Source organism: Marinomonas sp. S3726 (assembly GCF_000967665.1).
Classification (GTDB): Bacteria; Pseudomonadota; Gammaproteobacteria; order Pseudomonadales; family Marinomonadaceae; genus Marinomonas.
Genome location: NZ_JXYC01000016.1, coordinates 1 through 57,671, shown reverse-complemented (window position 1 = coordinate 57,671; position 57,671 = coordinate 1). Strand labels below are relative to the sequence as shown.

The window sequence follows — 57,671 nt, the reverse complement described above, 5'->3', positions numbered from 1 at the left end:
AGTATAAGGTAAATCCAAAGCCCCCATGACGGTAGGTATTCCCATGGCACGGGCTAAAATCGCCACATGAGAGTTACCTGACCCCATAACAGAAACTAAACCTTTAATTTTATCAAGCGGCACTTCCCCTAACATGGAAGCCGTCAACTCTTCGCCAACAATAATGGCGGATTCGCTAAAACGATCTGCAAGATTGGGAGCATTTTCCTGTAAATGCGACAGAATACGTCGCCCTAGATCACGTAAATCAGAGGCCCTTTCTCTTAAGTAAGGGTCATCCATACGATCAAAGTGGGAAATATGGAATTGGATAACTTCACGTAAAGCACCCTGAGCCCAATTGCCCCCTCGAATCTTTTGCTCTATTTCGTAAGCAAGAGCATTGTCGTCTAGCATTTTCAGGTAAACATCAAACAAGGCTTTTTCATCACTTGAAAGATGCTTAGAAAGTCTATTCCCTGCTTTTTTGATGTCTTTTCGAACCGCTAATAAAGCGGCATTAAAAGCACTTAATTCAGCCTCAATATCATCAACCTTGCGATCAGGTATAACATTAAGATCCGCAGGCGGATACACAACAATTGCTTTAGCAATGGCAACACCAGAGCTTCCAGCAATCCCTTTATATCTAAGATCACCCTCTGGCTTCGCATTTGAGTTTAAGCTTGTCATAGCCCCAGTTGCTTCAGCATGCGCAATAACACCTGCTAACTGAGCCGACAAGGTAATTAAAAAGGCTTCTTCACCTTCATCAAATCGACGCTTATCTTCATGTTGCACAACCAATACGCCAAGCACTTGGCGATGGTGAATGATAGGAACACCTAGGAAGGATTGATATCTCTCTTCCCCTGTACCTTTCAAATAATGAAACGAAGGGTGAGAGTGAGCATCTTCTAAGTTAACAGGCTCAGCACGACGCCCGACTAAACTAACAAGACCTTCATCAGGTTTAAGGCTTGCTTGTCCAGCTACCTCGGAGTTTAAGCCCCGAGTTGCCATCAAAATATAATCTTGAGAGTTAGGATCAACTAGGTAGATAGAGCAAACTTCGGCGCGCATAGCGCGTCGTACACGACGAACAATGATGTCCAGTGCAGCAGGCAGCGACTGAGCCGCTGTTACTTCCTGTGTAATACGTCTGAGCAAACCTAGCATAGCTTTCCTTACAAGCAAAAATCCGTTAGGCCACGGATTTATCGAGTTTCTTTAACCTTTTATGAGCGTTAGGAATAAGCTCTTTTAACGCCCGTCGATACACATCTTTTTTAAATGCCACAACCTGCCCTAAAGGGTACCAATAACTAACCCAGCGCCAACCGTCGAACTCTGGACAGTCTGCTGAATCTACACATACACAAGCATCAGCACAGCGTATGGATAACAAATACCACTTTTGTTTCTGGCCGATACAAAGCGGCTTACTATTGTGCCTCAACATACGTTTTGGCAAACGGTAACGTAACCAACCTCGGGTTTTCCCGATGATTTCTACTTGATGAGGCTCTAACCCCACCTCTTCTTTGAGTTCACGAAAAAGCGCCTCTTCCGGCGTTTCATCATGCTTGATCCCACCTTGTGGAAACTGCCAAGCATTTTGTCCAATTCGTCGAGCCCAAAGAAGTTGGCCACGCTCGTTCATCAGTATGATGCCCACATTCGGTCTATATCCGTCCGCATCAATCACGAGCTATTACCTTTTAAAATCGTTCTTTCGAAAGTTAAAATAAATTACGCCATTGTTCCATATTTCCCCCTTCTTCACAAATCGAACCGCTGTTAATTATTCTCACTAAAGGTATACTTTCAGGCAAAATCATGTATTGAGGAAGTCCTGTGACACTGGCAATTTTTGATCTAGACGGCACCCTACTCTCGGGTGATAGTGACTACAATTGGGGGCAGTTTTTAGTAGAAGAAGGCATAGTTGATGCTGATACATATAAAACAGCTAATGATAAATTCTATCAAGATTACCTATCAGGTGGCCTAGATATTCATGAATACTTAGCCTTTAGCTTAGCCCCATTAACCCAATTCAATCAGGCTCAACTTGAAGATTTACATAATGCCTTTATGGCTAAAAAGATCATGCCTATGATGCAAGAAAAAGCCCTAAAGCTGGTTCAAGAGCATAAAGAAAAAGGCCATTTCTTGATGATAATAACGGCCACTAATGAATTTGTGACAGGCCCGATCAGTCAATATTTTGGTATGGATCACCTTATTGCACCTATGCCAGAGATCAAAGAAGGTCGCTATACGGGTAAAGTCACGGGGATTCCAAGCTTTCAGGAAGGCAAAGTTACAAGGTTAAATGCTTGGCTTAAAGAAACAGGCCATACGCTGGAAGGCAGCTATTTTTATAGTGATTCTCATAACGATCTACCTCTGCTCGAATTGGTTAGCCAACCGATTGTTGTTGATGGTGATGAAAAACTTAGCCAGCTTGCTGAACAAAGAAACTGGCAACACATTTCGTTACGAGATTAATATCAATAATATAAAAAAGGCAGCCTAAGCTGCCTTTTTTATATGTTACGCCTGACTATCAAAGCCCCATATTATTATGGACACGATAGAAAAGTGCTTTTAGGTATTCTGTCTCTTCAATTGACGCATGCACTGGATGATCTGGCGCTTGAGTTCCACGATAAATTAGCTGAGAAAAACGCTCTAGTGAACGAGAGTTACTACGAACAATCTCATGTAATTTCTCTTCTTTTAAATGCATTGAACAAGATGCCGTCACCAAGGTGCCGCCTTTTGCTACCAAACGCATCGCAAGCTGATTTGCTCTGTAGTAGGCACTCTCACCTGATTTAGTATCTTTACGACGAGTAATAAAAGCTGGCGGATCTATCACAACCACATCAAACCTTTGTTTATCATCAATCAGAGATTGCATAGACTCGAAAGCATCCCCTTGCATCAAGTTAGCATTACCTTCGTACTGGTTCATCGTCAGATTACTTTCTACATGACCTAATGCTTTTTCAGAAGCGTCAATAAAGGTCACATCAGTCGCACCAGCAGAAGCCGCCTGCACACCCCATCCACCGACATAAGAAAATACATCTAGCACACGTTTCCCAGGGCTAAAGGTTTGCAAGGTTTTGCGGTTCTCTCTGTGATCATAGAACCAACCTGTTTTTTGGCCGTCCCAAACAGGCGCTTCAAACAAAACATCATTTTCTTGCAGGTAAACAACTTCAGGCACGGTGCCAAAGGCTTCTTCTACATAAGAGTTTAGACCTTCCACATCGCGCATCTTGCCATCATTTTTCATCAAGATAGCTGAAGGTTTAATCACTTCTTGCAAGGCTGTCACTATCTCTTCTTTAATGCGTTCCATACCAGCCGTCGAAATTTGTACCACTAAAATATCAGCAAAACGATCAACAACTAGACCTGAAAGGCCATCAGAATCGCCAAAAACAAGACGATAATAAGGGGCTGGGTAAACAGACTCTCTCAATGACAAAGCAATTTTTAAGCGATGCACAACTAGAGACTTATCCATAGGCGATTTAAGGTCACGACTAATCAAACGGCCACAAATCAAGGTACTTGGATTAATCATAGCTATTCCTAATGGCTTGCCATTAGCTGCTTCGACTACCACCTGATCACCAGCGGTAAACTGTTTCAAAGGCGTAGCATCTGTATTTACTTCATTACTGTAAATCCATTGATGGCCTGCTCTTAAACGTCTGTCCGCTTGGCCTTTTAGTCGTATTACACTCAAAATAATCATCCACGAAAGAGAAAAAAGCATTATAATTACTGGGCTAGATTTTGCTATGATTTTGCGGCATTCTAATCGTTTTCGTACGATTAATTTTCTATTATTCTTTGCTGCGCCCATTTTGTAGCGTTTTCATACTGACATTATCCTGTAAATTTTATCGAGTAGTCATGTCTTCCGACCTAAGCACAGACCAATTAAAACGTGTACTCCAAGGCATCACCATCCCACCACAACCTCAGGTGATGGTCGATCTTCATATGGAACAAGCCATGCCAGAGCCTGACATGGATAGAATCGCCCAAATTATTTCACAAGATGTTGGCCTTTCAGCTGCCATGCTGAAATTTGTAAACTCAGCATTTTTTGGTTTACAAAGAAAAATTACCTCTATTAAGCAAGCCGTTATGATGCTTGGTATTAATAGTGTGGCGAATATCATCAATGCATTAGCTGTTAAAAGTGAGCTTTCAGATGACTCTATCGCTTCGTTACACAGCTTTTGGGACAATGCCATGGATGTGGCGGCAGTCTGCTCAAGTATCGCTAAACAAATTGGTTTTAAGTATCAAGATGAGTGTTATGCATTAGGTCTTTTTCATAATGCTGGTATTCCTCTTATGATGCAGCGTTTCAAAGGTTATCAGCCAGTATTAGAAGAAGGTTATAACGATCCAGACTTCCAACTGACTAACCTAGAAAACAAACACTTTAAGACAAACCACTCTGTAATAGGTTATTACCTTGCTAAATCTTGGGGCCTACCTAAGACCTGCTCCCATGTAATCGCTCATCAACACAGACTTGAAAAGCTTTTTGGCGAACGTATTGCTGGTGATACAAAAACGCTAACCTTTGCGTCTATCTTAAAAATGGCAGAACATATTTGCAGCACTTATAAACTAGTAGGTAATGCACAATTTGACCATGAATGGGAGAAAGTCGGCCATTATTGCCTAGAGCATTTAGAGTTAACCCCATATGACTTTGAAGGGATTATTGAAGTTTGCCATGAGCAAGGTGTTGGCGTTAGTTAACCTAAACTTGGCAAAGCACATGTATCAAATATAAAAAAAGGAAGCTAATACGCTTCCTTTTTTTGCTTTTTACATGCTTTAAATCGAACTAAGACTCTCTTGGAAATAACACCAAATGGTCCAAATGCACAGACAAACCAATTGACTGGCCAACACAATGATTATGGTGCGAAGATGCAAAGCAATATACGACTTTGCCCGACGCTAAACGCACTCTATATAAAAAGTGAGAACCTCTAAACCACTTACTGACTATCTCCCCCATAAACTCACTATCATCATCATGCAGGATATCATCAGGGCGAATTAACAAGTCAATCTCTTCATCTGCTTTAAAGCCATGATCGGTTTTACCTTTGATTTCACCTAAATCTGAAACCACACAGTTTGAGCCACACACTTTTGAAGGTAACAGATCCCCATGTCCGATAAAGCTCGCAACAAATCTTGTCGCTGGCTTATGGTAAATCTGATAAGCCGTATCTAATTGATGAATTTGCCCTTCACTCATGACAGCAATCTGATCAGCCATCGCAAAGGCTTCCATTTGATCATGAGAAACTAAAATCGCGCTCATTTTTTCAGCTAAGAGAATTGCCCTTACATCAGGCACTAACTCTTCTCTTAACTTGGCATCCAAACCAGAAAAGGGCTCGTCCATTAACAAGAGTTTAGGTTTAGGCGCCATAGCACGTGCCAGTGCAATACGCTGTTGTTGACCACCCGACAGAGAACTTGGATATCTAGTTTCAAATCCACTCAAGCCAACTAATTTTAATAAGTGCTCTGTACGCTGCTGACGCTCGGATTTACTCCAATGCTGAATACCAAATTCAATATTCTGACTAATGGTTAAGTGTGGAAATAAAGCGACATCTTGAAACACCATACCGATATTTCTTTGCTCAGGGTTAATCAAAGAACCTGGCTCAGATAACACCTTACCATCTAATTCTATCGTCCCTGCAGAGACTTGCTCAAAGCCAGCAATAGCTCTTAACAAAGTTGACTTACCACAGCCACTCGGCCCCAACAAACAGCCAATTTGCCCAGCGACTAGCTTAAAGTTAACGCCTTGAATAATGGCCTTATCATCATAGGAAACAGATACATTCTTAATATCTAAATCTGTCAACATATGAGCAGGTGGTAATGAAGTCATATCTCTCACTTAAAACGTACTCAAGGTTAATGTGCTTGACCTGAGCCGATCGAACGACTCAGAAGAATAACAGGAACTAAACCCACCAGCACTATCATTAAGGAAGCAGGTGCAGCATCAGCTAATCGCTCATCAGAGGCAAGTTCAAACGCCCTAACAGCCAAAGTATTAAAGTTGAACGGCCTTAATATTAAAGTGGCTGGTAGCTCTTTCAATACATCAACAAAGACAATCAATAATGCCGTTAATACCGAACTCTTCATCAAAGGTAGATGTATTTTACGTAACACATCCATAGGCTTATAACCTAAAGAGCGTCCAGCAGCATCTAAACTAGGGGTAATTTTACCCAACCCACTTTGAACAGCACCAAGCGAAACTGCCATAAATCGAACAGTATAAGCGAATAAAAGCGCAAACAAGGTACCGGATAGAATCAGACCAAATCTCACCTCGAATACCTCTTGAACCCAAGCGATAATCTTATGATCTAACCATGCAAATGGGATAATAATGCCAATTGCGATAATAGTACCCGGCAAAGCGTATCCTAACCCAGCGACAGTAACAGAAGCTTGCACCGCTTTACGCTTATTTAAACGGCTTGCATAAGCTAATATAAGTGCTAAAACTACCGCAATTAATGCGGCTAACGCAGCAAGATACAAGGAGTTCCAAGCCAGTTGAATAAATGAAGAATCTATTCCTTCTGAACTAAAAATAGCCCAGTAAGTTAGCTGCAATCCCGGCACAATAAAACCTAAAAAGACAGGTAAAAAGCACACCAGCGCTGCGAGTACACCTTGCTTCTTATTCAACTCAATTTTACGGTTAGATGCCTTACGAATACCTGAAGAGTGATAACTAATACGGCGTCTTGAATAGCGTTCTAACAAAATAAGGCAAGTAACGAATAACAAGAGCACTGAGGCTAATTGAGATGCCGCAGCCGCATCACCAAAACCATTAAAGGTACGCATAATACCCGTGGTAAAACTGGCGACCCCAAAGTATTTAACCGTGCCGTAATCGGCCAAGGTTTCCATCAAGGCTAGCGTCACACCTGCAACAATGGCAGGTCTTGCTAAAGGTAAGGCGAGCTTAAAAAACGAGCGAGTATGGCTATACCCTAAAGAGCGGCTTACTTCTAATGTATTTGCCGATTGTTCTAAAAATGCAGCCCGAGACATGAGATAAACATAGGGATAAAGCACAAGTGATAACATCACAATTGCACCGGGCAGAGAACGCACTTCGAAAAACCAATACTCCCCGTAAGATAAACCTGTTAGATCACGAATGAGGGTTTGAACAGGGCCAGCAAAATCTAATAAACCAGTATAGGTATAAGCAATAATATAAGCTGGTACTGCCAAGGGTAATAGCAAAGCCCAAGCTAGCCATTTATGCCCAGGAAAACGACACACACTTGTTAACCAAGCGGTTGGTACACCTAGCAAAAGGCTACCTGCGCCGACACCCAACATTAATAATAAGGAACTAGAAATATAGTCAGTTAGGACAGTATCAATAAGATGCTGCCAAACATTGGCTTGACCTGTGAGGACATTGGTCAAGATAACCAAAACAGGCAAAGCCAACAGAAGTGCAACCGCAACAGAAATAAGCATCAACCAATTTGGTCGAAATAAGGTCATTCTTTTGGCCAAATCCAACATTATTCCTTTCTACTTATTCTGTTTAGTTAAAGCATTAAATACAGAGTAGCAGGTTACTTCCAACCCGCTGCATCCATAATTTTAACAGCCTCTAAATTATTATCACCCAACTTTGTTAGGCTAATTTTATCCGTTCTAAAGTCACCGAAGCTTGCTAAATTTACAGGAGGTGCAATACCATCAACAACTGGATATTCGTTGTTCACATCTGCGTACCAAGTTTGGGCTTCATTAGATAATAAAAATTCAATTAATTTAATTGCGCTGTCTTTATTGACTGATGCTGCAGTAATACCCGCACCACTCACATTCATATGTACACCACGATCTGATTCTGCTTGGTTAGCCCAAAACACACCAACTTTTTCTGCCACTAATTGATCTAATGCATTATCACTCTTCATCATACGACCAAAGTAATAAGTGTTAGCAATGGTTACATCACAAACGCCTGTGGCTACAGCTTTCAATAAGTCTGTATCACCACCAAAAGGAGGTCGAGCCAAATTAGCCATCAAACCTTTCACCCACTCTTGGGTCGCCTTTGCGCCATTCACTTCTATCATAGAAGCAACCAAAGATTGATTATAGATATTTCCTGATGAGCGAACACAAATACGACCTTTCCACTCACTATCTGCTAACGCTTCATAACTAGATAGCTGCTCAGGTGTCACTTTATCTTTAGCATAAAAAATAGTGCGTGAGCGCTGTGACAAGCTGTACCAGTAATCATCACTATCACGCAGATGCTCAGGAACGAGCTCATCTATTTTTGCAGTTTGAAACGGCTGTAATACACCCGCTTTTTTTGCTCTATGTAAACGACCGGCATCTACAGTAATAAATATATCCGCAGGGCTATATTCACCTTCAACTTGTAAACGCCTTAATAAAGCATCGGCAGAACCTGTAATTAAGTTGACTGCGACACCTGATTCCTCTTCGAAACGATCAAGCATAGGTTTGATTAGAGCTTCTTTACGAGCGGAGTAAACATTCACTTCTTCATCAGCCATTACAGGTAAAGATAGACCTGAAGCTAAAATAAGAGACAAGATAGAAGAAAGCTTTAAACGAGGACGAGCAAGTGTGCCAACAAGTGTTTTAGAATTAAAATTTAACATATAAAGTGTCGCCGTATTTATCCTGATAAAAAATCGTGAAAATATTAAATTGATTATAAATGAAATCAATTACCATTTATATTTAAACCCTACGCTTTTCTAATACCGCCTTCAGTTTTTTTAACCACTAATTGACAAGGTTCAATACATAGAAAGCGAGCTGATTGCAAAAAAGGCAATAGATACAAAGCAAGTAGAGAATTATGATTCTTTCCTGCATCCGAGCCCAATCCAAATTTAAGCGTTTGAGTTGGATCAGAATGATGCAAGCTCTTAAACCACTTATCCCAACAGGCTAACACGACACCAAAATTCTTATCCCAATGCTCTCTCGCCACAGAGTGATGAATTTGATGTTGAGCAGGTGAAATTAAAACTTTCTCAAGCCAATGAGGGTAACAAAGCATCACATTCGAATGACGCAAATTAGCCCCAAGAAGATTAAAAGCAAAAATCACGACATTCACACCCAATACCATGTAAATATCCACTTGATTAGGGAATAAATAAAAGAACAAGGCAATTGAAAAGCCTTGGCTTAACGTTGAACGTAAAGAGAAGAGCACTGACTCTACTGGATGCGTTCTAAACACAGTAAAAGGATTTAGCTCTGTTGCGGAATGATGTACTTGATGAAACGCCCATAAAAATTGCCATTTGTGCATCAACCTATGCAGATAAAATCGACAAAAGTCATCTAACACAAACTGAAAAATCGTGAAGCAGAGTACGACCAACCAGGTTGGCCAAATATTCGGCTCAGGTTTATCAGGCATTAACCAATGCCATTGCTCAAACAACCAGATAGCAACCAGCATCTTAGCTAATAAAAAAGGTGAAATTAACTTAAGAACAAAGGCATTAATGACTAAGGTTTTATAGTCAGCAAATGCAGTTGCAGATAGCCAAACTTTGGCCTGAAAGACATGACGCAGAGCGTTTTTTATGGAAAGCTTACTAAAAAGGGTTAAACATAAAATCGCTATAATGAAAGCACTTACTAAATAAGCTAATGACACTCTCTTTTGAGGGCTAATTAGATCCCCAAAAAGTGTTTGCCAATACTCATTCCAGAATACTTCCATTACAGCATAATCTCATACTCTCTTAGTTAGCCTTAAACAGACTAACTAAGATAAACAACTAATGTCTATTAGTCGTTTTCGATAGAAGTTGAAGAGCTAAGTTTAGCTGCTAAGTCATCCATACCTGCAAGAACATCATTTGAACGAGCTTTCAGGTTAAAGCGCTCAGCCAATAGCAACTGAATCTTCATCATGTGTAATTTGTACTCTTCCATTGAAATGCTTGAAGACTGTACAAACTCACCTTTAACATTACGAGCAATCACTTGTGTATCACCAAGTAATACTGGGCTAAAACCAGTTAAGCGATTCAATTTAACCGCTGTTTCACCTAGATCTTCACCGCCAACTTGTAATGCCATAGCAAAACCTTTTAGCTCACCCCAATGTTTTGCATAAGCACGGTATGCTTTAGTCACATCACCATTTGCTTCTTGGATTACACTTAACTTATCAAGGTCTTTATACACAGAACCAGCATATTTAAACGCCGCTTCTGCAATCACTTGCTGCCAGTTTACGCGAATAGTATTCACATAATCATTTAACTTAGCCATCTGAGCTTGGTCAAGTTTAGTACCCTGAGCATCATGAATTAATGCACGGCCATCGTAGAATGCACTTACGATGTTATTTAAGTAGTTAGTTTTGCCTGATTTATCAGAACCGGCAGCATAGTATGCGTGTGCATAAACCATTTCGGTTTTAAGATCGACAACACCATCTTTGTTATAATCAGCTGCTGAGAAATACTTAGGGTCTTTCTTAGCAATACCGTACAAGCTTTTAGCATCTAGTGTTAGAGCGTGAGCTGGTGCACCGAAATAACCAAAAGCTTCATCCCAATAATGCTCTTTTGCAGAGTATGCAGCCCCTTCTTTGTAAGCTTTATCATTGGTTTTTTTGCTGTTATTTAGTTTTTCGTCTAAATAGCCATCTACAGCTTGGTTATAGAAAACCGCACCCATGGTGAATTTAGAAATTAGCTGAGTGTAGTCGTAGCCATTTACAGGATCAAAACCACCTTTCACCTTAGCGGCTTTAGCTATCATATCTTCTAGCACTTCTTGACCAGTCATATTACCTGGCCAAGCAGTTACAGCACCTTTATAGGCTTTTGAAGATAGGTTCTTGCCTTTAGAGATTTCACCAACGGTAGTTTGCTTAATTGCAAAACCATCTTTAGATACAGGGTCTAAAATGGCTCTATCAGCATCTTTTGCTTCAAAATAAAGCGCTAATTTAGCGGCTTGATCAGCATCCTGCTTACCTTGTCCTTTAGAAATCGTTTTTTTCAAAGAATTATGAATAACGTGTCTCGCAGCTTGACCGCTATAAGACACAGATGAAGTTGCACTACCTTGGTAGCCTGCAACAGTCACTGGAAATTCGTTATACACTTCACCGGCGAAAACAGCACTAGAGCCGATAGAAGTAACAAGTGTAGCAAGAGCAAAAGGTTTGAATGACATGATGGCCTCTGACACAAAGAATTAAATGTACTTACTCAACAAGTTAGCGATGAGAAAAGTGAACCGTCATAAAGTAGCGCATCCATAATGAAAATGCTAGTCGTTATCATTTCTGTTTAATGAAATTTCACATAAAGCTTACAAAAGTCACACAATTGCTTTTCATATAACTGACAGTAATTTTGCAAGAAAATCACATGTCAGCCCAGTGCCAAACTAATGATATGATTTTTAACAAGCCTTTGATTATTCATCCAGCCCATTCCTTTATTTCGAGCAAAAACAGCTAGAGGGTTTTGTGTTTCATATAAACGCTTAAAAAATTCCATACTGGCAGACATACGGATATTGTCAGACATTCTGGCTCTTTGGTATCGCCTTAACACTCTGTCATTAGATAAGGATTCGCCTCTTTCCTTTGCTTTACTCAAAACATCAACCAAAGCACCAGCATCCGCAAAACCTAAATTTGCACCTTGGCCTGCGAGAGGGTGTATGGTGTGAGCCGCATCACCAATTAACGCAACACCAGACTGTGCATATTGCAAAGCATGCCTTTGCCTTAAAGGAATAGAAATAGGCTTACTAATGAGACTTAACACCTCAAACTCATTCGAGATTGCATAATTCAAACGCTGACAAAACATCTCTGGACTGAGTAATAATAAGGCTTCTGCTTCATTGGGAGGAACAGACCAAACAATTGATGCAAAATGACGGCCTTCAAAATTAGGCATAGGCAATATTGCTAAAATGCCTTCTTCACCAAAACTTTGCCATGCTGTATTTTCATGACTTTTATTTAGTTCAATTGTCGCTACAATCGCGTTATGTTGATAATCCCATTCTTTTGTCTCAATTTGTGCTTGAGCACGTATCAAAGAATTTGCCCCATCAGCAGCCACCACTAACTGTCCCGTTAACCTTGGGCCTCCCTCCAAGCTAACCAACATAACTTCATCTTGCTTTTCATAATGACTAACAGAAGAGGCAAAAAAGCAATCAACTAACTTATTATGGCTTTCTAGTTGAGTTAACAAAGCTTGATTCAAAACCTGGTTTTCAACCAAATGACCTAGCTCGTCTAGATGAACATCATCACAACTAAAAGCAATTTCTCCCGTACCTAATCCATCCCAAACGTTCATATCATGGTATGGCGTCAAACGTTCAGCATCCATTAACTGCCAAGCTCCGCTTTGCTCTATTAAGGCTTTTGAATGTCGGGAAACCGCACTCACTCTTGAGTCATAATAGGGAAATTCTGACAATTGGCATTGACCATTACCTTTATCCACCAAGGCCACACTAAAACCTTGCTGAGCAAGCAGATTAGCGGTTAAAGCTCCCACCATACCGGCACCTACCAAGATAACATCATAGGATTTTTTCATTCTTTCACCTTGTAAAGTATTAATGAGTGGCGTTTTTTGTTCTGTGTGTAGGCTTATGTACATCTAGCCCCATAGCTGCACGCGCAAAGCTTCCTTTAACTAGAGGGCAGTGATCTAAGGCGAGATTGGCTAAATTACGGGAAAGGCGAACAGGAAGGTTTTGATAAGCAAAAACAGAGACTAAACCATGACTCGCTGTTTGAATTCGTTGTGCATCTTTCTCTTGTTCGTCAGCGAATTGATGTAGATTTGACAGTACTCCAATATCCTCACCCTTCGCGATGCTCGACAAGACATTATGGGCAAGTAAAGCCACCCCTCTTAAAGCAAGGTTAAAGCCTTGGCCTGCAACAGGATGAAGTGTATAGGCCGCATTACCTAAAACAGCCAACCGAGAGCGAACAAGTTCATTGGCCTTTTGTATTTTGAGCGGATAATAGGCTCTTTCTCCAACCGTTTTGAAACGGCCTAATCTATGCCCGAACTCAGCTTGTAACTCTGACAAAAAGTCAGCATCAGAAAGCGCCATTCGTTCATCAATGGATTGCATAGCTGTAGTCCAAACTAGTGCAGATCTGGCTCTTCCTTGAAAGCTAAGTAAAGGCAACATGGCAATCGGCCCCTGCTTGGCAAAGCGTTCATAAGCCCAACCTTGATGTGGCTGTTGAAGCTCAATATTGGCTATGAGTGCTGCTTGTTGGTATGTCTTTACTTGATAACTTAGGCCTAATTGCTTAGCTAAGTCAGAACGACCGCCATCACACATAACCACTAACTTAACTTGATAATCGGTTTTAATACCTGTTTCTAGATCTAAGATATCTGCCTGATAGTCTGACTCTCTAGGTTGCAAACCCACCACTTTGGCTGGAGATAGAATTTGAACGTTAGAGAAGGTTTTTAATTGTGCATAAAGCTGTGTACCTAGGCCTTTGTTATCCACAACATAACCCATGCCTTCAACATCATAATCATCAGCATGTAATCGAGACATACCAAATTGCTTTCTTTCTGATGTATGAATATGCTGAATAGGTGCGACTAGATTAGCTAAATGAGGCCAGAGCCCCATATCAGCAAAAATATTCGCACTGGATTTACTTAAAACCGTTGATCTATCATCAAAGCTTGGCTGAGATTCAGATGAAGCTTCTATAGACTCCACCATACAAATGTTTAACTCTTGGTTATGGCTTGCTAGAGCTAACGCAAAGGATGCGCCCACTAGACCACCACCAACAATTAAGATATCTGCTGTCATTAGGCCAATCTCCTACCCAATTTATTTAATATTAAAATTAGTGCTTCTGCATCAAGGCTTCAATTTCTTCAATATCACGTGCAAGGCCATGAGTCAGAATAACAGGACCAGATTCAGACACTAAAACATCATCTTCGATACGTATACCGATGCCACGCCACTTCTCATCTACTTGCATATTGTCTTTCGAGACATACAAACCTGGTTCAACGGTAACGACCATACCAGGGACAAGTGGGCGAGATTCAGCTTCGATTTTATAAGCCCCCACATCATGAACATCCATACCAATCCAATGCCCAGTGTTGTGCATATAAAAATCGCGATAAGTCTTATCTTCTATCACGCTTTCTAATTCACCTTGCAGCAGCCCTAGTTCAATTAGGCCTTGGCTTAATACACGCACTGCTACATCATGAAAGTCTGTGTATTTAGCGTCTACTACTACGGCATCAATCGCTTCTTTTTGTGCTTTTAACACTAGATTATAGAGCGCTGCTTGCGGTTCAGAGAACTTACCATTGGCAGGGAAGGTGCGAGTAATATCGGAAGCATAAAACCCTAATTCACAACCGGCATCAATTAAGACTAAATCACCATCTTTAATCTCTGCGTTGTTTTCTATGTAATGCAAAGTACAAGCATTGCTGCCAGAAGCAACAATATTATTGTAAGCGGGTGTTCTTGAGCCTGACTTCATAAAGCAATAATTTAGCTCAGCTTCAAGTTCATACTCTTTCATACCTGGCTTAACGGCCTGCATAGCTTGTTGGTGAGCTTTCACGCTAATTTGAGCCGCTTGTTCCATTAAGACGATTTCTTCTGCATCCTTAACCAGACGCATTTCACCTAGAAGGCTCGCTAACTGGTTAAACTGAGCTGGCGCTTGAGCACCCTGGCGTACTTTTTTAGCCAAGCTTTGTTGCCAATTTACTATTTGCTGCTGTAAAACATCATCTGAGAAGTCAAACCAAACTGACTGACAACCATCTAATAAGTTAGTGATTTGCTCATCCATATCTTCTAAGGGAAAAGCCTTGTCAAACGCAAAGCTTTCAACCGCGCCTTGGACCCCATGGCGAAATCCATCCCACTGCTCCTTCTCAGGATCTTTTGGTAGATTAAATAAGATAGATTGAGTTTTGTTAATCAATACATAAGCGCCAGGCTCTGCATAACCAGTCAAATAAAAGAAGTGGCTATTTGGTCGAAATTCGAAATCACAATCACTGTTACGAGTGCATAATTCACCTGCTCGCACAATGGCAACAAATCCTTCTGGTAATTTTGCTTGTAATAATTGACGACGAGCTTGGAAATTGACAATCGGCAAATTCATTTTCACCTCTCAGTTAGATGGATAATAGAAACAACAAAGAGCAGTATTTTTTGGCTGCTCTACACCTAGTTCAATTAGGACTTAATGTATCTTTGTTTGATTATTTTTATCTTGTGGCTGTACTTCATGGTGCTCTGAATACAGCATCATGGCAGACAATCTGGCATATTCAATCAGCTCAGTAAGATCTTTCTCATTGTCATTACTGTCTTCTAACTCGCGCATTTCACCCTTCATACCAGATAGATTGGCAAAATCACGTAATACTTGCGTCGTATCATCAGACAAATTCTTTTTTTGCCCTGACAAACCATAACCCGCCAAGAAGCCATGCGCCCATTCTGCCAAAGTAACACCACGATCACTTAGGTTTGAATCTTCATCAGCTATCACAGGATCTAATGCATACTCGCCATTGGCAAACAATGTTTGTGTCGCTGTATAAAGTTCGACAATGGCATCTCGACTCGCTTCTTCTTTCCAGCTTTCTATATCACAAAATTCAACCACCATCGCGATCCAATCTTCCAGCAATAAAGTCACGCCTGAGGCAAGATAACCACATAGTTGGCCATGTAATTCTGCTGGTGAAGCCCCAATAGACTCAGTTACAAACACATCCGCAATAAGATCAAAGTCCAATGCATCTTTAAGCATTTCAGTCGACATGAAAACCCCTAACCCTTAACTGTTATTAATTCAATAAGTAAAGCCTATGCTTACTTACAAGTAAGCCGCACTTTTGATGCGGCTTAGCTATATTTCTAAACTTATTACTCTATATGGCATCAATTAGATAAATTACAATCACCATAACAAGCATAAAGAAAGAGCAACTCGCCTATAAGCGCTCTCTCTTTAACTGACTTAATTATTTAACTGCTTCAAACCAGATTCGAGCGTTTGCAAGATAAGAGTATTAATTGTCATTGGACCCACACCACCAGGCACTGGGGTATAAGCAGCAACCCTGTCAACTAAAGGTCCTAACTCTATATCACCAACACCACCTGGGTGATAGCCAGCATCAACAACAACTGCGCCGTCTTTGATCCAATCAGCTTTAATTAATTCAGGCTTACCAACAGCACCAACAATAACGTCAGCCTGTTTCACAAAACTTGGCAAGTCTTGAGTACGTGAGTGACAAATTGTCACTGTCGCATTGGCATTCAACATCATCATAGCCATAGGCTTACCCAAAATAGGGCTTCGACCAACAACGACAACATGTTTACCAGCTAAATCAATATCATAATGCTCTAGTAAGCGCATAATGCCAGCAGGTGTTGCTGAGCCATATGCAGGCTCTTGCATCGCCATGCGACCAAAGCCAAGGCAAGTTACGCCATCCACATCTTTATGTGCTGCAATTTCGTCAAAGCACAGACGTTCATTGATTTGAGGCGGTACAGGGTGTTGCAACAAGATACCATGCACATCTGAGTTTTCATTTAACTCTTTGATAGTAGCAAGAAGCTGATTTGTAGACGTCTCTTCAGGCAATTCAATTGCCATTGAGTCCATTCCTACTCGGCGGCAAGCGTTACCTTTCATTTTAACGTAAGTCGCAGACGCAGGATCGCCACCCACTAAGATTGTTGCCAAGATAGGGGTTCCACCAGTACGTTTCTTAAGCTCAGTAACCTGGGCTTTTAGACGGGTTTCGGTTTCTTCAGCAGATAATTTGCCATCAAGAACCAATGCAGTCATGAATTAACTCCAACAGTAAGTAGATCGTGATTTAGGGTAAGCCATTGTACCTTAGAATCAGTTCAAATAGGCAGCTTACTGCATAATCAAACCGATATTACTCGGGATTAATTGCTAAAGCTCAAACCGACAGATTGTTATACCGCTTCAATGTAATCCACTAACAATTGAATATTACGCTGCCCTCGAAACTCATTAATATCGAGCTTAAACACCACCCTTGCTTGCTCTGCATTATTAGGCCAGAGCGTTAAGTCGATAAAGAAGGCGATAGCATCAAGTAACAAACCTTCATTTGGCTCTCTTAACAAAAGTTTTAAGTGTTTTTGCCCTACAATTCTCTGTTGAATAACATCAAACACACCATCAAAGACTGGCTCAGGAAACATTTGCCCCCATGGCCCACATTGTCGAATCATCTCAGCAAAGCTCAAACTGAAGTCTTCAGCCCTAAGACCACCATCAGTCAATAAACAGTCTTCAAGATCATTAGGGTTAACAAGTTCGGTCACGACCTCATCAAAGGCTTGAGCAAATTCTGCATAATGCTTTTCTTTAATACTCATCCCTGCCGCCATGGCATGACCACCAAACTTACTCAGTAAATGGGGATGCCATTTTGCCAATAAATCTAAAGCGTCACGTATATGCAAACCCGGAATAGAGCGTGCTGAACCTTTTATTTCCTCGTCATCCACCTTGGCAAAGGCAATCACAGGACGATAACACTTATCTTTCATGCGCGACGCTAGAATCCCGATAACACCTTGATGCCAGGTTTCATCGTAAAAGCACATGCCATTCGGTAAATCTTGTTCATCCGCCACCAACTTCTCGAGCACGAACTCAGCCTGCTGTTTCATTTCAGACTCTATATCTTTGCGTTCACGGTTAAGTTGATCAAGTTCTTGTGCCAAACGCTTTGCTTGCTGAGTATTAGAAGTCAACAAGCAAGCTATACCTAAGGACATATCGTCCAAACGCCCAGCTGCATTTAATCTTGGCCCTACTGCAAAACCCAAATCAGATGCTTTAATTTGGCTAACATCACGATTAGCAACCTCAAGTAAAGCCAAAATACCAGGACGCGCGTGACCTGCTTGAATGCGCTGCAGGCCTTGTTTGACCAAAATGCGATTATTAGCGTCTAACGGCACAACATCCGCAACCGTCCCTAAAGCAACTAAATCTAAATAATCTGCCATACGTGGCTCTGGGATATGCTGTAATTCAAACCAATGGCGCGCTTTAAGCTCTGCACGAAGTCCGCTCATCACATAAAAGATCACACCAACACCCGCCATCGCTTTACTATCAAATCCACATCCATGCTGATTTGGGTTTACGATAGCATCTGCTTCCGGTAGCTCATCACCTGGCAAATGGTGGTCCGTAACCACCACTTTCATGCCATATGATTTGGCGACTCTCACCCCCTCAATGCTTGAAATGCCGTTATCTACTGTCACTAATACAGCAGGCTGACTTTCTTGAGCTACCTCAACAATTTCTGGTGTTAGTCCATAGCCATATTCAAATCGATTTGGCACCAAAAACTCTGGATCAATAGCCCCCATAGCTTGCATAGCTAAAACCCCTAAACTAGTACTTGTCGCACCATCTGCATCAAAGTCACCTACGATTAGAATTTTTTCACCAGCTTCAATTGCATCTGCCAAAATAGTTACCGCAGGTATGAGCCCCATTAACTCATTAGGCCTTAATAAACCGGCCAATCGATATTCCAGCTCTGATTCGTTAGTAATATTTCGTGTCTGTAAGATACGCTGCATAGTCAAAGGAATCGCTGAAGAGAAGCTTTGATGACTTTCCAGAACAGGTCTGTGTAGTATTTTCTTACTCATTTAATACTCCTCTAAAAAACGATTGTCTTTGGTTAGCTTTAATTACCATCAGGTTAAGCAGGGTAGAGTCTGGATAATAAAACAGGCACAGCAGTTTCTACTTTCAAAATACGCTCACCAAGGTGTACACTTTTAAAGCCTGCTTCGTGCCATTTGCTCACTTCAAACTCATTCCAGCCACCCTCTGGCCCTATGGCGAGAATACTTTCTTGAGTGAGGTTAATCGGACAATCATCTGCTTGATAAGGGTGGGCTAATAAAGCTAACTTACCGGCCATCTCTCTGGGTAATAGGTCTTCAACATAAGGTCTAAAACGGGTCATCATTTGCAACTCTGGCAAGTGAGTATCTCGCGCCTGCTCTAATCCCTCTAGCAAGATACGCTGTAAGTTATCAGCCTTTAATACAGGTGATTGCCAATAACTTTTCTCTACTTTAGCTGAATTCAACAGGATAATTTTTTTTACTCCCATAGCACTGATATTCAACAAAGTACGCTTGAGCATATTGGGACGTGGCAGTGCTAATACTAGGGTAAGAGGCAAAGGTTTTGGGGCTTGCTGCGTTAAATGGATAATCTCAACTTCACCAAACCCTTCACTATTCTCCCCTAAATATTTCGCTTCCCCCATAAGCCCATTAATAATACCGACTCGTAATTTGTCGCCAGATTCAGCTTTAATCACCTTATTTAGGTGCTCTGCTTGACGAGAATCGAGCTGATAACGATGGGCATCAATTGCCTGCTTAGGGTCTAACAAAATGATATTCATAACTGTGTCATTATCTTTAAGAAAGTAACAAAAGGAGATGTTTCGTTTTAGTAAGGCATTAAAAAAGGCCTTACTCGAATGGAGTAAGGCCTTTATAAAACATTTAATTAAATGTTTTTAGTAACAAAAGCTTGTACATCTTCAAGGCTATTATCTAGCACTTCATAAGCTTCTTCACGCTCGAACAAATCAGCCATATGGTCTGGCAGTTTAGGTGACTCACAACCTGCCTTTTCAACCGCTTCAGGGAATTTAACTGGATGAGCTGTTGCCAAAGTAATCATAGGCACAGACTTATCTTTCCAGCAATGACGTGCCGCATCTAAGCCAATTGCAGTATGAGGATCTAGTAGGTATTGAGTATCATCAAATACTTGTTTGATAACCTCACAAGTACGTGCATCATCAACTTTGTAGCTGTCGAAGTTTGATTTAACAAAAGACCAAGCTTCATCACTTAGCGACACATCACCTTGATTGAAGCGAGCCATCAGGTCTTTAATAGACTCACCATCACGACCATGAGCATCAAACAATAAACGCTCAAAGTTACTTGAAACCATGATATCCATACTTGGCGATAAGGTAACATTCAAAGACTGACGACTCATGTCATTTTCAGCAATAACACGGTGCAGAATATCGTTTTGGTTAGTCGCAACCACAAGCTGATCAACAGGCAAGCCCATTTGCTTAGCAAGATAACCCGCAAAAATATCACCAAAGTTACCTGTCGGTACCGAGAAAGACACTTTACGATGAGGCCCACCAACAGATAAAGCCGAGGAGAAGTAATAAACAATCTGAGCCATAATACGCGCCCAGTTGATGGAGTTTACCGCGCCAAGTTTACCGCCATTCAAGAAAGACTGATCAGCAAAGCTGTTTTTAACCATGCCCTGACAATCATCAAAATTACCCTTCACAGCAATATTGAAAACATTATCATCGATAACACTGGTCATTTGACGGCGCTGGACATCAGAAACACGCTGATAAGGATGCAAAATAAAGATTTTAAGGTGATCAGAATGACGACAACCTTCAATCGCAGCAGACCCTGTATCACCAGAGGTAGCACCAAGGATAACCAATTCTTCTTTACGTTGACTTAGTACATAATCCATCAAGCGACCAAGTAACTGCAAAGCAAAATCTTTAAACGCCAAAGTTGGGCCACGGAACAACTCTAACACCCATTCGTTGTTATCCGTCTGCACCATAGGCGCAACCGCTTTATGATCAAAACCTGCATAGGCTTCATCAATCATACGACGAAATTCATCATCTGGAATTTCACCTGCAACAAAAGGAGACATCACCTTAAATGCAAGTTCTTGGTAACTAAGGTCAGCCCAAGAAGCAATTTCTTCTTGGCTAAATTTTGGTAATTCTTCTGGCACATACAAGCCACCATCATTAGCAAGTCCCGCTAATAAAACATCACCAAATGACAGTGCTGGTGCATCTCCACGAGTGGATATGTATTTCATAATCTTTTCTCTATAAAACTAAACTGACAATTCACTTGGTAACTTAAGCTAAGCTCTCAACACGAATACGCTGAACTTTACCCGCCACATCAGGCAAGGCTTCGATTGCTGCAATCGCCGCATTCATATTTGATTCTTTCACTGTGTGAGTCATTACAACAAGCGAAACAAGTTCAATATCATCACGCTCACGCTGAATAACAGACTCAATGCTGATGCCGTTTTCTGATAAAAGCTGAGTAATGTTCGCTAGAACACCTGCTCTATCCTGAATTGTCATATTTAAGAAATAACCACATTCCACTTCTGAAATTGGCAGAACTTTTAGGTCAGATAAAGCATTTGCTTGGAAAGCCAAATGTGGAACACGATTATCAGGATCAGCCGTTAATGTACGAGCCACATCGATCACATCAGCCACAACAGAAGACCCTGTTGGTAAAGCACCCGCACCTGCACCATAAGTCAAAGTAGGTCCGACAGCATCGCCTTGGACCATAACAGCATTCATTACGCCATTTACATTAGCTAATAACTGCTTTTTAGAGATCAAAGTTGGATGCACTCTCAGTTCAACACCTTTTTGAGTGCGACGAGCAATACCAAGGTGCTTAATGTAATACCCTAGTTCGCTTGCAAAGCTCACATCCTGTGCTGTGATCTGGCTAATACCTTCAGTGTAAGTGCGTTCGAATTGCAGAGGAATACCAAAAGCAATGGAAGCAAGGATAGTCAGCTTGTGTGCAGCATCAATACCTTCAACATCAAAAGTTGGATCCGCTTCGGCATAACCTAGTGCTTGTGCTTCAGCTAGCACATCATCAAATGCACGACCTTTCTCACTCATTTCAGTCATGATGAAGTTACCAGTACCATTGATGATACCAGCTAACCAGTCAATACGATTGGCAGACAAACCTTCACGTACTGTTTTAATAATTGGCATGCCGCCAGCGACAGCAGCTTCAAAAGCAACCATTACACCTTTAGCTTGTGCTTTTTCAAAGATTTCATTGCCATATTCTGCAATCAAAGCTTTGTTAGCTGTTACCACATGTTTGCCATTTTCAATCGCAGTTAATACCAAGTCTTTTGCTACCGTGGTTCCACCGATTAGCTCAATCACAATATCGATTTCTGGATTGTTCGCTACATCAAAAATATCACGGGTAATATTTACACCAGAAGTATCAACAGAAGCATTATCACGACGAGCACCCACTTGCTCAATCTCAATGCTACGGCCAACACGTCGTGTAATTTCTTCTGCGTTGTTACGAAGGATGTTAAAACTTCCGGAACCCACAGTTCCCAACCCACAAATTCCGACTTTTACCGGTTTCAAAATAGTACCCCACAGTGCTAACGTTATTTAGATGCGTCATTGCACATCTATGATAAAAAATTGAATCTATTATAACGCCAGAAGCAGACAAAGCCAGCGTTCTAATCAGGCAGTTTGTCTGACTAAAACGCTTAATTCATCTTGGCATGAATGGCTTTCATAGAAAGGAAGAAAAAGTGAGGGTTATAAGCCCAATTTAGCCGCTAATTCTGCTGCTGGTAGATATCCTGGGATAAATTCACCCGTACTTAAAACTAGGCTTGGAGTTCCACGCACACCAATAGACTGACCTAAACCATATTGCTTAGCGATTGGGTTTTCACAGTTATTTTGTGGCACTTTATGACCAGATTTAGCACGTGTCATCCATTCGTTAGGATCGTCAGAACACCAAATACTTACCATTTGTTGGTAAGGTTCAGAACCGATACCTGCACGAGGGAAAGCTAAATATCGAATAGTAATACCCATTTCGTTTAATTCAGGCACTTCTTTATGCAGCATACGACAGTAACCACATGAAATATCAGTGAACACTGTTACATGCGCTTTCTCTTCACCTTGTGCTGGGTAAATTACCATTTCGTTTTGTGGTAAAACTTCTATCTGAGCCAGTTTAGCTTCTTCAGTTTCATTTACCAGACCCTCTGGTTCCACACGATAAAGGTCACCAACAATAAAGTATTGTCCATTCGGCGTTGCATGAAGAACAGGGCCAGAGTCTAGCTGAACTGTATACATGCCAGATTTCTCATGAGCTTCAATCGATTTAATTTGATATTGAGGCAGGCTTTTACTGATATTATTTTTTATATTCGAAATGGCATTACTTGTATCACTCTCTGCTGACAAAGCATGCATTGATTGCAACAAAACACTCAGAACAAGCGTTTGTTTAATGAAACCTAACATTTTCTTCATGAAAACCTCTAAATCCAAACATCCGAAAGATGCTTATTAGGCCATGAATCCATGTAAAAGTTCCATAAAAAAAGGCGACCTAGGTCGCCTTTTTTAAAGAGATTAGCGTTTAGCCAATTTCTCTTTGATACGAGCAGACTTACCAGAACGTTCACGTAGGTAGTAAATCTTCGCTTGACGAACATCACCGCGACGTTTCACTTCGATGCTCTCAACGATTGGGCTGTACGTTTGGAACGCACGCTCTACACCAATACCGTTCGAAATCTTACGAACAGTGAATGCAGAGTTAAGACCACGGTTACGTTTTGCGATTACAACACCTTCATAGGCCTGTAGACGCTCACGTGTACCTTCTTTAACTTTAACTTGAACAACTACAGTGTCACCAGGTCCGAAGGCTGGGACTTCTTTAGTCATTTGTGCTGATTCAATTTGCTGAATCACTTTATTTTTGTTGCTCATGGATTTGACTCCCAATGATTTGGTTTCTCGTCTGGCTGAGAACATCTTCCCAGCCCAACGAGTTCACGATTCCTACTCTGCCGAGGTTGAATCTTCAGTCTCGTGAATAAACTCTTTCAACAACTTCTGCTGTTCCTTGTCCAACTCAAGGTTTTGCAAAAGGTCTGGCCGGCGTTGCCAAGTTCTTCCGAGCTTCTGTTTTAAACGCCAACGTCTTATCTCCTCATGGTTTCCACTAAGCAGTACCGGCGGAACAGGCGCCTCATTTAGTACCTCGGGACGAGTATAGTGTGGACAATCTAGCAATCCATCTGAAAAAGAATCTTCTTCAGCTGACGCCATTTTACCTAACACTCCTGGAACCATGCGAAACACAGAATCCATTAACACCATTGCTGGCAACTCACCACCGCTTAGAACAAAGTCACCGACTGACCATTCTTCATCAATCTCAGATTGAATTAAACGTTCGTCAACGCCTTCATAACGCCCAGCTACCAGAACAAGTTCTGCTTGTTTAGCTAGGTATTGCACGCCTTCCTGTGTCAGCGTACGCCCTTGAGGGGACAGAAAAATTACTTTTGCGTTTGGACTAACACTACGTGCTGCCGCAATCGCATCTTTGAGAGGCTGAACTTTCATCAGCATCCCTGGACCACCACCATAAGGCCTGTCATCGACAGTCTTATGCTTGTCATGGGTAAAATCACGCGGATTAAAGAAGTTAATATCTACCAAACCTGATTTAACTGCTCTGCCTGTTACACCATGCTGGGTAATGGCCTGAAACATCTCAGGAAATAGAGAAATAACACTAATCTGCACTTAATACCTCGAGTCTGCGTTTAAAACTCTGGATCCCAATTAACCAGCATTTGCTCTTGTTTCAAATCTACATTTAAAACATACATATCTGGTACATAAGGAATCAATCGCTCTTCACGATCAAGACTACCTTCACAAGCACGAACAACAAGCACATCATTAGCGCCTGTTTCCATCATTTGAGCAACCTTACCTAAGAGGACACCCTCTTCAGTGATCACTTTAAGACCTTCTAACTGACTCCAGTAATAATCACCTTCATCAAGATCAGGAAGATCTTGTGCTTCGATATAGATATCCAAGCCACAAATCTCTTTAACAAGATCGCGATCTGTATATCCTTTAACCGCAGCAACCAAACCACGACCCTGAAGTCGCCCTTGATTTAACTCTATTGCTTGCCACCCTGTACGGGTTTTAAGCCACCAATGAGAATATTTAAAAATGCCCTCAATTGGATCAGTGTGTGAATAAATCTTCACCCACCCTTTTACACCGTATACCGAAGTAATGCGTCCGACAGCAAGCGGTTGCTCTGGAGCGGCTGCTTGTTTAATCGCAGACATAGTTACCTCAATAATTAAGCGGCTTTTTTAGCATCTTTAACTAACTGAGCAACACGATCAGAAAGCTGAGCACCAAGACCAACCCAATGGTCAACGCGATCTAAATCGATGCGTAGGCGTTCTTCTTGACCGCGAGCAACAGGGTTAAAGAAACCAAGACGCTCGATGTAACGACCATCACGTGCACGACGGCTATCAGCCACATTCAAGTGATAGAAAGGACGCTTCTTAGAGCCTCCACGAGAAAGACGAATAGTTACCATAATCGGTTCCTTATTGCTTAACGAAAACTCTTCTTGATTCACCCAAAATTAGGTCGGAATTCAAGAAGGCGGCATATTCTAGTCGATTCGACAGAAAAACAAAAGAGGCATCTGCATTTGAAGCTGAATATTTTATCATCAGCCGCAACAAGATGGAGGTTTGAACTTAGGATCCCTTTTATAACAAGCTTTTGGAATAAAAAGACATAAAAAAAACGGCCACTTAAAAAAGCAGCCGTTTTCTTGTAATACAACACGAATAAAGGTTTTCGCAGGTATTTTACATTTTTGGCATGCCACCACCAGGAAAACCACCCGGCATCATACTACCCATACCACGCATCATCTTCTTCATGCCTGACTTAGAGCTAAACTTCTTCATCATTTTTTGCATTTGTTTATGCTGCTTCAATAGGCGATTCAAATCTTGAATCTGCAATCCAGCACCCGCTGAGATACGCTTCTTACGAGAGCCATTAATAACATCTGGGTTACGACGCTCTTGCGCTGTCATGGAATTAATTAAAGCTTCCATTTGCACAAACATCTTATCATTAACCTTGTCTTGGATATTGGCCATTTGACCACCCATCCCAGGCAACTTATCTAGCATGGCACCCATGCCACCCATGTTTTTCATTTGCTGCAATTGCTCTTTAAAGTCTTCTAAGTCGAAGCCTTTACCTTTCTGCAATTTGCCCGCTAGCTTTTCAGCCTTGGTTTTATCAATTTTCTGCTCAGCTTCCTCAATTAAGGAAAGCATGTCACCCATACCTAGGATACGAGAAGCAAGACGATCTGGGTGGAAAGGCTCAAGAGCTTCCGTTTTCTCACCCACACCTAAGAATTTAATTGGTTTACCGGTAATATGACGTACAGATAAAGCAGCACCACCACGTGCATCACCGTCTGTTTTCGTCAATACAACACCGGTTAAAGGCAGCACATCACCAAAGGCTTTAGCCGTATTCGCAGCATCTTGACCTGTCATTGCATCAACAACAAACAAGGTTTCAACTGGATCGATAGCTGTATGAAGGGCTTTAATCTCAGCCATCATTTCTTCATCAACTGCTAATCGACCCGCGGTATCAAGAATCAAGACATCTTTATGAGACTTACGCGCTTCATCAATGGCGTTATTTGCAATATCAATTGGCTTTTGCGTTGCTTCACTCTCGATGAAGTCCACACCAATTTCATTAGCCAAGGTTTGTAACTGCTTGATCGCCGCTGGACGATATACGTCAGCACTCACAACCGCGACAGATTTTTTATGGCGCTCTTTTAAATAACGAGCCAGTTTTGCTGCAGAGGTTGTTTTACCCGCACCTTGCAAACCCGCCAACAAAATTACTGCTGGCGGCTTAGCTTTCAGGTTAAGCTCATCATTCGCTTCACCCATAACCTTCTCAAGTTCCTGCTTAACAATTTTCAGGAACACTTGACCAGGACTTAAACTTTTTGAAACCTCAGTTCCAACAGCCCTTTCTTTTACACTATCTATAAAAGCCTTTACGACAGGTAAAGCAACGTCGGCTTCTAATAGCGCCATACGCACTTCGCGTAATACTTCCTTGATATTATCTTCTGTTAACTTTGCCCGTCCTCGGATACGATCTAGCGAGGAGGTCAATCGATTCGATAAATTGTCGAACATGTTAGCCTCAAAATGTTGCTCTGTGAGGAAAAAACCAAGTATATGGTTTATCCAAGATGAAATTGGCCCTATTATAACGGATAAATGGGTTACACCCTATACCTTTACTCTTTGGACATAAGAGATTCATGATTCAGCTAACACTTTGGCTCGCCACATTTTCAACTTTTGCCGCTGGTGCAATGTATTACAAGCGCCCAGAAAGTAAAAGGTCTCAATTTTTAGGGGCGGCATCCATTGCCGCTCACGTCTACGCCTTGTCTGTTTTATTTTTAAACAAAGATGGCTTTGATTTTTTACTGATAGGAATGCTAATAGCACTAATAGGCAATACTTTATTATGGTTCAGTAACCGTAACAAAGATTTATCCTTACTATTGTGCGTTGCTTACCCTTTAGCAGCCCTAGTGATTGCCCTCAATGCCATTCAACCTTGGCAATTAGAGCCTTTTCACATTCACTCTTTAGGCACTTCAGCACATATTCTCATCGCCGCGGTTGCTTATAGCCTTTTCACCGCAGCGTGTGGTGTTGGCATTTTATTAGCATTACAAGAGTATCAACTTAAACATCATAAGCTGCGCCAACTACTAAGAGTACCTCCTTTACAGGTACTTGAAAGACTCATGTTTGAGTTTATTTGGTGCGCCTTTATTCTACTCACTATTACGATAATCACTGGCTTTTATTTTATCGATGATATGTTTGCTCAAAAACTAGTCCATAAAACCTTCTTTACTATTGCATCTTGGCTCGTCTTTTTAGGCCTTTTGGTAGGAAGACACTGGGCTGGATGGCGCGGACAACTATCAGTAAAGCTAACGATAAGTGGCTTTATTTTGCTTATGCTTGGCTACTTCGGAAGTAGCATAGTGCTGCAATTCATTCTCACCAAGTAAATTTAGTTGTTTAGGGGTTTGACAGGGGCTATTGAACAACTAATAATCCACTTATCAAATTAACTGAGGTCAACCCTTTTTGAACGACATACCCTTAAGTATTCTTTTCGGAATACTCTTCTTCTTGATTTTGTTTTCTGCCTTTTTCTCAAGCTCTGAAACAGGCATGCTTTCAATAAACAAATACCGTTTAAAAAACCTGGTTAAAAACAAGAACAAGTCAGCTAAAAAAGTTAGCCAATTACTTGAAAGGCCTGACCGCCTTATCGGCGTTATTTTAATTGGTAACAACTTTGTTAACATCCTAGCTTCTGCAATTGCCACTGTCATTGCTGTACGTATTTGGGGTGATGCTGGTGTCGCTATCGCAACCGCCTCACTCACACTCGTCATTCTCATTTTCGCCGAAGTCACACCTAAGACAATGGCAACGATCCACCCTGAGAAAATAGCCTTTCCTGCTTCTTGGGCCTTATCAGTATTATTAAAGCTACTCTACCCATTAGTTGTATTAGTTAACTTTATTTCAAACGGCCTACTACGCATATTGGGTGTTCAAGCGAATCAAAACAGTAATGACAAATTGAGCACGGAAGAACTTAGAACCATAGTAAATGAAGCTAATGGGCTTATTCCACCCGCTCACCAAGAGATGCTCATTTCGATTCTAGACTTGGAGAAAGTGTCAGTAGAAGACATCATGGTGCCACGTAACGAAGTAGTCGGAATTGATATTGAAGACTCCATTGACGAAATCATTGCTCAAATCTGCAGCACGCGTCATACACGTATGCCGGTATATAATGGCGAAATAAATAAGGTAATCGGCATTCTTCACGCAAGGCATGCCGCTATGTTTTTACGTGACCCTAACCCGTCCAAAGCCGCCCTACTAAAAGCGACCGTTGAACCTTACTTTATCCCAGAAAGCACCTCACTAAACACAGTGCTACTTAACTTCCAAAAGCAGCACCAACAAATGGGACTAGTAGTAGATGAGTACGGAGATGTTCAAGGTATTGCGGCTCTTGAAGATGTTCTCGAAGAAATTGTTGGTGAGTTCACCCAACCTACTCAAGATGAAGAAGACGAAATAGTCTCTCAAGATGACGGTTCTTTTCGCATTGATGGCTCAATCCATATACGCGAAATCAACAAAACATTGGACTGGTCCTTACCAACTGATGGCCCAAAAACACTTAATGGCCTAATCATAGAAACACTGGAATTTATTCCAGAAAACCAGATGAGTCTAAAAGTGGGTGACTATATTATTGAAATCCAAGAAATAGAAGACAAGGTCGTTAAATACGCCAGGCTACTTAAACACATTTAATCAGCAAATGGATACGGCGAGAGAAGCTTAATACTATGACACAGAAAAAGCGTTTTTGCCCACAATGTGGCACTCAGGTTAACTTCTCTATTCCCGATGGTGACAATAGACCAAGAGCAGTTTGTCCAGCATGCCATCACATTGATTACGATAATCCAAGATTAATCACAGGCACCATCCCTATCTACCAAGGGAAAATTCTACTTTGCCGACGAGACATAGAGCCAAGACGGGGCTATTGGACACTTCCAGCAGGCTTCATGGAAAACCAGGAATCAACTAGTAGCGGCGCCCTAAGAGAGACACTAGAAGAATGCGGCTCTCATGCAATATGCAGACAAGCCTTTAGTATGATCAGCATACCTCAAATAGATCAGGTACATCTTTTCTATCTCGCTGATTTACCAAAAGCTGATTTTCATACCACAGAAGAAAGCTCAGAAGTTGCGCTATTTGATATCAAAGACATTCCCTGGAAAGAGTTGGCTTTCAACAGTATAACTCGCACTTTAAAGCTCTACCTTGAGGATGTAGAAAAAGGCAGCTTTGGCTTTCACGAAGAAACCCTTATGATAGATTTCTTGCCGCCACTTAAAACCTTTTAAGACTCTACTTTGATCAGGTGGTACGCCACCTCTTCAAAAGGGTGAGCTGCTTTTAATGCCTTTATCGCAACTTCCTTAAGAGACAATTTCAATACCATCTCGACTCGATATTCAGCTAAGGTTTCCAACTCACCTTTCACTCCAATAAAAGGGTTCGCATTTGCATTAGGCCGAAACTGCCCTTGCCCCTTCACTTGCCAACAACAGGCTTCATAGTCTCCAATTGCCCCCGCACCAACATCAAACAAAGCCTCTTTCACTTCTTCAAGATGAGATTCAGGCACATAAAAGACAAGAGAGTACATAACTTATTTTCCTAGGTTCATTTATTTACTCAAAGCAGTAAAGGCTGCTCAGGCTTACTTGGTAAGCTAAGTCTTGGGGCATAAGCAGGCAATAACGCTGCTATTTTTTGCTCAAGGGTTTCAGCTAGCAAAGGCGCCGCAACATTGTCAGACGAGTGAACAAATACATAAGGTTCACGCCCTTCCTGTAGCCACTGCACTAACTTTTTAGCCCACTGATCAAGATAAGCATCATTTAGAGGTAGGTCTGGATGCCCAATAAACCTCACCATAGGATTCTGACCAGTTGCAACGGGATGACATGGAACCCTTGGCTTTTTCTTCTGAGCATCTAACAGGCTCTCACAATAAGCTTCTGTCGAAAATACAGGGCGAGAATCCATAATAACGCGATCATGTTGATTTCCAGATAACAACCTAAGAAAACCAGTCTCTTCTTCAGATTTATTAAAAAAAGCTTGATTACGAACCTCAACTGACAAAGATGTAGGTAAATTCCAAGCTCGACATAGAGCTTCAATTTTAGAAAAGTAAAGAGGGGATACTTCTTCGGGAAACTGCATCATACAAGGACCCAACTTGTTAGAAAACGGCCTTAATAATTCACAGAAGTTAGTAAGACTATTAACCACTTGACCCTCATCAGAAACACCAAGTCGATGCGTAATGGATTGAGGTAATTTAAATGCAAAACGAAAATTATCAGGCACCTGATCAAACCAAACTTGCAGTTGATCTTGTGTTAAATCAGCATAAAAACTACTCCCGACCTCAACCGTATCAAAGAACTTTGCATATTCACTTAAGCGCCGATTACTTGCACCTTGATGCGAATATAACCAAGCCACCCAAGCTGGGTGCTGCCATTGCGCCATACCAAAGCGTAATTGCATTACAGGATTGCCTTATACTCTATTTTTTCGATCGTATAATTCACTAGGCCAGTTGCCAACTTAAGTTCAATTTCATCGCCTTCTTGTTTTTTCAACAAGGCTTTTGCCATAGGCGAATCGATACTTATATAACTAGCATCGTGATCTAACTCATCAGGACCAACAATACGAAAGAACTTAATATTTTCATCATCATCTTCTAGTGTCACCCAAGCACCAAAATAAACACTAGACTGATCTTCAGGCAACCTATCCACCACAGTAAAAGCCTCAAGACGCTTCTCTAAATAGCGCACCCTTCTATCAATTTCTCTTAGCTGCTTTTTCCCATAAATATATAATAACCCCACTACTTTATATACTATTTCAGATCCAATATATGATGTATTGTTACATAGTAGGTGCATGATTCTTCAATTAACCTCTGAGATGAAAAGAAATAGTATATGCCATTTATCAAAAAAATTAGTGTTAATTACACAGATACAGAAAGTGGCTTAACATTCGCGTTGCCAGGAATTCTTACCGAGAAAGGACTCATAATTTCACACTTAAGATACCTAGCTTGGTTCAATGGTAAAAGCGAATCATGGAAGGAAAGAGCGGCTTTTTCTTTAAAACTACTAATTGAATACATTAACTCTTGCCCAAATTATGATAAAGCATATGAGCTTCTTAAATCTTTCAGGGACGTTCTATTAACAGGCTCTATTGATTACTCCACACTAGATGACCCCCTAGATCTATTCTGGAAACCCAGAAAAGCAAGTGATGTAAATAATATTCTATTTCATATTAACAGCTACACAGACTTTCTTGCACTTCAGGATGAGTACTCTACATCAAGAGTAAACCCCTTTAAAAAGGCAACCAGTTATGAAGAAAGGTTAAATTGGTGCGCCTACTACAATAAACAAAAAAATGTTTTTTTAAATCATTTATCAAGTAAGCAAACCGCCCAAATTCTGGCCCAAAGAACACGATATGTTCAAAACATTTCAGTCCCTAAAGTTGAAAATGAAAAAGTCATACGTTTTCCAGAAAAGCAAATTGAAAATCTATTATATTTAGGTTTTGAAAGGTCTGGGAATTATGACTTTAAATCACAGGCAATTACCATGCTATTAAATTATGGAGGCCTTAGAAAAAGCGAGGTTTTTCATATTTACACTTCTGATATAACCTTGGACCCTAACAATCAGGATGAAGCCCTAGTTAGAGTTTATCACCCTTCAAACGGAGCCTCACCAGATCCTTTCTATAAGAATAGAAAAGAGTTCTTGCTCGCTGAGACCAATTACCAGCCTCGCAACACTTATAGATCTACCGAGAGGTTACATGCAGGGTGGAAGGCCCCTCTACTGACAAATAAAGATTCATTTTTCGAGGTTTTTTTTAACCCTCCTGAAAAAGCTAAAGAGTTTTTATCAATATGGGTGAATTATTTAAAATATCAAAGAGTAGAGCCCAAAGACACTAACTTTCACCCATTCGCATTTACAAACAAAACAGGTGAACCAGAAACCATAAAAAATTTCCAACGCCTTCATAAAAATGCAGTCGAAAAAATAGGGTTAACTTGCTTAAAAGAGTTAGGAACAACAGAACATGGTCATCGACATGCATTTGGTTATCGCTGTAGAAGCAGTGGGTTAGACCAAATTGAAATACAAAAAGCAATGCATCATAAAAGCCCTAACTCTTGCTTAGTCTATATTACCCCTACCAATGAAGACATTAGATCTACAATGAGAAAAAGTATTACCTAGGCAAACTGTAAACACCATAAACTACATCTAAAAACTAGAACCTTTTAAATGAAGACGACAATGACTCCTAATAAACTATTAGAAAAACTTAAAGTGGATTCATCTTCCAAAAAACAAGAAACTTTAGAAATAATTTATCAAATTTGCGAAGAGCAGCTAGAAAGAGGCGTGAATGATTTTAGCATTGCTACCATTGCAAAGCTTGGAAATAAAAGAGGTGTGCCTAGAGCTCAAAGCCTAAGAAATAAAACCGGTGAAAAATATCAGGCTTTAATTCAATGTTTTGCTGAAGAGGCGACTAAAAAATCAATACCTAAGAAGATACCCAAAAATGAATCCAGTTGGATTGATGAAATAGATAATCCTAAACACAAATTACTTGTTAGAATGTTAGCATCAGAACTTAAGTCTACCAAAAAGCAGTTAGATGAAGTTATTCCACCAAACCTGAGAATTGATGTTTATGACCACAAAACAGCCCCTTTGGAATCAAACTTTAAACTAACACGATTAGAAAGAAGTGCTTTTGAATACATTTTATCCCAATCTTTCAGGAATAAATGGCAACTTACAGAAAATGAATACGGAGAACTTGTCGACTCAAGTAGCACCCCAGTCTTCAAAGTTTCAACAATAGACGCGATTAAAAAAGCTTTAGAATATTTATAACAATATGAAAACTAAACTTATTACCAGAGAAGGACACCAAAAGCTAAAAGACGAAATTGATTATCTTTGGCGAAAAGAAAGACCTGAAATCACGAAGATTGTTACTTGGGCTGCTGGGCTTGGCGATAGATCTGAAAATGCAGATTATCAATATAACAAGCGAAGATTACGTGAAATAGATCGACGTGTCAGATTTTTGAGAAAGACATTAGATGATATTAAAATTGTTGATTACCACCCTCAACAAGATGGAAAAATATTTTTTGGAGCATGGGTGGAACTAGAAGATGAGGACGAGAATACTATTTTCTTTCGAATTGTGGGGACAGAAGAAATCTATGGGCGTAAAGATTACATATCTATCGACTCTCCGATGGCTCGAGCTTGCCTTAAAAAAGAAGTTGATGATGAGGTTATAGTGAAAGCACCTTCAGGCGATAAGCTCTGGACAGTTAACAAAATTAAATACCTTCATTGATAGCACAACACATGAAGGTGCCCAGAACACTCTATCAGTAACTAGAGTACCATAAATATTATGACAGATTAAACTTAGAGTTTAAAAAAACATTACCCCCTCCCAATCAGGAAGCGCTTTGCCTCCAAAGTGTAGAGCCTTACTTTCGAAGCCTTCCTGACCTTTATCAGACACATTATCATCAATTAAATAGTCACCTTTCAGTAGGCTTATATTGAGCGAGATAATGAGTTTATGTACAAAGTCTATTCCGAAGTACTTTTCTATCCATACTCGTTTTTCTGTATAGCACAAAGGGTTCTTAATTAAAGGCGCTGTTAAGATATAAAGGTCGTAACCTTAAGATTCAACCAATGCTTTTGCCAATTCAACGCCATTTGTTAAAGGTTCTAAATTAGCAAAGAGACCGTATTGAGATTGAGGGTAAAGCACATTTGGTTTTTGCGACATTGCTAGCTTACGAGCACTAGAAAATCACATTATGCATCGTCCATATCGATATAAATATTTTTTCCATTAGTACCTTTTTTAAAATCATGAAAGTTTCAACAGCGAGAAAGTGGAAATTTAATTTTTAACTGCATCCACAAAATATTATTTTGTCCAGTAAAAATATAATTTTCACATCCAAAACCTTATATCTAATAAACGTTTTAGTAATTCTATTGTATTTTTATTACTCAGTATAACAAGCATACGATTTTAGTTTTTAAAATAGAAACATTATTCTTTAAATAATAATTTCTTATGAAATGAAAATTTATTTCTCAAACGCCTCATTATCTTTTGATTTTTAATTTTTATTTTACTCACATCTATATTATTAATTAGCAATAATTTACATATAGAGTTTAGTAGTATTTCATATCTATCCCAAAAAAACCAAGAGTCTTCTATTAAAATAGATTCTATTTTATCCCATTGCGACTTGTTTAATTGTTGTTTATATATAGAATCTGTTATCGAATTAATTGATAAATTCATTAATCTCTCTATATCTCTACCTTTATTAGAAAATGATTTTGTGAATAATAATATTGAAACATTTATAAAATTTATATTTTCATTGTGATTATTTCTCAATATCGCTTCAATCATTATTTCATCGACATCTACTTTTAAAGTGATGTTTTTCTTAACGATATTTTCCAGTATTTCCATAGAAATTTCGTCAATACTCAAAAATGTGTTTATACACCTATACTCTTGACTTAAAATAAAATTAAACCATATCTCATTATTTGAGTGAGAATCTTTAAGGTAGTCAAGTAAGTATCTTAAAGTCTCATCTTCGTATTTATATATAAATTCTGATACAAAATTTATTTTTCTTATCTTAAATATTGGATTAAGAACTTCTTTAAGTGAAACTAATTTTGACTCGATTTTAGAAAAGACAGAAAAATCAAAATCAGGTTGTTTTTCCCAGTAGAATGTAGTTGTGCAAATATCAGGGCGTTCAACTAAAATTGACCTTAAATCAACACAGAATTGTTTTGTCTTTTCAATATTTTTGATATTTTCAATATTCTGCAAAGGAAGTATAATCAACAACTCTTCATATAAAATATTTGAAAACTCAGGATCATTCGTTATACTTTCTATAAATTTGTCTACTTTAACTTTTGAAAATAATAGTCTAAATTTACTTCTAAAAGAAAATCTATCACTTTCATTTCTAATTAAATGTAATGACCTCAAAAGAAAGAGGACGGTTTCAATTTCATAATCATAATCATAATCATAATCATTGAAAAATATATTGAACACTTCTTTATATATCGATATTGGGCAACCATCCCACTTAAGACAATAAGCAAGAGATCTCTTCAATTTTTCAGGTGTTGAACCATTTAGAAGTTCAATATATATATTTGCTAAATGAATGAAAGATTCTTTTTGCTTATCGCAATATACACCATGACGCCAAATGAATTTTTTAAAATTTTGGTTTGAATGTTCTAAAATATCATTTACTGCAATGTTTAACCAGCTTGCTGGAGTTTTTAATGATTTTAATATGGAGTGATTAACCTCATTACTACTGATATTATTTTTACTAGTTAGGTAAAGATCAAAGTTTGAGTTTAAGCTAGAATTCTTATTAGTAAAAGTTCTAAATGAAAAACTACGTCTAAGTTTAGGCCATTGCTGTCCCCACATTTTTACAACAGTTTCATCTGAATTTTTTATCACTTCAAAATTCGTAGATCTATTCTCACTTGTGTAAAAAACATGAAGAAGGTTTGATAGTTCTATATATTCTAAATTCGTATTAATTATAGCTAACTCTTTTTCTAAACGATCAGAGTCGAGAAAAACATTATCACTGTAATCGTTTTTTTTATTAATTATATTACTTGGATTTTTAAATAAATTTAATAATATTTCCGGGTGTGTTATCTGAGCTAAATCAGCATAGTCTATAATTAATGTATGTGTCCATACACAGCCTGGTCTAGACATTTCAGGCGCTGGCCATGTTTTAGCTAATGCATAAGCTCCAATTTCTTTTAAAGGATAACCAGTAATATAATTAGGAGAGGTATCATTATAGCCAACAATCGAAGCATCACTAAACTTTAACAGTTTAGAGTTTATTTCTTTAGGAAATTTTTTTGATGAGGATAACAGTTTATGACCGTTTTCATAGCCGTGTAGACACTGGTTAATGCAAATATCACTATGATTCATTATTTTCTAACAACCACTTTATAGGAAGAGTTAAATCATTATAGCTTTCTTTATCCTCTATTATCTTTATTCTATCTGTAGGAATATCAATCGAGCCTAAAGCCTCTTCATCAGTTTCTAAGTCCCCTCCTAAAGAGCTTAATCCTAAAACTTTTATATCATTAAAATATATATTGTCTTCTAGGAATTGGCTTAATAATGGAAAATGAGAAGATAAGTATTCTAATGGGGTTTGGTTAACTTCTTCAGCTCTATCCCAAGCTGACAGCATTAAAACTAATTTTCTTTTTTTTTGCCCCATATTTGGGTGGTTAAATGATTGAAGTATGTCAATAACCTTTGTTTGCGTAGGTGTATGGTCAGAAGGAGACCAATTAACTTTTTCCAAAGTATCATTTTCTTCTAATATTTCATTTTGCTTATTTCTTTCAACAATAGTTTGAGCATCTAGATATTTGTCACAGTGTAAGAAGAATATAATTCCATTAGCATTTTTACTAAGATTAGAAGTTTCAATATCAACTTGCCTTTCACTCCATAAATTACTCCATGTTTCTCCAGATAAATCAGGTATAGAAAGTGTTATTATATCCTTAGCATTCTTAAGTTTTAATTCGATTGAATTATTTGAGTCTATTATAGTTCTATCCATAACCTCAAAATTAAGCCATTGTTTAGACAATTGAGTCAGATACTCTCTATTACTAGGTAATCCATCATATTTAAGTGCAGTTTCAATTTCATGAGAATTAATGGAATACGCTAATGCACCTAAAAATGTAGTTTTACCCGATTCTGGCAATCCACAAATAATCAAAGAATAATTTATAATATCATTATTCATTGAACACCTCTCAAGTTCAAAAAGCTTCTTCTTGGTATATTTTCATTATAGTCTATTGATAATTGATACTTAATTTTTGGATGGCTATATTCAAAAAATATTCTAATTAACTCCTTAATACCATGCTCTGAATCTAACTTAGTATCCTCAGGTCTAGCTGACACTTCATGGGAAGTAATTTCTAAATAACTATCACCTAATATATTTAAACTTTTCTCTAGCAGCTTATTTAACTCAATACGAGCTGTTTCCAAAGTACCATTTTTTTTGGGTAGATCTAATTTAGTCATAACAATAATTATTTTTGTATTTTTTGATAAAACTTGGTCTTCTTTAAAAGCTTGAAGCATTGAAATAACATTGTTTTTTGCTAAGTGCCTTTTCTTTGTATCTCCTAGAGACTCGCCATCTACTAAAAGTAATAAAATGTCTGAACGAGATATTTCATATAACTTCTTACACTCTTCAGAACTATCTTTAGCTGACTCATATTCTTCTCCCGCTCTATCGCAAAGAATAAGATTAACTCTACGATTATCAGCTCGTCTATTCAAACTTAAGTGATAAAATGAAACATCATCTTTTCTTAAAGTTCTTGGTGTAAATGGCACTTTATTTTGAGATAAAGCTCTTGAGAAATGGCAAATTTCTTCAAAAGCTAAAAGTGATTTTGATTCAGAAAATGAAAATTCATCAGATATATTTTTATTAAATAACTCATAAAAGCTTGCTAATAATGTTGTCTTTCCAATATTACTAGGGCCTACACAAGATATTATACGGCCTCCATTTTTTTTCAAAATACTATTAACTTCATCTCTATCTAGAACATCACCGCTATGTATGTTTAATTTATCAACTTCTTCTATTGTTGATGACTTATTAATAGAACTTACATCAGAAGCATCAATAAAATCATCACTTTTTTCTTTTCCATAAGTTGGGCATTTATCTAGTAATTCAAAGCCTTCAATACACTTCCCTGTTTCAGCAATATTACAGTCCGGGTTGATACATACAGCCATAAATTTATAACCTTCATATTTATTAAAGTTTATATTTAATTATTAACCGCTCTCTACATATTTGTACTGCCCACTCATACAGTGGAAGTCTACAGCTTGTATCTATTTCTGATTCAGATTCAAACTTATTCATCCATGAATTTTGATCTGAATCTTTTAAACATTTGAGAGCATAATGACATGGAGTTATATATCTGTCGTATAAATGATCCCCTACTGTCAAATCATCTATAGACTCAAAAGATGCATTAACTATTTTTTTTATGCTGATCTTTGTATTATTTGGTATTACCCTCTTAACAAAATTAGCTATATTTGGTATCTCTGTATCAAGACATGTCATATTAGCTAATTCTATTCCTACAACAGTTCCAAGTGTATTTTTTTCGATTGACTCAAATGGTAATTTTAATGTCTTACTATATGAGTTCATTAACCACCACAACATTTCTAGCTCTTCATCTTTAATTTCTAAATAATTATCTATTGAATTAATAGAATCAGATATGCTAGAAGTTAGAGTGCTGATTATTTTGTTTGATTCATTTAAAACACTTTTTATTGCAGCGTTATATGTTTCCCATTGACCAGGAATAGCTTCTTCATAGTTTTCTGTATTTAATGTTGAAGGTTTGATTTTAGTTTCAATATTAGGTCGCTCTCTACCTTCAACTGAAAATTTAGATATAGCAACTTTAGAAATTTCTACAAGAGGAATTCCTCCAGTATTATCTCTCATACCTAAAAATTCACATGTTAAGACTCTAGTAGCATAATCTGATGCAAGCTCATCATTTTTTTCAATTAATACACATAAGACTATATTCGATAAACATTGTAATTCTAATCTATTCTGTTCTTCCATCATAGAAAATGAGACATCATCTTCTTTGAATTTATTCTGAAACCACTCTAAATCAGAATCAATTACAGGGAAGCCGAATGAATATTGTATTAATGTTTCAACCTGCTCAAAAGTAATAGTTGATTTGATGATTTTCGATATTGTTTGCCATCTGAGTTCTAGTGACTCTCTATCTGTAGCTAGTCCACACGGTCTCATCCAATCAGAAAAATATTTGTGCATTGCTATATTTTCTTGAGACATACTATAAAGCCTCCTTTTCAATAATTAATTCAATAAATTGTTTTTTTAAGCCTTTCTCAGAAATAGATTTGAGAGCCTCTTCATAATTTATTCGGGAAGGTAGAGTACTTGAACTAACCTCATATATACCAAGTCTTTTCAAAATCTCACGCTTTGAGCTTTCTGTAAGAGATATAAATCTTCCTACAATATTAGAATTATCCTGAGAAGCTTCTGGAAGAAGCTGTTTTACATCTTTTTCAGAGACTAACTTTGTTTTGTTTTCATTTAATCTATCATCAATAACGTCAGATAAAGGTATTTCAAAGTTGTATTCCCAAGGGCGTTTATTAGGTTTTTGCTTAGAAACAAAGCATTCTGGGTTTGGTTGAAGAACTCTTAAGTCAGCAATAATGTTTAGTGTTGCTGTTTCAGATTGCTCAATGATAGATAGATCAATGATGTTATAGCCAGTTTCACATTGATCTTCTTCTCTGTCAGGATTTACTGCTGCTGCCGCAAATAAAACTCCTGAGTCATCATTAAGTACTCTTTGTCTATGCTTATGACCAACCAACCTTATAGATGATCGATTTGATAAACTATCTTCAATCTTATCGCCATCCTCCAGCCAATCATATGGATGATGAAACATTGCTAAATGTATCTCTCCTTTTTTTGGCATAAAGTTTGATTGAAAGTCCCCCATAAATAGCTTTGACCGCTCATCATTTGTTCCAGAAAAGAACGTACTCGTTAAACCATTTAAAGTTAGTTTATATTTTGAACAAATCTGGATACTTTTACTCCAATAAGGACTTGAAGGAGTTACTGCACATCCAAAATCACTAGCAAATTTATTGTAAGCTATAAATGGTAGCAATAACTGATTACCAGCATCTTTATCCTCTAATGCCTTTAAGAACTCTTTAGTTCTATCTTCACCTTTTTTTGATAAAATTCTGTCTCGAAGAGCATTAACCATAAGTGTATCTCCAACTTTACGGTTAATATCATGATTTCCAGGAACTACGAAAATATTTTCAATCTTTGTGCCAACTTTTAATGCTAGGTTTTTTAACCACTCCGATGCTTTTTGAAATTCTTCATCAGCTGCTTTAAATGCGATATCTCCAGTGACTAAAATAGCATCGACACTTTTTTTATTCTTTACAAATGTGGAAGCATCATCAACTATTAAAGATCTAATGCTTGCATCTCGATCCTTTCGTTCATCTAGGCAGCTCGGTGAGTTAAAATGAATATCTGAAATATGAAGTAATCTAAGCAAACTATTCCCTTAATTTTTGATGTTAACTAAGCATGATAAAACGCTTTAGTTTATGGTTTTTTTTCAAAAAACACTTTGCCAAGCGATAAAAAAACTATTTTACATAAAAAAATAGTACTCACAAACAGTTTCATAAATAGACCATTACCCTACATATTGAACTTCCCAGACTTTACTAGACACTCATTAACGTTAAAATCTAGCTAAAAAAGAGGTGTTTATGAAGTCCAAACGTCACTCTGAAGAGTTCAAAATAGAAGCCTTAAACTGGTGACTGAACGCGGTTATTCTGTTGATGAAGTTGCTCAACGGCTCGATACAGCTACTCACAGCCTATATGCCTAGATCAAAAAGTATGGAGAACAACCGCCACTTGGCGACCTTGATTTAACCTCCGAAAATACGTGTCTTAAGTCCCAGCTTAAACGGATTACGGAGGAAGGTGTCATTCTAAAAAGGCCGCAAGGTACTTTGCCAACAACCCCGAGTGAAGTACGCGTTTGCCCGTGATCACCAACAAGAGCATTCCATTCAGCTGATGTGCCGAGTCTTTAAAATACATTGAAGCGGCTAAACCTTTAGTAGATCGATTGATTGAAGATATACGACTGTTAAATACGAAGAAATGTATTTTCTAGAATCTACTGCTGTTTAGCAAACTATGGGAAATCCAAACCTTTTATGAAAAGTCAGAGTTACTGATCGAGATCAACACCTTAGCAAGGTAATTAATGACTCTAAAAGCAATCGGGGCTAGAGACAGCAGAATTCAAACGACGAAATGATTCTTTCCTTAAATCTTTCAAGGCTTATTACATCTCCTCTTAAGTTAAAATTGCTTAATTCATCAAGTATTGAACTTTCAAGAATAGGGTTTATCTCACTAGCCACTGGTTCTATTAATTTCTCTTCGCTAAAAGTGGAAAGAGGTTCTAGGAGTAGTCCATCAATACTATCTTGGCAGCTTTTAACATAACAATCGGGAACATCTAGGTTAAGCCTTTCTGAGAATCCAACTAAGTTGGATTCTGCCATAGTGTATAGCCAAGCTTGATTATTAGATCTATCCGTAACTCTTAAAATTCGTCCAAGAATCTGCCTAAAATAGAGCTCTGTTGTGACATCACTTAGATGGCAACAGACTTGCAACCTTGGAATATCGGTTCCTTCACTTATCATGGCAATACTCACAATCCATTGAGTATTATCTTGTCGAAACGCTTGGATTCGATCTAATGCATCATCATGTTGATAGGTTACTATTGAAACCGTTTGCTCATATTCAACTTCTAGAATTTGCTTAATTTGTTGAGCATGGGATATTGATGAAGCAACAACTAAACCACCCGAATTGACTATAGAGCATCTCAGCTCAGCTAGCTTTTCAACCGCTCGTTTAAGTACTTCAAGTATCGCTTTATTATTGGTTATAATATCTTGGTAACTAATATTGGTTTCTTTAATTAACTCATTAATCGAATAAAAATACTGGTTTTTCCCACCATCAGTTGTTGAGGCTTGATCCACATCTAAAATGACGATATTTGGTTTTCGACAAACTCCGTCTCTTACCGCCTGGGTCAAGCCATAAACATAGTCGCATATAATATTGCCTTCTGGGTCAGCATACTGTGCAAATGAAATTGGTAGCATATCAGTACGCCAGGGAGTACCAGTAAGAGATAATGTAAAGGTCGCAAGGTGCTGGATTTTATCGACAAGCTGAGCTCCCCAACTATTAAAACTGGTAACATTGTCTCCAGAGCAGTGATGAATTTCATCAAAAACGACTAATACTTTATTTGACGACAGATCATCAAGTAGCTGATCACCTGAATAGAGTAAGCTTTGATATGTAAGAGAGACCCCAACAGAACCAATTCGTCCATTAATTCGACGTCCTACTATCTTTTCAAAAGTCCCCTTTAAGCTCTCAGCCACAGAACGGGATGGAGAAAAACAAACGACATAATCAATTTTACCTTGTCGGAATAAATGCTCAGCAACATTTGCAGCCATTATTGACTTTCCAGCACCAGGACAGGCTAAACATAAAAAATGATTAGCCGTTTCGAATTTACTTAGCACTAATTCAGAGCACTCTTGCTGCCATGCCCTTAACATTGACTATGACCTGATTGCTCAGATAATTTAATCACATTTCGAATAGCATTCAGGCGACCATAAAGTGTCGCTGAACGTTCCCTTCCGGAATCAATTAAAGAAGATATTTCATGTTTTTTTGAAGGAAAGCGTTGATGAAACTCTTGATAGGTCTCAATTTCACTTAGCAAGATTTTTAATTCAGCGGTCACTTTTCGCTCATCTAGAATTAAATCATCTATTTCGTTTTCAAGACACTCTCGCTTCTCACTGATTTTTTGCCCCGCAACACTGAACAAAATGTCTTTTAGAGAAGGTGAAAGTTCATAGGTTCGCTGTTTAATTTTACCTCTAGCAAAAAGTAGGCCTTGTTTCGTTAATGCATGTACATTTCGAGACACGAACATTTTTGCCTGCTTAGGCTCAGAGTACTTAGGTATCAAAGTCGCTTTTTCGATAAGCGACTGTCTCGTCAGAGTTTTTCCTTGCAACTCAATTAAAATCTTCTTCATCCATGAGTTAATTCGAAAATCATTACTCATATAATTAAACACACAAATACTTAGGATTGCTAAGTATACATAGATAAGCGAAACTTAGACAATCTATGCACGTGAGATTTAAAAGATGAAACAACTTTGCGAAACAACCCTATTCCTGAACGACTCAAAGCAGCTAGAACAAAAGCAGGTATTTCACAGCGCGAGCTTGGTGTAAGAGTTGGTATGGACGAAAGCTCTGCAAGTGGCCGTATGAACCACTACGAAAAAGGTAGACATGTCCCAGATATTGATACTCTGCGAAAGCTAGCAAAGGAACTGGGTGTACCTCTAAATTATTTTTTCTGCGAAGATGAGCTAAGTGCTGAAATCATTTGCTTGCTTGAGCAGCTTGATAACAAAGATAAAAAGAAATTATTGAATAGCTTAAAAGCCGGTTTTTTAACGGACAAGCTTTAACTTCTACAATAAAATTTCGGTTAACTAATGGCAACAAACTACTCTTTATCTAGCTTAAAAGAAGAATGTAAAAAATTAGGTATAACAAACTCTGTAGAATATAAAGCACAGTATAAAAACCATATTGGCTTTCCTGCTCACCCTGAACGAACCTTTTTAAGAGAATGGATAAGTTATAACCATTTTTTCGACATTCCTGATTTTATCGAATTCACTGAGCTAAAAGCGTTAATTGCGCCGTTAAAGCTAAAGAACTCAAAAGAATATAAAAACTTTACCAGAGCCCAACAAGATTCAACTATCCCTTTCGACCCAGCTACAGTTTATAGTCAAGAATGGGTGAATTGGTTTCACTTTTTGGGTAAAAGCGAACCCTATTCACTAAACTTTATTACGCCCCAGTATTCTAGGTGGAAAGAGCTAGTCGAAGAGTTTATGAAATCAGCTAAAGGAGGCTCTTCTAAAGTTTCTCACTTATGCCGTTTTATCAGGCTATTTATTGAAGCTCATGATCACAGCAAAAGCCCCGAGGAGTTTCTAAGAAAGAAGCGACTCAATTTAAAGCCTTTTCGAAAGGAATTAGATGCTATTAAAAGTGATAATACGCGTAGAAGTATTATTATCGCTAGTTCCGAGTTTCTAGACTACATCCTTGATACCTATCTAACGATAGAAGATGAAGAAACAGGTGAAATAGTTCGGGTAATGGATGCGAGAAACCCACTCACTTTATTTCTAACAGATCAAAGCATTACTTCTCCTCAAAGTTCTGAAACAACAAAGCCTTGCTTGCCTTATCATTTTGTAAAAAAAGCACAGCAATGGATTTTTCCTGAAAAATCAAAGACCTTTAAATCTCTAAAGCACTTACAACGATTTGATGCAGATTGGATTAAAGTTGATTCTACAGTTATAGACAAGCGTGATCCTGACTGCGTATATAAACTAATCAATAACCAATATTATCTTTGGAACCCGATTGATTGGGTTCATACCTATGCTCTTTTAAAAGTACCATTAAGAGGCAGACAGATTGCATACAATGATTCTGGTGAAGCAGATGATGAAATTGCTGATCTAGATATAAATGGCAATATAATTTGGGTGAAAAACACATCTCCCCTTGCTGGTCAGACCTCAAAACAAGCCTTTATAAAGAGCTATGGGTCGAATGAGTTTGGCATGTATGTCACAACAAATAAAACCAGTAATAATGGATCTGGGTATTCCATTCCTTGGATACCGGATGACCTTGTGTACTGGTTAATAAAACTTAGAAAGTGGCAACAGAAATACAATCCCATTCAGACTCCATGTCAATGGAGCACTTGTAAAAGAACAAACCTCAATGAAATGCAATTAAAAGCAAAAGGAGCAAACTGCTTTTTATTTAGGGCATTCAAAGATAATGAGCCAAAAAACCCTACATCAGCACTCACAACTAGGCTCGCCGCTGCACTTTACTACATACAGCCCACTGACCTTTATCTTACTAAATTAAAGTCAGTTAAATCCAACCTTAGCCACTATCGCTCTCAATATACACCGCATTCAATGCGCGTAAGCTTAATAACTGCCTATATAATGGAAATGGGGATGCCTGTAGAGGTAGTAATGAAAATTGTTGGTCATAGCTCTGTAGTCATGTCTATATATTATTGCAAGGTTTCTAGTGGCGAAATAAAGAAGAAACTCGAAGCCGGAGAGAAGCTAGCCCTTCAAGAACAAGCGAAATCTACGCAAAAGATTATAGAACAGAACAAAATTGAATCAATTAAAAACAAATTAGTTTCATCTAACAGTGACTTACTTCAATCATTAAACAATTCAGTGCCTTCGGGGAATTATGTTTTTAGAGATTATGGGATTTGTCCTTATGCAGCTTCACGCTGCTCTGATGGAGGAGAACTTATCGGTGGCACCAAAATAAATGAGCAGACTCCGAGTGGTTATTTGGGTAGTCAAAATTGCTTACGTTGCCGTCATTTTATAACTGGCCCTGCCTTTTTAGGCGGTTTATTATCTTTAACCAATGAAATACTTCTCCAATCAAATTTACAATCAGACGTATGCGGTGATCTACAAGAGAGTATTAACTCCCTTGAAAACAAAATTAACCAAATTGAGAAACTTGAATATATAGCAACAGCTAAAGGTGAAGCCTTTGAAAATAAAGACTTACCTATTTTTGAGGCCGAGTTAAGACGAGAAGAGTCTGAATATGAAAGTGCAGCAAAAAAGCTAGATATGTTTTTATGCGACCTTCAAGCCGCTTATTCTCTCGTAAGGCAGAGTCAAATTGCAGCAAATAGCCAAACCTCAAAAGAGCAAGAAAATGAAGTATCATTGATTACCTCTAATACTTCAGAAATCATATTAGAAATTGAAGAAGTAAATAGGTTAGAGCAACTTCAAGAAATTTGTGAAAATGCTGTTATCTTTAGATCTGCAAGTGCTAAGAATGCAATCCTTCCAAGAACTCAATTACTTGACAGAATGTCAATGCTAAACAATCTAGCACCTTCTTTATTTTTACTATCAGAAGCAGAACAACTACGGGCAGGAAATGAAATTTGTAACCTGTTAAAAAATCGACTTAAGACTTGGAATAGAGTTAATGAGGTCGTTGAAGGCAATATAAAAATAGATGAGCTAGTAGGGATAGAAAGAGTTGAAAAATCTGAAATTGAGTTAATCTCAGCACCTCAAGCTCTCACTTTTAAAACTTAAAATAAATGATTATTCGTCAATAGAAATTAAATCCTGTGGAACTACCTCCAGCCATTTTTTTATAATTTCATTAAGGCTGTCCTCATTCCAGCTATGTATTGCATCCTTCAAGATATACTTACAGCAAAACGCTTCAATTTTAGAAACGAACATATCTGAGAAAACTCTTTTACTATAAATTTGAGTTTGATTTTTCCTTGCATTCTCATAAATGTTAATCAATGTTTTTTTGATCATATATTGTTCAATATAAGAGTTCGGAAAAGGGCTAATGTGCATTTTTTCAATAACGTCTTTTCCTGCCCAACTGAGTAAGCTGTATACTTGAGAGACTGATAGTTCATCTAAACAGGATTCAAAGTATTGCACTAATTCTGCATCAATAGTTAATTCAATTACTTTATCTCTAGCCGTTTTACTCGCTAAGGCGCAGCACCTCTCAGATAAGATATTACGTAAAAATTCTTTCAAATCAGAGATATCTTCAGTACTCTGAAAGCCTAATTTGATGTCCTCTTTTAATTCTGATAAAGCAGCGTTCAACTTTAAGTCATCACTCTCAAATACATAAAGATTCAGATACCCACCTTCAGATAAATAATCAACAAGACGATTCAATTGCTGACTGTCATTAGAAGTAATTGAAATTCGACTGAGATGAAAATCAGGTCTTATTGAGTTGTATCTTTCAGCTATATAACTTACATCTACCAAGCAGTTATTAATTGCAAGCTGGGACATAATGTCAGAGTCAATGTTTTCACAACCTGTCATTACACCACCAAATTCACTGTATGGAAGCTCGTTCTTCCCGCCATTTTTAAATCTTAGTAAATAGATATAATAAATTATTTTTTCAATATAAGAGAGGAGCGAAATATCAGGCTTTTCCTTGCTTTGATAAAATTCATTTTTTAGAAACTCACTAACTTTTTCCCGCTCTATGTCCTCACAGCACTTTGAACAAGGTCCGTTATACTTTGATAATTTTAAACGTGAAAATTCAGAACGAGAATTAATTGCTTCTGGAATATTACATTTTGGGCATCGTGTTTTGCCAGGAAAGACATCTACTGCCGAAGAATCAGAAACCAAGCAGTTAATATAATGAATAGTTGTATTATGAATTTGTGCAACTTCTTTAATAGTATGAACGAAAGTCCTTCGCTCAGTATTTATCTCCCAAAACGAGCATAGAATATCAATATCGCTATCACTAATAGGTTTATAAAATACTAACAAGTAGCCCTCGCATCATCCATATCGTAAGAATAGTACATACAAATAGTATATATAATATTTATAAGCAATTGTTTTTAATTAATTTAATGAAAAATAGTATATAAAATGGGGTTATTTTTCTTATTCAGCATTTTCTGACCTATCCCCTTGAGCTGCAGCTTCACGTACACTTTCTGTCACCTGAGGACGCTTCTCTTTCCACAGATACTTTAATTCTGCAGTCAGTTTTTGCGCTCCTTCTTTCGTAATATAAGCAGATTTAGGTGGCATAGGTGGGCGATATCGAGACATGAAAACTTCCAGAATTTAGACAAACATTAATTAAACTAACAATAACTCAAGCAAACAGCTTTAATCACTAATCCCTTTTAATAAGCTAGCTAATGCTTGCTTGCCCTCAGAGCTAAATCGCATACATGCCTTACCATTAACCACTACACTTTCCCTTGAGCAATCCTCATCTATTTCAATGCAAGCTAAACGAAGCACCTCTAAATCTTCTGAGGTAAGGTTAACGGCACCAATAAATAAGTACCAGTCAGTGCAAGGAAGGTCTCCAGCAATTGCGTGCTGTAGCAAAAAACAACAGTAACTATTATCAACTCGATAATAGGGCATGCTGGATCTAAACTTATAAAAGAAGTAAAAAACTAAGGAAAATAAACTAAAGACAATAAGAACAAGTCCTACAAAGGCGAACATCTATCCCCCTAATTCTTTGAAACTACTTCAAAGGATACTCAAGCAGAGCAACTTTAGCTTGCTCTAACTCATCTTGATATCGCGCTTCACACTTCATCATTTCCATTCTAAATTTTCTACGTGCATCCTTGGGTAGGTTATTCCAACCGTCATGAGTCGGAATATGCTCAGTTTCTGCATACACTTTATAAAAAACACCAATGGTTTCATGCTCAGATAAATCAAGGCTCAACTGATCCAACAAGGTTTTCACTCTTATACTTGCTTCCATCCAACCTAAATCTTCAGACCCAACCACCTTAAGCAAGACATGAATACTTTCGATTCGTTTTTTACGACCTTCCAAGATATTTCTTTCAGCCTCTTGCATCTCTAATTTGCGCTTATTATCTAATTTAAGCTGACGAGAAATAACAAAGGCAAGCGCCACAATAACAATAACACCAACAACAATGGCAAGAATAAAACTAGTAGTAGACATATTAGCCTCAAGAAAGGGTGATACAGGCACTAAGCGCCTTTTAAAGGCGATATTATGAGGTAATCAAGTGAATCCGACAATCTAGAAAACAAGAATTAAAACAGGGAGGGGAATTAGAATTCAATTTTATTAATCAAACAATTCATTTGATCACAAACTGAATTCTAATTTTGAGATAAGACGTTAAGGCTTGATCACTTAACTTCCTTTTTATATTTTTTATATCCGACATAACCAAAACCAGCAAAAAATGCCACCATTAGTCCAACAATAATCAAACCTGAAACAACAACAGAGTCTAAAAACATAACTGCTCTCCTTAATAATTAAGAGCAATTATGTGCCTATCCTCTAAACAGTTAATGACATAAATCAATTGTTTTTTTGACCAAAGAGGCATCCGAGCGCTTTCTTGATTTAAATCAGAAAACCTCACAAGAGCAAATCAGACGTAAGGAACCTGCGATTAAGTCACCTCTTCTCAATCTGCTCTTTTGAGGCATATGGGGAAAAAGCACTAATCAAGGCACTACTGTTACGTAATCTAGATGCCTTTCGAGAAACGACAATACAGGGTGTTACTTTTTCTGAAATGCCGAGTAGGCATTATTTAAAGACCCGAAGGGCGTGATCTAAAAGACCTATCTTTAGGTTGTGGACCTTATCAATAGAATTGCTATGAAATTGCGGTCCTTACCATAAATCTAGCGGCTTTTATCCACACGCTAAAACGGGAGAACTTATTCACAGGTTCATTAATTAATTGCCAGTACTTTTTGCATCCAGCGAGAAATATCAACGACCTGCTCTGGGCACACAGAATGCGGCATAGGATAAGATGCTTTTTCAATCTGATAACCTTTTGCTTCTAACTCGCCATGCGCTCGAACAGCTAATTCATAAGGAACTACAGGGTCTTGAGTACCATGATGAATAAGCAGAGACGCCTGCCCATTTATAGAGTCCGTCGCCATTGGGATCAAATTAGCATCAGCCAAATAAGTCGATAAAGCCATCACACCAGCAAGTTTATACTTACCCAACAAACCAACCTGATAAGCAATTACTCCACCTTGTGAAAAACCCGCCACTAAAATACGCTCTGAAGAAATACCAGCGTCTATTTGCTGTTCAATCAATTGAGTAACCTGCTCTACAGACTCATCAATATTTGCCATATCCACTTTACGCTCCAGTGACATCTCTAGAATGTCGTACCAAGCCCGCATCGGCATACCACCATTAATCGTTACAGGGCGCATTGGCGCATGCGGAAAGATAAAACGTATAGCAGCACTCTGAGGTAAATTCAAAGAAGGTACAATTGCTTTAAAGTCATTACCATCTGCCCCTAAACCATGTAACCAGATCACAGCTGCATCCGCTTGCTGACTTGTTTCTAACGTTAAAAACTCAAGCTTTTTAGACAAGGTAAGTCTCCATAAAACAATAAAAAAGGCTATCGAACAAAGCTCGATAGCCTAGCATAATTTACTTTAAAACCCTCTAAGCAATAAAAAAGTTTTAGTGATGAGTAGGAAAATGCACCTTAGTCACTGTTTGCTTTTCATCAAGCTTGAGCAATACATCCACCTTATCAGGCATTACCGACATCATATGCATAGTAAGTCGCTCATAATATTGCATAAAAGACTTAAGCTCATCATCAGACATAACAGTGAGATCTATTTTATTTAAACCATCACCATGAATATCGAGTAAGTGCTCTTCCAGCAACCTCTCTTGCTTATTACGCCAATCATAAACAACCTCATAATTAGGTGCCTGCATCCATAACATCAACTCAATACGCGCAAACAGTTGCTTATAATCCTCCTCTAAATACTGATTCACTTGCTGACGCCAAATACCTTCAGCATCCATTTCAGTTTCAAGCTGATTAATAGGATCCACTAAAGATTGCTTTTGTTCCGGCATACCGACACACCAACCTTCAAACAAAATGACATCAATTGGCCCCTCAACCTCCTGCCAATCTTTAACATGACGCCTTTCATCCGTGGATTTATCAAAACAAGGCAAGCGCATCACCTCACCAGCTTTAAGGTTTGCCAATCTGTCTAAAATATTATTTATCAAAGCTAAATCATGTGTACCAGGCACACCACGAGTCATGAACATAGAATGTACATCACGAGCCATATGCTCACGCTCTACTCGCGTCTTATAAAAATCATCAATACTTAATACTATGGTTTTTTTATCATACGCCTTATATAAAACGTGGCTCAGCACTGTTGTAAATACAGTTTTTCCGCACCCCTGCACACCGCCCATACCTATTATTAAAGGATGAGATCTTGGTTGGGCAAGCTGGGCAATCCAGTGGGCAAAAGGTAAATATAAATCCTCCAAGTGATCACTAAGAGAAACATCTGCGTATAAAGACTTTAAGGTTTGCTCAACGTCAAAACGCAATCTATGAATGAGAGAAGCTTGATCAGTGGTAAAAACACTTTGCTGCAACTGGTTCCAGGTTAAGGCCTGTATATTCATCATCAACCACCTCCTAAAGGTTAGGGACAGCACGATTAACCAACACCCATTCAAATCCAGTTAACAAAAAATTTAAAGTTAATTTATAAAATCAAAAGCTTAGACAAATAAATCAAATCCAAACCTATTATCAAATCTTATGATTAAGACAAATGAACTTCAGGGTGTGTTCGTATCATCCTTGATAAACTATAGACGCTCTCTTCTTTTTTCCCAGTTTTTTGAGACAAGCTCAGTTAGAATAGATACTGATATTTAAAACTAAAACAAGGTCAACTGCCTTTCTGAAACCGCTTTTAATCTATACCCCACGCCGATCAACCTTACTGGCATCTGACGCCTTGCATAAGCCTCCACTAAAAGGTCAGTAAAAAAAGCAAGCTCGTCACCTGCAACATAAGCAGTTTCAATTGTCGTTTGCTGAAAATCAGAGAATTTAAGTTTTAGATAATACTTAGCAAATTGTGCTATCCCTTTTTTGTTTTTTATTCGCCGCGCCAATTCAAGCAATAAGTCTGGCAATTTAGCCTCACAAGCAGCAACGCCTTTTAAATCCTCAGCAAAGGTTGTTTCCACTGAAATGCTTTTACGCACAGAGTGGCTTTTAACTGGCCTTTCATCAATGCCATAAGAAAGTTGCTGCAAACGATATGCCCAGCTACCAAACTGCTGAGACAACAAAAGGTAATCTACTTTTTGTAGATCATCACAAGTTTCTACTTTTAGTTTTGACAATTTTTCTTGGGTCACCCGACCCACTCCATGGATACACTTTACTGGGATTGAACGAACAAAGTCCTCCTGCTTACTTGGCTCAACAACAAACTGGCCATTAGGCTTATTCCAATCACTAGCCACTTTGGCCAAAAACTTATTTACAGCAATGCCTGCCGACACAGTTATCCCTACTGTTTCATATATTCGCTGACGAATTTCTTCCGCAATTAAGGTGGCACTACCATAACAGTGGTTGCAATCTGTCACATCTAGATACGCTTCATCTAAAGACAGTGGCTCAATTTTCAAAGTGTAATCCCGAAAGATGGCATGCATCTGCCGCGATGCGAGGCGATATTTTTCCATATTGCCTCTTATCAAAACTAAATTGGGACATAAACTTACCGCCTTAGCGGAAGACATAGCAGAACGAACACCATATTCCCTTGCCGCATAATTTGCTGTGGCTATCACCCCTCTGGCATTTGCTTGTCCGCCTATTGCCAAAGGAACCTCTCTAAGTGCCGGGTCATCACGCATTTCCACCGCAGCAAAGAAGCAGTCTGCATCTATATGTATAATTTTACGCATAGAAACACCATTTAACTGTATATTTATACAGCATTATGAAAGAGCACCTACAAAAATTCAAGCCAGCAAAAAAGTAATACTCTTTCATACATACTGACACACAGCAGAAGCACCTGTAAGACAAGCAGTATCAAGAGTTCACCATTTAAAATTAATTAGGCATAATTAATGCATTAGGGTAAAAACAAATTTAAACATTAAGTGTTGTGGCTAACAAAAATTAAGGTCACTCAGATTAAAAGCACTAATTAGGAGAAGAGAATGAGATCTAGTCTGCTCTATGCGGCATTAATCGGTACCTGTGTTATCTTGGCAGGCTGTCGAGTATCGAGCGCTGGCTCATGTTCAGGCATAGCTCCATGTAATGCCAGCAACCCATCACCCGCTGCAACAAATAACTTTGCTCAACCAACATATTCAAATAGTGGTTTTGCATCAGCACAAGTACCACAGCAAATTGTAGTACAACAAGCGCCGCAGCCAATTGTAATTAGTGCAACAGGCTATGCCGCGCCTATGGTGAGTAAAAAGTTATCTCGCCCACAAATCAGATTACTGACTTTACGCGGCTCAAAAGTCGATGCTTACCGAAACTTATCTGAACGTGTTTACGGCCTTAAATTAAGAGGCTCAAGTTCCCTAAGAAGCATGATGACAGCTCACGATGAATTACAAACCTTTGTTGATGCCTACCTAATGGGTGCCAAAGTTGTTTCCCAAAGAGAACTAGAAGATGGCAGCTTTGAAACCATTGTAGAAATGGCACTACAAGAAAACTTCCAGCAATGTGTTCAAAACCCAGCAACCATTTCCAGCAACCCTGCATGTCAAATGGGCTATAGCAATTTGAATAATGGCATTAGCCAATATCAAAGCCAAACCAGCCCTCAAGTGAGATCAACGACGACCAACTTTTATTCTGTTGAGTAGTCCACTCCATGTTTAAAAAGATTATTGCGACCAGCTTTTTGATCTACTCCCAGCTTGCTTCCTCACAAATGATTGAAGCAACTGGGCAAGCCATCATCTACAACGAAGATTTAGCGGATGCCAGGTACAGAGCAACTGAGCAAGCATTAAAACAAGCCGTCTTACAAGCAAACGCTAGGGTCATTAGCGAAGACACTCTCACCAATGGAGAAGTTGAGTCAGCAAGTTCTGTGCGTGGAACGGGGATCACCCAAAGCACAAACATTATTAAAGAAGAGCGCAAAAATGACATACTCACCGTTGTTGTTGCAGCTGAAGTCACCCCTGAACACATATGTAGTAATGGCGCGACAAACCTTTACAGAAAGTCTGTTGGTGTCACCAGCTTTGCTTTACAAACACCACAACAAGCTAATCTAGGTTCGATTCACAACGTCCCTAGACTCATGCCAAGAGATCTCGTAAACGAAATAAACAAACAAGGCTTCTTGCATGCTTTAGCAGCCACCAACATACAAATTTACCCAGACCTTATAAATGCTCCTACCTCCACCAACCCAGATGGCTCTCTAACTGATGTCGCCCGCATTGGCGAAGACTTAGGAGTACAATATGTTGTCACGGGCGTCATTAGAGACATAGGCCCAGTTAACGAACTTGAACCAAATAAAGCCAATGTCTTCAAGAACTTCAAGCACGAAGAAAACAAAACCAGCGGCCTTCGCAACCTAGCTATCGACCTATATCTATATGATGGCTTTAGTGGCGCCCTGCTTTTTGAGCAAAGCTACTTTGAAACTGGCGAATGGGATTTAGATAAATCGATACGCACAGGTTATGGCAGCCCTAGATTTAAAAATACAAATTTTGGAAAAATAGCACAACAAGTCCTGTGGCAAGCTGCACTAGATACCAGCTCTCGACTTCGCTGCCAGCCATTTATGGCAAATATTTTTCGCACTGAAGGAAATAGGGTTCATATAAACGCAGGCTCTATAGCAGGCGTAAAGTTGAACGATACATTTGGCATTTATCGCCGCTACGAAGTATTCAATCAACTACAAAACCCACTCACCCAGCTAAATAACGCCAACATCAATATCACCATAAAACAAGTTCAACCGAACTTTTCCATTGGTGAGCTCAATATTGACGCTCGAATACTAAATGTTCAGCAGCAAGACGTTGTTATTGCTTGGTAAATCAATACAATCAAACCTACAACCATTAAAAAATTCGCAAGGGAAAAAACATGAACAACGAATTACTACATCATCTTGAGCAACGCATTAACCAAGCGGTAGATGAAATCAGCGTATTACGCCAAAAAATTGCACAATTAGAAGCTCAAAACACCCAACTAAGCGAAGATAATAACGAACTAGAGCAAAAAGTTTATAGCCATCAAGAACAGCAAAACAGCTGGGAAACTTCTATCAACAAAATGCTAAATAACCTCAATCAGTTGGACGGCACAGAATGATTAAATACCTAATTACTAGCGCATTAGTATTCGCAGCCTTTTCGGCCCAAGCTGAAGGAATAGTATTTACCGGTGATGAAGTACTTCAAGAAGAAAGTACAGAAGAGATTCCAGGCATTAACAACCCAATTGTTGATACCAACCCTCAAAACATGCAGCCTTTAACGCAACCAATTCAAGGCCAGCCAATACAGTTACAACCTTACGCCCAACCTATAGACGGCTTTTATACACAAGACCCAGCGGCCACCCCTTTTGGCGCAGCAGAGGGTGGCGCCGATCAAGCAGGCACCATGTCTAACCTTGTTGCCTACGAGTCACGCATTACTGGTCCAGGCAATTCAGATACAAATATTATTATTAATGTTGGCCAAGAGATGGTGACACCAACCAATTTCTCTTTTTACGGCGGCTTAAGTCTGGTCATGAGAGATAGTTTCGATTTATCACTAAACGCCGGCGCCCGTGCATATAGCCAAGGCGCAATTGTCATGTTTGATGGCGCACCTGTTTATGCCTATGGCGGTGCAGGCATAATGCTATTAGGTGATACCAGCCTTTATCCTGAAGTTGGTGTTCGTTTACTCCCTTCTGATAATACTCGCCTAGATATTTATCTAAGAGCCTACACAGGATCTGGTGATACTTACGGTGATCACGTTACATTTGGTTTAGCACTTAGCTTTTAGATGAAAAAACTAATATTTCTTACTCTTAGCTGTCTTGGTTTTTATCTTTATTTACAGATACAAAATAACTCGACCATAGAAATTGTCGAGCCTACACCAGAACAACTAAAACAGATGTATGGTTTAACGGGAGTTAAAGTAACTCCCTTGCCCCCTCTGCAATAATCAGGCTTTCATGTATGGATCAACTAATTACGCAACTTGAGCAAAAAATCAGCTCTCTTGTTAGTCAACTAAACTCAGCAAAACAAGAGATCAGCCAATTGCGCTCTCAGCTAGCGCAAGAGCCACAGCAGACATCCGCTGTTGACCCTCTTATTTCAAGCATGGAAGGACTTCCTGCTGCTGACCAGCTTCAGCTTTACATTGCAGACTCTCTTGATCTCTCTAAGCCAAATCAAAGCACACCAAAATTAGATAATGAAGAACAGCTTAGCTTCGATCTAGATAGCAGACACCTGATGCACGATCTATTTGCCGATGCCGATGCCGATGCCGATGCCGATGCCGATGCCGATGCCGATGCCGATGCCGATGCCGATGCCGATGCCGATGCCGACAGATCTTCCAACACAAACAACCAACAACGCAATAAAAATCAGAAAAACAACCTACGTTTAGTAAAATTGTTAGAGAGTCGCTATCCAAAAGCATTTAACTGGAGCAACCCAAAACCTCTAAAAATAGGCATAGATCAAGACATCACTCTGGATGAGGAGTTGACTAGAAGCAAACTAAAACGCGCCCTAGCAGCCTACACTCGCTCAAACCGTTACAAAAAATGCCTGAAAAAGACATCAGATCGAATAGGCTTAGATGGACAACCAATCAAGCCAAACAAGGGCAAGAATAACCAAGCTCAAAAAATTCAAAATGAGCCAATAAAAACACCTAATACCTCATCAAAAACAGCCAATGATAATGATGAATATCAAGACCTTAGCTCAGAAGAACGCATGAAACTCAAGCTTGCAAAACTGACCGGTAATAAATTTTAAAAATAGTTGTTTTTTTTGTTTACAAGGCTGGTGTGGATCTATATTATTCACTCCGCACTTGTGGAGGGGTTCCCGAGTGGCCAAAGGGAGCAGACTGTAAATCTGCCACGAAAGTTTCGGTGGTTCGAATCCACCTCCCTCCACCATTTCTCTTTTTTAAAGCATTGCTTTAATATCTCAGCTAATTCCTTAGCAAACAAAATACCTTAGAATACACTCAAAAATATCAAGAAAAAAACCACACCCATCAAAATACACACAACTTATCGCAAGCATTTCCTCCCTCTTTACCTCGATAAAAACCAACAACAAACCCAAGAACAAACCACAAACAAAACTCAAACTAACGCACTCAAAAACACATTAACCCCCATATAACCCCACACAACAGCACAAGCCAGATTTCAGACTCAGCACTTTAGGAATTAGGAATTAGGAATT

54 protein-coding genes, 1 tRNA gene and 2 pseudogenes (1 of these 57 running past the window's edge) are annotated in these 57,671 nt (G+C 38.8%); 16 read left to right on the top strand and 41 right to left on the bottom strand.

Going from position 1 to position 57,671, the window contains the following annotated elements:
• Together ptsP and TW85_RS14540 are read right to left on the bottom strand one after the other, a co-directional pair.
• Nucleotides 1-1,158, bottom strand: the 5' portion of a protein-coding gene (gene ptsP, locus TW85_RS14545; RefSeq protein ID WP_046017864.1) for a phosphoenolpyruvate--protein phosphotransferase. It extends 1,128 nt beyond the left edge of the window; only the first 1,158 of its 2,286 coding nucleotides appear in the window; its start codon is at nucleotides 1,156-1,158; its stop codon lies off the left edge, out of view.
• Between the two features lie 25 nt (nucleotides 1,159-1,183).
• Nucleotides 1,184-1,687, bottom strand: a complete 504-nt coding sequence (locus TW85_RS14540; RefSeq protein WP_036181759.1) for an RNA pyrophosphohydrolase — start codon at nucleotides 1,685-1,687, stop codon at nucleotides 1,184-1,186.
• 149 nt (nucleotides 1,688-1,836) lie between these two features.
• Here TW85_RS14540 and TW85_RS14535 point away from each other — a divergent pair, with 149 nt between their 5' ends.
• Nucleotides 1,837-2,493, top strand: coding sequence for an HAD family hydrolase (locus tag TW85_RS14535; protein WP_046017863.1), 657 nt, complete (start codon nucleotides 1,837-1,839; stop codon nucleotides 2,491-2,493).
• A gap of 58 nt (nucleotides 2,494-2,551) precedes the next feature.
• On the opposite strand, the gene TW85_RS14530 is transcribed toward TW85_RS14535, so the two are convergent.
• A complete protein-coding gene (locus TW85_RS14530) occupies nucleotides 2,552-3,754 on the bottom strand; it encodes a class I SAM-dependent rRNA methyltransferase (protein WP_046017889.1) in 1,203 nt (400 codons plus the stop codon).
• 164 nt (nucleotides 3,755-3,918) lie between these two features.
• Between TW85_RS14530 and TW85_RS14525 the strand changes: the two genes are divergently transcribed.
• Nucleotides 3,919-4,785 (top strand): HDOD domain-containing protein, encoded by an 867-nt coding sequence (locus TW85_RS14525; protein ID WP_046017862.1) that lies wholly within the window; start codon nucleotides 3,919-3,921, stop codon nucleotides 4,783-4,785.
• Between the two features lie 88 nt (nucleotides 4,786-4,873).
• On the opposite strand, the gene TW85_RS14520 is transcribed toward TW85_RS14525, so the two are convergent.
• The 20 genes from TW85_RS14520 to ffh all read right to left on the bottom strand — a co-directional run bounded on the left by TW85_RS14520 (nucleotide 4,874) and on the right by ffh (nucleotide 27,193).
• Complete coding sequence (locus tag TW85_RS14520; protein WP_046017861.1) at nucleotides 4,874-5,947, bottom strand: ABC transporter ATP-binding protein; 1,074 nt, start codon at nucleotides 5,945-5,947, stop codon at nucleotides 4,874-4,876.
• Nucleotides 5,948-5,973: 26 nt separating this feature from the next.
• Entirely contained in the window at nucleotides 5,974-7,605 is a 1,632-nt protein-coding gene (locus TW85_RS14515; RefSeq protein ID WP_231870343.1) for an iron ABC transporter permease, read from the bottom strand.
• Between the two features lie 74 nt (nucleotides 7,606-7,679).
• A complete protein-coding gene (locus tag TW85_RS14510; RefSeq protein ID WP_046017859.1) occupies nucleotides 7,680-8,753 on the bottom strand; it encodes a Fe(3+) ABC transporter substrate-binding protein in 1,074 nt (357 codons plus the stop codon).
• An 89-nt stretch (nucleotides 8,754-8,842) separates the two neighbouring features.
• Nucleotides 8,843-9,838 (bottom strand): sterol desaturase family protein, encoded by a 996-nt coding sequence (locus TW85_RS14505; protein WP_046017858.1) that lies wholly within the window; start codon nucleotides 9,836-9,838, stop codon nucleotides 8,843-8,845.
• 68 nt (nucleotides 9,839-9,906) lie between these two features.
• A complete protein-coding gene (locus tag TW85_RS14500; protein WP_046017857.1) occupies nucleotides 9,907-11,310 on the bottom strand; it encodes a DUF4856 domain-containing protein in 1,404 nt (467 codons plus the stop codon).
• 200 nt (nucleotides 11,311-11,510) lie between these two features.
• Nucleotides 11,511-12,704, bottom strand: coding sequence for a UbiH/UbiF/VisC/COQ6 family ubiquinone biosynthesis hydroxylase (locus TW85_RS14495; protein WP_046017856.1), 1,194 nt, complete (start codon nucleotides 12,702-12,704; stop codon nucleotides 11,511-11,513).
• A gap of 19 nt (nucleotides 12,705-12,723) precedes the next feature.
• Entirely contained in the window at nucleotides 12,724-13,965 is a 1,242-nt protein-coding gene (gene ubiH, locus TW85_RS14490; protein ID WP_046017855.1) for a 2-octaprenyl-6-methoxyphenyl hydroxylase, read from the bottom strand.
• A 37-nt stretch (nucleotides 13,966-14,002) separates the two neighbouring features.
• Nucleotides 14,003-15,304: an aminopeptidase P N-terminal domain-containing protein gene (locus TW85_RS14485; RefSeq protein WP_046017854.1), complete on the bottom strand. Its 1,302-nt coding sequence runs from the start codon at nucleotides 15,302-15,304 to the stop codon at nucleotides 14,003-14,005.
• A gap of 81 nt (nucleotides 15,305-15,385) precedes the next feature.
• On the bottom strand, nucleotides 15,386-15,973 hold the full coding sequence (locus TW85_RS14480) for a UPF0149 family protein (RefSeq protein WP_046017853.1): 588 nt from the start codon (nucleotides 15,971-15,973) through the stop codon (nucleotides 15,386-15,388).
• 198 nt (nucleotides 15,974-16,171) lie between these two features.
• On the bottom strand, nucleotides 16,172-17,017 hold the full coding sequence (folD, locus tag TW85_RS14475; RefSeq protein WP_046017852.1) for a bifunctional methylenetetrahydrofolate dehydrogenase/methenyltetrahydrofolate cyclohydrolase FolD: 846 nt from the start codon (nucleotides 17,015-17,017) through the stop codon (nucleotides 16,172-16,174).
• A gap of 137 nt (nucleotides 17,018-17,154) precedes the next feature.
• Nucleotides 17,155-18,882 carry a single-stranded-DNA-specific exonuclease RecJ gene (recJ, locus tag TW85_RS14470; RefSeq protein WP_046017851.1) on the bottom strand — a complete coding sequence of 576 codons (1,728 nt, stop codon included), beginning with the start codon at nucleotides 18,880-18,882 and terminating at the stop codon, nucleotides 17,155-17,157.
• Between the two features lie 53 nt (nucleotides 18,883-18,935).
• Entirely contained in the window at nucleotides 18,936-19,655 is a 720-nt protein-coding gene (locus tag TW85_RS14465; protein ID WP_046017850.1) for a 16S rRNA (uracil(1498)-N(3))-methyltransferase, read from the bottom strand.
• 107 nt (nucleotides 19,656-19,762) lie between these two features.
• Nucleotides 19,763-21,148, bottom strand: a complete 1,386-nt coding sequence (thrC, locus tag TW85_RS14460; RefSeq protein WP_046017849.1) for a threonine synthase — start codon at nucleotides 21,146-21,148, stop codon at nucleotides 19,763-19,765.
• A gap of 43 nt (nucleotides 21,149-21,191) precedes the next feature.
• Nucleotides 21,192-22,493, bottom strand: a complete 1,302-nt coding sequence (locus TW85_RS14455) for a homoserine dehydrogenase (RefSeq protein ID WP_082827845.1) — start codon at nucleotides 22,491-22,493, stop codon at nucleotides 21,192-21,194.
• 183 nt (nucleotides 22,494-22,676) lie between these two features.
• Nucleotides 22,677-23,414: a thioredoxin fold domain-containing protein gene (locus TW85_RS14450; protein WP_046017848.1), complete on the bottom strand. Its 738-nt coding sequence runs from the start codon at nucleotides 23,412-23,414 to the stop codon at nucleotides 22,677-22,679.
• A 102-nt stretch (nucleotides 23,415-23,516) separates the two neighbouring features.
• Nucleotides 23,517-23,879, bottom strand: a complete 363-nt coding sequence (rplS, locus tag TW85_RS14445; RefSeq protein WP_046017847.1) for a 50S ribosomal protein L19 — start codon at nucleotides 23,877-23,879, stop codon at nucleotides 23,517-23,519.
• A gap of 72 nt (nucleotides 23,880-23,951) precedes the next feature.
• A complete protein-coding gene (gene trmD, locus TW85_RS14440; protein ID WP_046017846.1) occupies nucleotides 23,952-24,704 on the bottom strand; it encodes a tRNA (guanosine(37)-N1)-methyltransferase TrmD in 753 nt (250 codons plus the stop codon).
• Nucleotides 24,705-24,724: 20 nt separating this feature from the next.
• Nucleotides 24,725-25,270 carry a ribosome maturation factor RimM gene (gene rimM / locus TW85_RS14435; RefSeq protein WP_046017845.1) on the bottom strand — a complete coding sequence of 182 codons (546 nt, stop codon included), beginning with the start codon at nucleotides 25,268-25,270 and terminating at the stop codon, nucleotides 24,725-24,727.
• A 14-nt stretch (nucleotides 25,271-25,284) separates the two neighbouring features.
• Nucleotides 25,285-25,533 carry a 30S ribosomal protein S16 gene (gene rpsP / locus TW85_RS14430; RefSeq protein WP_009833903.1) on the bottom strand — a complete coding sequence of 83 codons (249 nt, stop codon included), beginning with the start codon at nucleotides 25,531-25,533 and terminating at the stop codon, nucleotides 25,285-25,287.
• A gap of 280 nt (nucleotides 25,534-25,813) precedes the next feature.
• Nucleotides 25,814-27,193: a signal recognition particle protein gene (gene ffh, locus TW85_RS14425; RefSeq protein ID WP_046017844.1), complete on the bottom strand. Its 1,380-nt coding sequence runs from the start codon at nucleotides 27,191-27,193 to the stop codon at nucleotides 25,814-25,816.
• A gap of 128 nt (nucleotides 27,194-27,321) precedes the next feature.
• Here ffh and ccsA point away from each other — a divergent pair, with 128 nt between their 5' ends.
• The 3 genes from ccsA (at nucleotide 27,322) to TW85_RS14410 (ending at nucleotide 30,033) form a co-directional block, all read left to right on the top strand.
• A complete protein-coding gene (gene ccsA, locus TW85_RS14420) occupies nucleotides 27,322-28,092 on the top strand; it encodes a cytochrome c biogenesis protein CcsA (RefSeq protein WP_046017843.1) in 771 nt (256 codons plus the stop codon).
• Between the two features lie 79 nt (nucleotides 28,093-28,171).
• Nucleotides 28,172-29,428, top strand: a complete 1,257-nt coding sequence (locus tag TW85_RS14415) for an HlyC/CorC family transporter (protein ID WP_046017842.1) — start codon at nucleotides 28,172-28,174, stop codon at nucleotides 29,426-29,428.
• 35 nt (nucleotides 29,429-29,463) lie between these two features.
• A complete protein-coding gene (locus tag TW85_RS14410) occupies nucleotides 29,464-30,033 on the top strand; it encodes an NUDIX hydrolase (protein ID WP_046017841.1) in 570 nt (189 codons plus the stop codon).
• Here the strand turns inward: TW85_RS14410 and TW85_RS14405 are convergent.
• The 3 genes and pseudogenes from TW85_RS14405 to TW85_RS14395 all read right to left on the bottom strand — a co-directional run.
• A complete protein-coding gene (locus tag TW85_RS14405) occupies nucleotides 30,030-30,338 on the bottom strand; it encodes an NGG1p interacting factor 3 protein, NIF3 (RefSeq protein ID WP_046017840.1) in 309 nt (102 codons plus the stop codon). The genes TW85_RS14410 and TW85_RS14405 overlap by 4 nt on opposite strands.
• 29 nt (nucleotides 30,339-30,367) lie before the next feature.
• A complete protein-coding gene (locus tag TW85_RS14400; RefSeq protein ID WP_046017839.1) occupies nucleotides 30,368-31,231 on the bottom strand; it encodes a DUF72 domain-containing protein in 864 nt (287 codons plus the stop codon).
• Nucleotides 31,231-31,569 (bottom strand): annotated as a pseudogene (locus TW85_RS14395) (GreA/GreB family elongation factor); the annotation flags it as partial. The gene TW85_RS14400 and the pseudogene TW85_RS14395, both read right to left, overlap by 1 nt.
• Nucleotides 31,570-31,677: 108 nt before the next feature.
• On the opposite strand from TW85_RS14395, the gene gmtY reads away from it, so the two are divergent.
• From gmtY to greB, 3 genes are read left to right on the top strand one after another with little or no spacing between them, the layout of a single operon-like run.
• Entirely contained in the window at nucleotides 31,678-33,000 is a 1,323-nt protein-coding gene (gene gmtY / locus TW85_RS14390; protein ID WP_046017838.1) for a gamma-mobile-trio recombinase GmtY, read from the top strand.
• 60 nt (nucleotides 33,001-33,060) lie between these two features.
• Nucleotides 33,061-33,669, top strand: coding sequence for a gamma-mobile-trio protein GmtX (gene gmtX / locus TW85_RS14385; protein WP_046017837.1), 609 nt, complete (start codon nucleotides 33,061-33,063; stop codon nucleotides 33,667-33,669).
• A 4-nt stretch (nucleotides 33,670-33,673) separates the two neighbouring features.
• Entirely contained in the window at nucleotides 33,674-34,147 is a 474-nt protein-coding gene (gene greB, locus TW85_RS14380; RefSeq protein WP_046017836.1) for a transcription elongation factor GreB, read from the top strand.
• A 723-nt stretch (nucleotides 34,148-34,870) separates the two neighbouring features.
• Here greB and TW85_RS14370 read toward each other — a convergent pair.
• The 7 genes from TW85_RS14370 to TW85_RS25545 form a co-directional block, all read right to left on the bottom strand.
• Nucleotides 34,871-36,841, bottom strand: a complete 1,971-nt coding sequence (locus TW85_RS14370) for a hypothetical protein (RefSeq protein ID WP_046017835.1) — start codon at nucleotides 36,839-36,841, stop codon at nucleotides 34,871-34,873.
• Nucleotides 36,831-37,685, bottom strand: coding sequence for a hypothetical protein (locus TW85_RS14365; RefSeq protein ID WP_046017834.1), 855 nt, complete (start codon nucleotides 37,683-37,685; stop codon nucleotides 36,831-36,833). Before TW85_RS14365 ends, TW85_RS14370 begins: the two co-directional genes overlap by 11 nt.
• Nucleotides 37,682-38,710 (bottom strand): GTPase, encoded by a 1,029-nt coding sequence (locus TW85_RS14360; RefSeq protein WP_046017833.1) that lies wholly within the window; start codon nucleotides 38,708-38,710, stop codon nucleotides 37,682-37,684. Before TW85_RS14360 ends, TW85_RS14365 begins: the two co-directional genes overlap by 4 nt.
• 22 nt (nucleotides 38,711-38,732) lie before the next feature.
• On the bottom strand, nucleotides 38,733-39,818 hold the full coding sequence (locus tag TW85_RS14355) for a GTPase-associated system all-helical protein GASH (protein ID WP_046017832.1): 1,086 nt from the start codon (nucleotides 39,816-39,818) through the stop codon (nucleotides 38,733-38,735).
• A 1-nt stretch (nucleotide 39,819) separates the two neighbouring features.
• Nucleotides 39,820-41,088 carry a metallophosphoesterase gene (locus TW85_RS14350; RefSeq protein ID WP_046017831.1) on the bottom strand — a complete coding sequence of 423 codons (1,269 nt, stop codon included), beginning with the start codon at nucleotides 41,086-41,088 and terminating at the stop codon, nucleotides 39,820-39,822.
• A 753-nt stretch (nucleotides 41,089-41,841) separates the two neighbouring features.
• Nucleotides 41,842-43,212, bottom strand: a complete 1,371-nt coding sequence (locus TW85_RS14345; protein ID WP_046017830.1) for a DEAD/DEAH box helicase family protein — start codon at nucleotides 43,210-43,212, stop codon at nucleotides 41,842-41,844.
• Nucleotides 43,206-43,733: a hypothetical protein gene (locus tag TW85_RS25545; RefSeq protein WP_157196956.1), complete on the bottom strand. Its 528-nt coding sequence runs from the start codon at nucleotides 43,731-43,733 to the stop codon at nucleotides 43,206-43,208. The genes TW85_RS14345 and TW85_RS25545 overlap by 7 nt, the downstream gene beginning before the upstream one ends.
• 96 nt (nucleotides 43,734-43,829) lie before the next feature.
• Between TW85_RS25545 and TW85_RS14335 the strand changes: the two genes are divergently transcribed.
• Nucleotides 43,830-44,150, top strand: a complete 321-nt coding sequence (locus tag TW85_RS14335; RefSeq protein WP_046017829.1) for a helix-turn-helix transcriptional regulator — start codon at nucleotides 43,830-43,832, stop codon at nucleotides 44,148-44,150.
• Between the two features lie 27 nt (nucleotides 44,151-44,177).
• Entirely contained in the window at nucleotides 44,178-46,880 is a 2,703-nt protein-coding gene (locus TW85_RS14330; protein WP_046017828.1) for a VPA1269 family protein, read from the top strand.
• A gap of 9 nt (nucleotides 46,881-46,889) precedes the next feature.
• Here TW85_RS14330 and TW85_RS14325 read toward each other — a convergent pair whose 3' ends face one another.
• The 8 genes and pseudogenes from TW85_RS14325 to dinB all read right to left on the bottom strand — a co-directional run bounded on the left by TW85_RS14325 (nucleotide 46,890) and on the right by dinB (nucleotide 53,130).
• Nucleotides 46,890-48,122 carry a hypothetical protein gene (locus tag TW85_RS14325; protein ID WP_046017827.1) on the bottom strand — a complete coding sequence of 411 codons (1,233 nt, stop codon included), beginning with the start codon at nucleotides 48,120-48,122 and terminating at the stop codon, nucleotides 46,890-46,892.
• A gap of 123 nt (nucleotides 48,123-48,245) precedes the next feature.
• A pseudogene (locus TW85_RS25985) lies at nucleotides 48,246-48,413 on the bottom strand (transcription elongation factor GreB); the annotation flags it as partial.
• A 60-nt stretch (nucleotides 48,414-48,473) separates the two neighbouring features.
• Nucleotides 48,474-48,824: a hypothetical protein gene (locus TW85_RS14320; protein WP_046017826.1), complete on the bottom strand. Its 351-nt coding sequence runs from the start codon at nucleotides 48,822-48,824 to the stop codon at nucleotides 48,474-48,476.
• A 22-nt stretch (nucleotides 48,825-48,846) separates the two neighbouring features.
• Nucleotides 48,847-49,305: a DUF2489 domain-containing protein gene (locus TW85_RS14315; protein WP_046017885.1), complete on the bottom strand. Its 459-nt coding sequence runs from the start codon at nucleotides 49,303-49,305 to the stop codon at nucleotides 48,847-48,849.
• Nucleotides 49,306-49,499: 194 nt separating this feature from the next.
• Nucleotides 49,500-49,613, bottom strand: a complete 114-nt coding sequence (gene ccoM, locus TW85_RS26635) for a cytochrome c oxidase subunit CcoM (protein ID WP_046017825.1) — start codon at nucleotides 49,611-49,613, stop codon at nucleotides 49,500-49,502.
• 447 nt (nucleotides 49,614-50,060) lie between these two features.
• Nucleotides 50,061-50,735, bottom strand: coding sequence for a dienelactone hydrolase family protein (locus tag TW85_RS14305; RefSeq protein ID WP_046017824.1), 675 nt, complete (start codon nucleotides 50,733-50,735; stop codon nucleotides 50,061-50,063).
• 94 nt (nucleotides 50,736-50,829) lie between these two features.
• Nucleotides 50,830-51,825, bottom strand: a complete 996-nt coding sequence (locus TW85_RS14300; RefSeq protein ID WP_046017823.1) for a hypothetical protein — start codon at nucleotides 51,823-51,825, stop codon at nucleotides 50,830-50,832.
• 258 nt (nucleotides 51,826-52,083) lie between these two features.
• Entirely contained in the window at nucleotides 52,084-53,130 is a 1,047-nt protein-coding gene (gene dinB / locus TW85_RS14295; protein WP_046017822.1) for a DNA polymerase IV, read from the bottom strand.
• Nucleotides 53,131-53,391: 261 nt separating this feature from the next.
• Here dinB and TW85_RS14290 point away from each other — a divergent pair, with 261 nt between their 5' ends.
• From TW85_RS14290 to TW85_RS14265, 6 genes are all read left to right on the top strand, one after another.
• Nucleotides 53,392-54,060, top strand: a complete 669-nt coding sequence (locus TW85_RS14290; RefSeq protein WP_046017821.1) for an LPP20 family lipoprotein — start codon at nucleotides 53,392-53,394, stop codon at nucleotides 54,058-54,060.
• Between the two features lie 8 nt (nucleotides 54,061-54,068).
• Complete coding sequence (locus tag TW85_RS14285) at nucleotides 54,069-55,262, top strand: flagella assembly protein FlgT (protein WP_046017820.1); 1,194 nt, start codon at nucleotides 54,069-54,071, stop codon at nucleotides 55,260-55,262.
• A 50-nt stretch (nucleotides 55,263-55,312) separates the two neighbouring features.
• A complete protein-coding gene (locus TW85_RS14280; protein WP_046017819.1) occupies nucleotides 55,313-55,543 on the top strand; it encodes a cell division protein ZapB in 231 nt (76 codons plus the stop codon).
• Complete coding sequence (locus TW85_RS14275) at nucleotides 55,540-56,232, top strand: hypothetical protein (RefSeq protein ID WP_046017818.1); 693 nt, start codon at nucleotides 55,540-55,542, stop codon at nucleotides 56,230-56,232. The genes TW85_RS14280 and TW85_RS14275 overlap by 4 nt, the downstream gene beginning before the upstream one ends.
• A gap of 179 nt (nucleotides 56,233-56,411) precedes the next feature.
• Nucleotides 56,412-57,230, top strand: a complete 819-nt coding sequence (locus tag TW85_RS26360) for a ProQ/FinO family protein (protein WP_052702225.1) — start codon at nucleotides 56,412-56,414, stop codon at nucleotides 57,228-57,230.
• A 62-nt stretch (nucleotides 57,231-57,292) separates the two neighbouring features.
• Nucleotides 57,293-57,376 (top strand) — tRNA-Tyr (locus TW85_RS14265).
• Nucleotides 57,377-57,671 lie beyond the last annotated feature (295 nt).

Bases quoted from the DNA above. Each gene is read 5' to 3' on its own strand.
- ffh (WP_046017844.1), bottom strand. From the start codon at position 27,193: ATGTTCGACAATTTATCGAATCGATTGACCTCCTCGCTAGATCGTATC.
- TW85_RS14485 (WP_046017854.1), bottom strand. From the start codon at position 15,304: ATGAATTTGCCGATTGTCAATTTCCAAGCTCGTCGTCAATTATTACAA.
- TW85_RS14400 (WP_046017839.1), bottom strand. From the start codon at position 31,231: ATGCAATTACGCTTTGGTATGGCGCAATGGCAGCACCCAGCTTGGGTG.
- TW85_RS14505 (WP_046017858.1), bottom strand. From the start codon at position 9,838: ATGGAAGTATTCTGGAATGAGTATTGGCAAACACTTTTTGGGGATCTA.
- TW85_RS14280 (WP_046017819.1), top strand. From the start codon at position 55,313: ATGAACAACGAATTACTACATCATCTTGAGCAACGCATTAACCAAGCG.
- TW85_RS14330 (WP_046017828.1), top strand. From the start codon at position 44,178: ATGGCAACAAACTACTCTTTATCTAGCTTAAAAGAAGAATGTAAAAAA.
- rpsP (WP_009833903.1), bottom strand. From the start codon at position 25,533: ATGGTAACTATTCGTCTTTCTCGTGGAGGCTCTAAGAAGCGTCCTTTC.
- TW85_RS14410 (WP_046017841.1), top strand. From the start codon at position 29,464: ATGACACAGAAAAAGCGTTTTTGCCCACAATGTGGCACTCAGGTTAAC.
- gmtY (WP_046017838.1), top strand. From the start codon at position 31,678: ATGCCATTTATCAAAAAAATTAGTGTTAATTACACAGATACAGAAAGT.
- TW85_RS14345 (WP_046017830.1), bottom strand. From the start codon at position 43,212: ATGTTAAGGGCATGGCAGCAAGAGTGCTCTGAATTAGTGCTAAGTAAA.
- TW85_RS14365 (WP_046017834.1), bottom strand. From the start codon at position 37,685: ATGAATAATGATATTATAAATTATTCTTTGATTATTTGTGGATTGCCA.
- TW85_RS14480 (WP_046017853.1), bottom strand. From the start codon at position 15,973: ATGTCGACTGAAATGCTTAAAGATGCATTGGACTTTGATCTTATTGCG.
- gmtX (WP_046017837.1), top strand. From the start codon at position 33,061: ATGACTCCTAATAAACTATTAGAAAAACTTAAAGTGGATTCATCTTCC.
- TW85_RS14300 (WP_046017823.1), bottom strand. From the start codon at position 51,825: ATGATGAATATACAGGCCTTAACCTGGAACCAGTTGCAGCAAAGTGTT.
- TW85_RS14320 (WP_046017826.1), bottom strand. From the start codon at position 48,824: ATGTTCGCCTTTGTAGGACTTGTTCTTATTGTCTTTAGTTTATTTTCC.
- folD (WP_046017852.1), bottom strand. From the start codon at position 17,017: ATGACTGCATTGGTTCTTGATGGCAAATTATCTGCTGAAGAAACCGAA.
- ubiH (WP_046017855.1), bottom strand. From the start codon at position 13,965: ATGACAGCAGATATCTTAATTGTTGGTGGTGGTCTAGTGGGCGCATCC.
- rplS (WP_046017847.1), bottom strand. From the start codon at position 23,879: ATGAGCAACAAAAATAAAGTGATTCAGCAAATTGAATCAGCACAAATG.
- TW85_RS14355 (WP_046017832.1), bottom strand. From the start codon at position 39,818: ATGTCTCAAGAAAATATAGCAATGCACAAATATTTTTCTGATTGGATG.
- TW85_RS14520 (WP_046017861.1), bottom strand. From the start codon at position 5,947: ATGACTTCATTACCACCTGCTCATATGTTGACAGATTTAGATATTAAG.
- TW85_RS14450 (WP_046017848.1), bottom strand. From the start codon at position 23,414: ATGAAGAAAATGTTAGGTTTCATTAAACAAACGCTTGTTCTGAGTGTT.
- TW85_RS14315 (WP_046017885.1), bottom strand. From the start codon at position 49,305: ATGTCTACTACTAGTTTTATTCTTGCCATTGTTGTTGGTGTTATTGTT.
- dinB (WP_046017822.1), bottom strand. From the start codon at position 53,130: ATGCGTAAAATTATACATATAGATGCAGACTGCTTCTTTGCTGCGGTG.
- TW85_RS26360 (WP_052702225.1), top strand. From the start codon at position 56,412: ATGGATCAACTAATTACGCAACTTGAGCAAAAAATCAGCTCTCTTGTT.
- ccsA (WP_046017843.1), top strand. From the start codon at position 27,322: ATGATTCAGCTAACACTTTGGCTCGCCACATTTTCAACTTTTGCCGCT.
- greB (WP_046017836.1), top strand. From the start codon at position 33,674: ATGAAAACTAAACTTATTACCAGAGAAGGACACCAAAAGCTAAAAGAC.
- TW85_RS14370 (WP_046017835.1), bottom strand. From the start codon at position 36,841: ATGAATCATAGTGATATTTGCATTAACCAGTGTCTACACGGCTATGAA.
- TW85_RS25545 (WP_157196956.1), bottom strand. From the start codon at position 43,733: ATGAGTAATGATTTTCGAATTAACTCATGGATGAAGAAGATTTTAATT.
- rimM (WP_046017845.1), bottom strand. From the start codon at position 25,270: ATGTCTGCGATTAAACAAGCAGCCGCTCCAGAGCAACCGCTTGCTGTC.
- TW85_RS14275 (WP_046017818.1), top strand. From the start codon at position 55,540: ATGATTAAATACCTAATTACTAGCGCATTAGTATTCGCAGCCTTTTCG.
- TW85_RS14495 (WP_046017856.1), bottom strand. From the start codon at position 12,704: ATGAAAAAATCCTATGATGTTATCTTGGTAGGTGCCGGTATGGTGGGA.
- recJ (WP_046017851.1), bottom strand. From the start codon at position 18,882: ATGAGTAAGAAAATACTACACAGACCTGTTCTGGAAAGTCATCAAAGC.
- TW85_RS14360 (WP_046017833.1), bottom strand. From the start codon at position 38,710: ATGGCTGTATGTATCAACCCGGACTGTAATATTGCTGAAACAGGGAAG.
- TW85_RS14290 (WP_046017821.1), top strand. From the start codon at position 53,392: ATGAGATCTAGTCTGCTCTATGCGGCATTAATCGGTACCTGTGTTATC.
- TW85_RS14285 (WP_046017820.1), top strand. From the start codon at position 54,069: ATGTTTAAAAAGATTATTGCGACCAGCTTTTTGATCTACTCCCAGCTT.
- TW85_RS14510 (WP_046017859.1), bottom strand. From the start codon at position 8,753: ATGTTAAATTTTAATTCTAAAACACTTGTTGGCACACTTGCTCGTCCT.
- TW85_RS14525 (WP_046017862.1), top strand. From the start codon at position 3,919: ATGTCTTCCGACCTAAGCACAGACCAATTAAAACGTGTACTCCAAGGC.
- thrC (WP_046017849.1), bottom strand. From the start codon at position 21,148: ATGAAATACATATCCACTCGTGGAGATGCACCAGCACTGTCATTTGGT.
- TW85_RS14500 (WP_046017857.1), bottom strand. From the start codon at position 11,310: ATGTCATTCAAACCTTTTGCTCTTGCTACACTTGTTACTTCTATCGGC.
- ccoM (WP_046017825.1), bottom strand. From the start codon at position 49,613: ATGTTTTTAGACTCTGTTGTTGTTTCAGGTTTGATTATTGTTGGACTA.
- TW85_RS14465 (WP_046017850.1), bottom strand. From the start codon at position 19,655: ATGAATATCATTTTGTTAGACCCTAAGCAGGCAATTGATGCCCATCGT.
- TW85_RS14405 (WP_046017840.1), bottom strand. From the start codon at position 30,338: ATGTACTCTCTTGTCTTTTATGTGCCTGAATCTCATCTTGAAGAAGTG.
- TW85_RS14515 (WP_231870343.1), bottom strand. From the start codon at position 7,605: ATGACCTTATTTCGACCAAATTGGTTGATGCTTATTTCTGTTGCGGTT.